We start from the raw sequence: 57671 nt of genomic DNA, 5'->3' as shown, positions 1-57671 counted from the left end.
GGCCAGACTTTGATGCCAATGATTTTGCACCTGAAGTCTACCAGAAGATCCCAAAAGAACTTCTGGTCTCCATTCTTTCAGAACAGCGTTCGATTTATGGCCCTGCACTTCGTGTTGAGGCGACCAAAGACCCGCACAAGTTTCTGGTTGAGACGAAATCCTACACAATTCCAACGCTTTTGAAGCAGAACACTACAGGTCAGCTGACAGGATTGCTGTTTCGCTTTGCGCTTGTGAAGGACATGAAACACGAAGACCTGTTGGACCACATGAAGCAGCAGACCGCGACGCAGAGCTTTTTGTTGATGCAGAACGGGAAGGTGCATGCAGAGAACAACAGCGATGCTCAACTGGCCGTCGGCTCTGCATTTAAGCTTTATGTGCTGGACCAAGTGGCACAGCGTGTTCGGGATGGCGACCTGAGCTGGCAAGATAAAGTCACGCTGGAACAACGGCATATTTCGTATCCCGGTGGCACGATGCAAAATGAGCCGGTTGGCAAGAAGTTCGTTTTGCTGGATGTGGCGCGCAATATGATCGCGATCTCAGACAACACAGCCACAGACTTGCTGATGGATCTGGTGGGGCAGGAGAGTGTGATGTTGCCGGGAGAGACCTCACCGGCGCTGACAACACAGCAGCTGTTCCATCTGAAGGCCGACGAGCAAACCGCAGAGGCTTATCGCAAGGCAGGACCAGAGGAGCGAGCGCGGATTCTTGCTGCCTTACCGGCGCAGCTCCCAACAATCGACAAGGTCTCCGTGCCTTTGACTGAAGGTGTCGAGTGGTACCTCTCGAACCGCGAGCTGTGCGAGATTGTGACGAAAGTGAAGGATATCAAGGGAGTTTTCGTGAATCCAGGGGTGGCTGAACCAGATAACTGGACGTCTTATGCCTATAAGGGCGGCAGCGAGATTGGCGTGCTGAACATGACCTATGCCTTGGAAGACCCTGACGGAAATAACTGGTGCTTCTCAACCACCTGGAATGCAGAGCAGGAGCTGGACGTCACTTATCTGATTGCTTTGGTCGCGACACTGTTGGAGAGCCCTGAGTCAGTTCAGGCAGCTCTCCGTTAAGCTTGGCGGGATTTAGCGACGCTTGTCGTCGTCAGTTGACCATGGGCTGATCTGGTCAGGATCATTGGAACGAGGACCTGAAGGATCATCATCCTGTTCAGCGTGACGGGAGGAGCTCCACTCATCTTCATTCAGGTCCACAGTGCCATCGCGGCGACGGTAACCCGGATTGACGTTGAGGTTTTGCACCTTCACGTGGCGCGCCAGATAGTTGCCAATCACCTCACGCAGTGGCGGAATGAAGAGCAGAAGGCCAATTGCGTCTGTAAAGAAGCCTGGAATCAGCAGCATGAGACCTGCAAACACGATCATCGCGCCATGCATCATCTCATGACTTGGAACGCGCCCTGAGTCCATTTCAGAACGCATGCGCATGAGCAAAGACAGCCCCTGCTGGCGCAGCATATACGTGCCGGCAGCTGCGGAAGCTACAGTCAACAGGATTGTTGGAATTGCCCCGATAACACTTCCAACCTCAATAAAGAGATAGATCTCGATGGTTGGTAGCAGAATGAAACAGGCAAGAATGATAAGTCCGAGTGGCATAGCGTCCGCGTAGGTTCAGGTTTATTTTGCTTTTTGATCACTTCTTTTTGAAGCGATCTTACTTATAGTGGGTGATCTTCACAGAATTGCAATGACTGATTTTAGCTTATACTTGCGTGGTAAGACCTTAAAAAGGCGTTGGGATGGACACGAAATAGCTGGATGTTGCTGATAGAAACCTTAAATTAGTGACAGAGCCTGTAAAAATGCGCTAGAGCACATTATCTAGATATCTAATGCATTTGATCATCGGCGCCTGGCAGCCCACGAGTAAAGGACCGGTCGGTACTCGGAATGAACGAAATATTCGACGTCTACAACATAATCTTCCTTATTGCGGCAGTTGTTATTTTCCTGCGGTTACGCTCCGTTTTGGGCAATCGCACCGGTAACGAGCGTCAACCATTTGACCCGTATTCTGCTCAGCAAAAACAAGACTCTCAAAAGACTCAGGCTCCTGAGAATGAGGACAATGTTATTCCTCTTCCAGGCAGTGAGCATGTTCAACATGACCCTGAGCGCGCTGAGCGTGAAGCTCGCGAACAGATTGAGGCTGAAATCGACAAGCTTGCCAAAAAAGGCAGTGAGTTGAATCACGGCCTGCGGGAAATCTGGAAAGCTGAGCCGTCTTTCAATCCAAAAGAGTTTGCGGAAGGTGCACGCGGCGCTTACGAAATCATTTTGATGTCGTTTGCGCAGGGTGATCGCCGCACGCTCAAAGAGCTTCTTTCTCCTGAAGTGTTCAGCGGTTTCTCTGCTGCGATTGATGACCGGGAAAGCCGCAATGAGCGTGTTGAGTCCACCTTTGTGGGCATCGACAAAGCTGACATTGTGGAAGCGGTCTTCAATGACAAAGACAAGCTTGCTGAAGTGACTGTTCGCTTCAAGGGCCAGCTGATCACCGCAACACGGGATTCTGAAAACCGTATTGTGGATGGTGACCCAACCGCAGTGAGCGACCTGACCGATATCTGGACCTTCGCTCGGGTAACTGGCGAGAACGATCCAAACTGGAAGCTGGTTGCAACTGAATCTGCATGACGTTTTCTTTCTCTCGCGGCGCTATGAGTTTCATTATGGCACTCAGCGTCGCGGCGGGGATAAGTTCTGCTGCTGTAGCTGGAAACACCCTTACAAAAGACCATAGGACCATGCGAAGCGCGAAGCTCTCCGGGCCACTTGATCCCAACGAAATCGACGGATGGGCTGCAGATGATCATTCTGCGGCCCTTTCCGCTTTTGTGGCTCACTGCGAGGCGAGTGAAGGCCGAACGCTGCCGACAAAGGCGTTTGGCATTAGCGACGCAAAATTACGCGCTATCTGCGCAAAATCGCGCAAAATCAACGTAAATAACGCAAGTGATGCAAAAACCTTTTTAGAACAGAACTTTACGCTTCAGCGCGTAGAGGACGACGGGTTTGTGACCGGCTACTACATGCCAGAGCTGGAAGGCTCGCTTGTTCGCACTGACGAGTTTGTTGTCCCCCTTCATGCCTATCCCAAAGGCCTGAAGGTGATGCCAACACGCGGCGATGTGATGGACGGCGCACTGGATGGAATGGACCTTGAAGTGCTTTGGGTGAAAGACCCGATAGATGCATTTTTTACAGCTGTTCAAGGTTCTGCTCGTGTTCGCCTACCCAATGGCGAATTGCGGCGTCTGGCTTTTGCAGGCAAGTCTGGTCATGAGTACACCGCGATTGGCCGTGTCTTGATTGAGCGAGGCGAAATCTCCAAAGATAACATGGGCATGGATGCACTTCGTGCCTGGTTATCCCAAAACCCATCGCAGCAGAAAGACGTGTTTCGGCACAATAAATCCTACATCTTCTTTGAGTTACAATCTCCGCAAAACACTGAGGTTGCAGCTATCGGAGGCGCAGGAACAGCGCTAACGGACCTGAGATCACTGGCAATTGATGACGATCTGCACACTTATGGCAGTTTAATTTTTGTCTCTAGTGAGTTAAGGACCTACGACAAATCAGGTGATCGCTTCGCCAAACTTATGGTTGCTCAGGATACAGGGTCAGCCATCAAAGGCCCCGCGCGCGGCGATATCTATGTAGGAAGTGGTGCAAAGGCAGGTGCCGTTGCCGGGAATATCCGTCACCGTGCGGAATTCTATCTCCTTGTTCCAAAATAATAAATGATCGTGGACGGATCGGGTAGATGACGAATGGTGATCGCGCAAAGCGAGCCAAGACAAAACAGCTGACGGAAGCAGACAAGCGCTTGTGGGACAGGGTGAAAGCCACTCTGACACCCATTCATCAAGAGCGCCTTTCCGATATGCTGGAGGATACGACACAGCTTTCCGAGCCGGATCAGTCCCTTATGCACGCTCAAAGCGCTGAGGTGTCTCAGCCTGAGCTTAAGCCGCAACTGACCTCTCCACCAAAGCCTCAGGCCAAAAAGTCTCGTGGTTCCAAAGGGAAGACTGCTCCAGACTATACTCCGCCGAAGCCTGTTGTTCCTGCGATGCCTCCTCTTTCGCCGCTCAATCGGAAAGAACGGAAAAAAGTTGTCCGCGGGGGCAAGGGCTATATTGATGGACGTATCGACCTTCATGGTTTGACGCAGTATCAAGCGCACCAACGCTTAACCTCGTTCATCTATCAGTCTCAGGCCATGGGCTACTCCCTCGTGCTTGTGATCACCGGTAAGGGGCTCGATAACTCAAGCAGCCCTTACGGTGACGATCGTGGTGTGTTGCGTAGAATGGTACCGCAGTGGCTTTCTCTTCCTGATATGCGCAGCTGTGTGGTAGGCTTCGACCAAGCTCATGTTTCGCATGGGGGCAGTGGTGCGATTTACGTTCGCATCCGCAAGCGCAAGAAATAAGGCAGGAATTTCAGCAAGATGACGCCTTTTGGAGCCAAGGTTCGAGAGCTGCGGGCTAAGCAGAAGATTACCCTGAAGGAAATGGCGGAGGCTCTCTCTGTTTCCTCAGCCTACCTGAGTGCGCTTGAACATGGCAAGCGTGGTACTCCAACCTGGTACATGGTTCAGCGCATGATCACTTATTTCAACGTGATCTGGGATGAAGCTGAAGAACTTCAAAGACTTGCAGAACTATCCGATCCAAAAATCACCATCGACACCGGAGGCCTGACACCCCGGGCAACCGAGCTGACCAATATGCTTGCCTCGAAGATCAATGGACTCTCAGAGGAATCCCTAGAGCACCTCATTCATCAATTAAGAGTGGTTAGCTCTCGCGACAATATCTAGTCTAAGCCGACAAAGCTCTGTAAAGTCAGTCTGCTGACTTTTGAAGTGGACTGCTGATATGACGCCTGAAGAACTCAAAGTGGATCAACTGGTTGATCCTCAATCACTTCTCAATGAACTCAACGAACTGGTTGAGAAGCATAATGGCGACGGCACCAGCTTTAAGCTGCGCAGCGATGTTCTGACGAAGCTGAAAGCCACGCACAAAGCAGCCTTTAAAGAGATTGAAAAGCTCCTGATGGATGACGGGCAGGGCCGGCGATGTTCCGAGCGTTTGTCTTGCGTGCAGGATATGCTCATTCAGGTGATCTATGAGTTTGCGATTACCTATGTTTATCCCGTTGAAAATCCAACAAAATCCGAGCGCATCAGCATCATAGCTGTTGGTGGTTATGGGCGCGGAACGATGGCTCCGCACTCTGACGTGGATCTGCTGTTTCTCTGGCCATACAAGCAAACACCCTGGGGTGATCAGGTCGTTGAGTTCATCCTCTACATGCTTTGGGATATGGGCCTGAAGGTCGGTCATTCCACGCGCAACCTTGATGAGACAATCAAGCAGTGCCGCGAAGATATGACCGTTCGCACAGCTGTTTTGGAAGCGCGTTATGTTTGGGGTGATCTTGAGCTTTTCCAAGAACTTACCAAACGGTTCGACAAGGAAATCGTTTCCGGTACAGGACCGGATTTCATCGCTGCTAAGCTCGCAGAACGAGATGATCGTCATGAACGCCACGGCGCGTCCCGCTACCTTGTTGAGCCCAATGTCAAAGAAGGCAAAGGCGGTATGCGTGATCTGAACACACTGTTCTGGATCGCCAAGTATTTTTATCGCGTTCCCAGTGGCTTAGGGCTGGTTGAAAAGGGTGTCTTCTCGCGGCGGGTATTGAATCGGTTCCGAAAGAGTCAGGATTTTCTCTGGGCTGTCCGGTGTCATCTGCATTTTCTGACAAACCGCCCTGAAGAACGCTTGAGCTTTGATGTTCAACGGGAAATTGCTGACCGTCTCGGTTATATGGACCATCCCGGTATGCGGGCTGTTGAGCGGTTCATGAAGCATTACTTCCTTGTTGCGAAGGATGTTGGTGATCTGACTCGCATTTTTGCGGCAGCGCTTGAAGAGCAGCATGTGAAGTCCGCCCCGAGCATTTCTCGGTTCCTTGGCAGTTTTGTTCCGGGAAGCAAGCACAAGCGACGATCCATCAAAGGAACCAAGGATTTCCTTGTCGAGAACGGGCGCATTATTGCGGCGAAACCGGATATCTTTGAGAAAGATCCGGTCAATGTGATCCGTGTGTTTTATCTGATCGACAAAACCAATTTGGATATGCATCCGGAATTGCTGAAACTGGTTCGTCGATCCAGACGACTGATCAATGCGGAATTTCGCAAGAATGAACAAGCGAATCGGCTGTTCCTGAAGGTCCTGACAAGTCGCAGTGATCCGGAAACCGTTTTGCGTGCGATGAACGAGTCGTCCATTCTTGGCCAGTTCCTGCCTGAGTTCCGGAAGGTCGTCGCCATGATGCAATTCAACATGTATCACCACTACACTGTCGACGAACATCTCATCCGATCAGTCGGCGTTCTTTCTGAAATTGAGCGTGGGATGGGGGGAGACAGCCACCCGTTGGCAACGGACCTCATCAAGTCGGTTCACAGCCGAAAAGTTCTTTATGTTGCAATGCTTTTGCATGATGTAGCCAAGGGACGGCCAGAGGATCATTCCATTGCAGGCGCTAAGATTGCGCGGAAGATTTGCCCACGTCTGGGCCTTTCTCCAGCAGAAACTGATACGGTCGCCTGGCTCATCGAGCAGCATTTGGAAATGAGCACCGTTGCACAGTCTCGTGACTTAAGTGATCCGAAAACCATCAAGGATTTCTGCCGTAAAGTGCAGAGTCTGGAGCGTTTGCAGCTGCTGCTGATTTTGACGGTGGCTGACATTCGGGCTGTGGGGCCCAATGTCTTTAATGGCTGGAAAGGGCAGTTGCTGCGCACGCTCTATTATGAGAGCGAGACGATCCTCAGTGGTGGCCATGGCCGTATGAGCCAACAGCAACGTGTTGACCATGCGAAACGAGAGCTGGCGGAAGAGCTGGAAGGCTGGACTGATGAAGAACTGGATAATTACCTCAATCGCCACTATCCGGCCTATTGGCTACGCGTTGATCTGAAGAGCAAGATCAACCATGCGAATCTGATCCGCAAAACAGATAAGGAAGAAGAGCATCTGGCGACCTCTGTGGAGCCTCATGCTTTTGAGGGCGTTACAGAAATCACTGTTCTGGCACCGGATCATCCGCGGTTGCTTTCTACGATTGCGCGGGCCTGCTTTGCAGCAGGTGGGAACATTGTGGACGCGCACATCGACACCACAAAAGACGGCCTCGCGCTGGATACGATCTACATCAGCCGTGAGCTGCCTGAGGACGATGACGAACACCGTCGTGGGGAGCGGATTTGCTGTCTGATTAAAGAAGCCCTGCGGGGTACCGCGCCTGTTCCTGAGGTGAAGGGTGCAGCAACAAAACCGAATGCTCGTAATAAGGCGTTCACGCTGCAAACAACTGTTTTGGTTAGCAATTCATGGTCAGAAAACTATACGGTTCTTGAAGTAACCGGGCTCGACCGGCCAGGCTTGCTTTCTGACTTAACGACTGAGATCTCGGCTCTCAACCTGAATATTGCGAGTGCTCATGTTGGGACTTTTGGTGAGAAAGCGGTCGATGTATTTTACGTGACCGATCTAACCGGCCAGAAAGTTCATAATGTGGGACGCCAGGAATCTATTCGCGATAGACTCAAAAATGCCTTTGACGGTAAAAAGCCACAAAAAGCGCTTACGAGCTCACGCCGTAAACCTCAAAAACATACAGGTAAGTAATTTTAGATGAGCCTTTTCAAGAGCTTCGCCACGGTTGGTGGTGCAACAATGCTAAGCCGCCTTTGCGGGTTTGGGCGAGATGTGATGCTGGCTGCCTTTGTTGGCACGGGACCTGTTGCAGATGCTTTTGTTGTGGCTTTCCGCTTACCAAACCTGTTCCGCAGATTGTTTGCGGAAGGTGCATTTAACTCAGCTTTCGTACCGCTGTTTGCCCGCTCTGTTGAGGAAGATGGAGAGCAGGGCGCGCGGAAATTTGCTGGTGAGATTGCGGCAGCTTTGTTCTGGACGCTGGTGGTTATCCTCGCTCTGGCAGAGGTTTTCATGCCTTTGCTCGTGCATGTGCTGGCGCCGGGTTATTTCTCTGACCCAGCAAAATTTGACCTCACAGTCCTCATGTCACGCATTGCATTTCCGTATTTGCTGTTCATGTCTTTGCTCGCGTTCTTGAGCGGAATTCTCAATACATTTCAGAAGTTTCTGGCCGCAGCCATGGCGCCGGTCATGCTCAATGTGGTGATGATGGCCGTGCTCGCAGGCATTGGCTTTTATGGCATGGAGCCCAACCAGACGACCGGGGTCCTGCTGGTGTCTGGTGTTGCTGTTGCCGGTGTTGTTCAGCTCGCTGTCGTTGCCATTGGCATGAAGCGGCTTGGGTTTCGTGTTCCTATCATGCGCCCACGATGGACGCCGGGCGTAAAGCGCTTGCTGGTTTTGGGTGTTCCTGGCGTGATTGCCGGGGGGATTACGCAGATCAATATCACTGTTGGAACGATCATCGCCTCGCTGGAAAGCAGCGCGAATTCATATCTTTACTATGCTGACCGGATCTACCAGCTGCCACTGGGTGTGGTGGGAATTGCGATTGGCGTTGTGCTTTTGCCAAGCCTGACACGGCAGTTGCGCTCTGGTCAGGAAGAGCTGGTTCATCATACGCAGAACCGTTCCATGGAATTCGCTCTTGCGCTTACTCTTCCTGCTGCAGTTGCTCTCGTAATCATCCCAGATACCGTGATTGCAGTACTGTTCCAACGCGGTCAGTTTACGGATGCTGCTGTTGAGCAAACTGCTCTGGCTTTGATGGCATTTGCCGTTGGTTTACCTGCATTTGTGCTGAATAAGGTCCTGTCTCCTGGCTTCTTTGCGCGGGAAGATACCAAGACTCCGATGTACTTTGCTGCTGTTGCCATGGTGGTGAACGTGACGCTCTCAATCTTGTTGTTCCCTGCCTTCAAGCACGTGGGCATCGCGATTGGGACAACAGCTGCGGGCTGGGTTAACTCAGCGCTTCTGGCCTTTGTGCTGTGGAGGCGGGGTCATTTTGTTGTCGACGCAGCATTGCTGAAGAGAATTCCGCTATTAGGTTTTGCAAGCGCTCTGATGGGCGTTGTCGTCTATGGTGGGACGCTCGTTTTGGAGCCGCTTTCAACCTCCAACTTGTTTGTTGTACGAGCCAGTGAACTCATCCTTCTCGTCACCATTGGTCTGATTTCCTTTGGTATTTTGGTTCAGCTCACCGGGACCGTGGATTTTCGCGCACAACTGCAGAAATTGCGGCGATAAAGGCTTTCTCACTCTGCAAATCACTTGCACATACGGAAAAGCGCAGTCATAACCACCGGGCTTAATCTGCGCGGGCTGTCCTAGTTTGTTTGTCACCCATTCAAACTGTGCTCGCGCAACCCACTGGCCCTTCCAACAGGCCCAAGCCTAGGGATATTTTACAATGACGGCGTTTCAGCCTCGCGTTTTCTCCGGTGTTCAACCAACCGGAAACCTGCATCTTGGCAACTACCTTGGTGCTATTGTCCGCTTTGTTCCGCTTCAGGACCAGATGCCGACCATCTTCTCCATCGTTGACATGCATGCGATCACAGTCTGGCAGGATCCTGCCGAGCTGACGCAGCAGACCCGTGAAGTAACAGCAGCTTACCTCGCAGCCGGTGTTGATCCGAAGAAGTCGATCATCTTCAACCAGAGCCAGGTGAAAGAACATGCTGAGTTGGCATGGATTTTCAACTGTATTGCCCGCATGGGCTGGCTGAAGCGCATGACTCAGTTCAAGGACAAAGCAGGGAAGAACGCAGAAAACGCTTCTGTTGGTCTGTTTGCTTATCCGAACCTGATGGCAGCAGACATTCTGGCTTACCGCGCAACCCACGTTCCGGTTGGCGATGACCAGAAGCAGCACCTTGAGCTGACACGCGATATTGCGCAGAAGTTCAACAATGACTTTGCTGATCGCATCAAAGAGCTGGGTCTTGGTGTTCCAAACCCTGAGCCATCTCATGAAGCACCGGATGAGCTTTACTTCCCAGTCACCGAGCCAATGATCACGGGTCCAGCGACCCGTATCATGAGCCTGCGTGACGGCAACAAGAAGATGTCCAAGTCTGATCCATCTGATCTTTCCCGCATCAACCTGACTGATGATCAGGACACGATTGCGAAGAAAATCAGAAAGGCAAAGACTGATCCTGAAGCTCTTCCAAGTGAAGTGGATGGACTGGAAGGTCGTGCGGAAGCTGACAACCTTGTTGGTATTTATGCAGCCCTTTCCGGACGTACCAAAGCGGACGTTCTGGGCGAGTTTGGCGGCCAGCAGTTCTCAGCATTCAAACCAGCTCTTTCTGAGCTGGCTGTTGAGAAACTTGCGCCAATGAACGGTGAGATGCGCCGGATCATGGATGATCCTGCAAGCGTTGATGCCGTTCTTCGTGATGGTGCTGAACGTGCTGCCGAGATTGCAGAACCAGTGCTGCATGATGTACGTCGCATTGTTGGCTTCCTGGAAAGCCGTCGCGGCTGATAAGCCGTTTAGTTTCAAGACTGAGAAAGCCGCAGATGATCTGCGGCTTTTTTGTTTTCTGGAGTGTTGCGGCTGCTTTTACTGGCGCACTCACTCATCCTTAAAAAAGGGCGACACGCGCGCTTGCGCTGCCTCGTTGGCCGCAACGATGTGTTTGAGCGACAAGGCATCCACCGTATGTGCCATAACCACACAGCGCCGGTCCATCTGTGGGAAGTCATCGCACACGGGTGACTTGAACAGAGTAGGGTTCTGTTGAACCAGCTCCAGCATGCCCTGAAGATCCTGAATACTGTAGCGAGTTGAAAGAACCTTTATAAACTGCTCTTTGAAGCCAGTGTTATCGGCCGTGATGCGCTGAGCCAGTTCTGCCCGCGTAACTTTACAGGCCTGCTCTGTCATACGGACTCCACAAGTCATCATGCGCGGTTTCTGTTGAAGGTAATCCGAGATTGGACCATGCATATCTTCCCAATTGTCGAACTGATAGCCCTCGAAAAGTTCAGACATCATTTTTGCCTGCTTCTCTCTATCAGGAGGCAAAGGCTGAGCAAATCGGAAAGTGGCGGAGGGGTCTTTTGCATCAAGTTGGCCGGTGATGAGATCAGTGAGTGGGATCGATGTTACTGATTGCGTTGTGTCTGCGATCTTGTTTCCAGAAGCATTGATAAGCGCAGGGCCGCTAAGGATTACGGTCAGGTTGCGCTCAGCAAGAGCTTGAGACAGCACAGCTTTCTCAAGAAAGGTGGCTGTGGTAAGAGCTGTCGCTCCAGAGTCGGCATTATTGAAATCCGAGACCTTCAAGACCACTTGTAAACTCGTATCATCCACCCGAGTTAACTGGAGAACGGATGGCCCCATGGATTTGGGGGGCGAAGGGATATCCTGCTCTGGTAAGAGTAAATCCGATAAACTCTGTTCAACGGCATTGCTGCAGAACACAAACCCGTTTTCCCGCTTTACCTCGCCGTTATCACAGAAGGCCACCACAGGAACCGGGCCTGATTTTTGCTTCTTTTTTTCCTGCATACGGGCATAGGTAGCCTCTGTCATCTTGTAGGTCATGCGCTGTGTGACAGAACCGTCTTCAGCAAAATCATAGTGCAATTCAACATCTACGCAGGCGGAAAGAACCATCGCCAAACACATAAAAACTATCGCCTTCCATCCCGGCATCTCTTACCCCAAAACTAATCTCATAAAAAATACGCTGGCACCAAAGCAGAGGGTTGTCATATGAGCCACACAACTATGGTCTAAGGGGGGCTGAATTGATTATTGATATGGCTGTTTATCGCATTTCGATGCTTAAAATTGGTTCTACCACAGCCCCAAAAATACAGTGCTTATTGCCACTTGGTGGGTAGAGTTCATCATACGCTCACGATCCAAGCAGGCGATATTATATTTGACGTAATGGTCAACCTGAGACCTTGTGAGTCTTTATCGCTGGATATTCTCTGGAGCTGTTGTCTATTTCTTATAAAATTCGCCAGAAACGCATTCAATTTGCGCTGTGTTTATTGACAGAGGGCTAGTTGCACCCCTACATCCTTGCTGATTGATTGGTGGGGCTTGCCCCAATACATCAGATGGTCGGATGAATGATTGAAACTCGTATTGATCGACGCTTTGCTAAGCTAAAGGCTGAAGGACGTCCTGCGCTCGTAACTTTTATTACGGCCGGAGACCCGGACCTCGCCACTTCACAAGCTATTCTGGATGCACTTCCAGAAGCGGGTAGTGATGTTATTGAGCTTGGCATGCCGTTTTCCGACCCGATGGCTGAAGGTGTTCCAATCCAGCTGGCGACTCAGCGTTCTCTGGCGCATGGTCACACGATGGACAAAACGCTTCAGATGGTGCGTGAGTTCCGCAAAAAGGACAATGATACCCCAATCGTTCTGATGGGTTATTACAACCCGATCTTTGTACGTGGCAGCGCTGCTTTTGTGAAAGAAGCACGTGAGGCTGGCGTTGATGGTCTTATTGTTGTTGATGTGCCTGCTGAAGCAGATGATGAACTCTGCATTCCGGCGATTGAGGGTGGTGTAAACTTTATCCGCCTGACAACACCAACAACTGATGACAAACGCCTTCCAACCGTTCTGGCGAATACATCAGGTTTTGTTTACTACGTATCCGTAACTGGTGTGACCGGATCTGCTGCTGCAGACACCACCGCTGTTGCTCAGGCAGTTACACGAATTAAATCCCACACCGACCTTCCTGTTGCTGTTGGCTTTGGCATTAAAACCGCTGAACAAGCAGAGGAAATTGGCAAACATGCTGACGGTGTGGTGGTTGGCTCCATCCTTGTTGAGGCGATTAGAACAAGCCTTGACGACAATGGAAAAGCCACAAATCAGACACAAGCTGCTGTTACCGAAGTTGTGCGCTCACTACGTGTGGGTGTAGAAAAAGCTCGGAAATAAGTATTGCTTTACGTATGGCCCGTTTAATGGCCATTAAAAATCGAAAACGAAATTAAAGACAGGCGGCAGCCCGTGAACTGGATTAACAACGTCGTACGGCCGAAAATCCGCAGCTTTCTCGAAAAGCGCGAAATTCCGGAAAACCTTTGGATCAAATGCCCTGAAACTGGCGAGATGGTCTTCCATCGCGATTTGGAGGCTAACCAGTGGGTTGTACCAAACTCCAACTTTCATATGCGCCTCTCCAGCAAGAAGCGCCTAGAGTATTTCTTTGACCAGGGTGAATACACCAGGATCGAGACTCCGGAAGTTGCTGTCGACCCGCTGAAATTCCGCGACCAGCGCAAATATGTTGATCGCTTGAAGGACGCCAAAGCCAAAACCGAGATGACCGACTCTGTCGTTGTCGCCAACGGTAAGGTGAACGGCTACGACATGACCACTGCGGTTCAGGATTTCGCCTTCATGGGCGGTTCTCTTGGTATGGCAGCTGGTGAAGCGATCATTCGCGGTATGGAACATGCCGTTGAGCACAAAACACCTTTCGTCATGTTCGCCGCTTCCGGTGGCGCACGCATGCAGGAAGGTATCCTGTCACTGATGCAGCTGCCACGGACTACGGTAACTGTACAGATGCTTCGTGAAGCAGGCTTGCCTTACATTGTGGTGCTGACCAACCCGACAACCGGTGGTGTAACCGCTTCCTACGCGATGCTGGGCGACGTTCACATTGCTGAGCCTAACGCTTTGATCGGTTTTGCTGGTCAGCGCGTGATTGAGCAGACCATCCGCGAGAAGCTTCCTGAAGGCTTCCAGCGTTCTGAGTATCTGCGTGATCACGGTATGGTCGACATGGTTGTGCATCGTCACGAGCTGAAAGAAACCATTTCCAACCTGTGTAACCTGCTGATGAAGCGTGAAGCTCAGCTGCCAGTGCTTGAAGAAAAGCCAGCAGAACCAGAGGCTAGCACTGAGGTTGTAGCAACCTCCTAAGTCTTTACGGCTCACGGAGTTGCGATTTGCTTTTAAAAGTCCGGCATACCGTGCCGGGCTTTTTCTTTATTCAGATTTGAAGGTGGATCACCAATGAACAAGATCAAAGCCGCCCTTGATCGTTTGATGAAGCTTCATCCCGATGAGATCGATCTGTCTCTGGATCGTATGCATCGGGTCATGAAGGCGCTGGGAAGCCCTGAGACACGCATTCCACCTGTCTTCCATATCGCAGGAACCAATGGCAAAGGCTCTACTGGAGCCTCAGTCAGAGCCCTTCTGGAGGCGCAGGGGAAAACCGTTCATGTGTATTCCTCACCGCATCTGGTTCGTTTCAACGAGCGCATTCGGCTGGGTGGTACAGGACGCTTTGTTGAAGATGATGCACTGCTTGAAGCGATTGAGCAGGTTGAGAAAGCTAATGGCGGACAAGAGCTGACATTTTTTGAGGCAACGACTGCTGTTGCGTTCTACCTGTTTGCCAACAACCCTGCTGATTACCTTGTTCTGGAAGTTGGGCTTGGCGGTGTTTTGGATGCCACCAATGTCGTTGAGAAGCCACTGGTGAGTGTGATTACTCCGATCTCTAAGGACCACGAGAACTTCTTGGGTGACAGCCTTGAAGGCATTGCACTGGAGAAAGCTGGGATCATCAAGCCGGGTTGTCCTGTTGTCGTGGGTCCACAAGCGGATGCTGTGTGGGATGTGATTGAGAACAAAGCCGGGCGGGAGCGGGCGCCTATCTGGTTCCAGGGACAGGAGTTTTCTGCATGGGAAGAGGGCGGTCGGCTGGTTTATCAGGATGAATTTGGCTTGCTGGACCTTTCGCCGCCAAAGCTTGCCGGGTTCCATCAATTGTCCAACTCCGGCCTCGCGCTGGCTGCATTGCGGGCGGCCGGCTTGCTAGAGAGTGAAGAGGCTCGCGCTGCTTGCGATAAAGCACTGCGCTCCATCAACTGGCCTGCACGGATGCAGCCTCTTTATGAAGGCAAGCTGTTTGACGAACTGCCGGAAAGCAGTGAGATCTGGGTGGATGGCGGACATAATCCCGGCGCGGCAAAGGTGATTTCCTCTTTCCTCGCAGATTTGACGGATAAGGCATCCCGACCGACCTATCTGGTCATGGGCATGATGAGCACCAAAGATCCGGAAGGGTTCTTTGAGCAGTTTGAAGGGCTGGCGAAGCATGTCATCTGCGTGCCTTTGACCACCACGAGCGCAGGACGTTCTCCGATTGAACTTGCGGAGATTGCACAGACTGCGGGCCTTTCAGCATCGGCTCATGGCACCATGGACAGAGCAATCGCAGAGATCAGACGTCGTGCGCAGGATGAAGACGAAGCACCGCGCATTCTGTTTGGTGGCTCACTTTACTTAGCTGGCGAAATTCTTGAACGAAATGGCACTCCGCCTGAGTAAGCATGGTTCGATTCAGACTCGAAATGACTTTGACATGAATTAAGGGAGGCAACTGCCTCCCTTAATTCATGTCAGATCTCGTAGGAATTATACATCCAGACCTTCAAAGAGCGCGGTTGAGAGATAACGCTCTGCGAAGCTTGGGATGATAATGACGATGTTTTTGCCCGCCATCTCGTCCCGCTGGCCAACTTCGATCGCTGCCTTCAAAACAGCACCGGAAGAGATGCCGACCGGAACACCTTCTGTTTTTGCCACTTCACGAGACAGCGCAAACGAATCCTCATTGGAAACGGTGACCACTTCATCATAAACAGTGGTGTCCAGTACGCCCGGCACGAAGCCTGCGCCGATACCCTGAATTTTGTGCGGGCCAGGCTGACCACCGGACAGGAGCGGGCTATCAGTTGGCTCAACAGCGACCACGTGAAGGGCCGGGTTGCGCTTTTTCAGGACCTGAGAGGTGCCTGTGATGGTGCCACCAGTGCCGATGCCGGATACGAATACGTCAACGTTTCCGTCGGTATCGTTCCAGATTTCTTCTGCTGTCGTTTTGCGATGAATTTCAGGATTGGCCGGGTTTTCGAACTGCTGCGGGATTACTGCGTCTGGAATCTCCTGAAGAAGCTCTTCCGCACGTGCAACGGCACCCTTCATACCCTTTGGACCTTCAGTCAGATCAATCTCAGCGCCCAGAAGCTTCAGCATCTTGCGGCGTTCGATAGACATGGTCTCTGGCATTACGAGGATCAGGCGGTAACCTTTCGCAGCTGCCACGAATGCAAGCGCAATGCCTGTGTTGCCGGAGGTTGGCTCAATCAGAGTGGTTTTGCCCGGAATGATCTTGCCCGCGGCTTCCATTGCCTCAACCATTGCGACACCGATACGGTCTTTCACGCTGGAAATCGGGTTGAAGAACTCGAGTTTGGCAAGCAGGTTGCCTTTGACGCCGTGAGCCTTTGCCAAACGGTCCAGACGTACGATTGGTGTATTTCCGATAGTCTCAGTGATGGAAGAGTAAATTTTTCCACGACCCGGCTTGGAAGTGCTCATCGAAATTCCCTTTATGCAATTTGCTTGTGAGTTTGAGCCCTGTCTCGGCGTAAGAATCCCGAGCTGCAGCCTCATTAAATTTCTTAATGAAATGTAGGAAGTGTAACGAGGGTTTTCGAGGTTTCAAAAACCCCGAAAACTACAGGACGTAGAAACATGATGCAAAATATAGCAGAAACATAGAATTACATTCTATCTGAGGGATGATTTAGTATGGTCTTTTGCAGAAAAGACCGTTTCCTCAGAAATAGATGAGTTATGCGGTGGTTTGATCCAGCGCTTCGAGACCCAACAGGGCAGGTAATTCAGACATGTGACCGAAGGTGGTTGCGCCCAGAGATTTGGCCTGCTCGATGTCTGCGTTTACATCGCCTGTGTAGTTGAAGACGCGCATTCCTGCGGCTTTCGCGGCTTTGATGCCAGCGATACTATCTTCAATTACAACGCATTGCTCCGGCTTGAAGCCCATACCCTTGGCAGCGTAGAGAAAGATATCCGGTGCTGGTTTGCCCATTTTGCAATCCTGCGCAGAATAGAGCACGTCCTTGAAGGTTTCCCAGAGGCCAGAGGAGCCAAGCGTCATCTGCATTTTTTCATAGCGGCCTGAAGACCCAACGCAGAATGGAATGCCTTCCGCTTTCAGATGTGCAACAACATCCAGAATACCCGGAATAGGCTCAATACCAGCTTCAAATGCGACCAGATCAGCCTGACGGACTTGCGCGGCCCAGTCATCAGGTAGCTTCTCGCCGCTTAAACGCTCGGCTTCTTCCTTGATGGTGTCCATTGCGGTGCCGGTAAAGCGGTGGTGACATTCCAAAGGCGAAAAATCGAGGCCGATTTTCTTCATGAAGTCAGAAAGGACTTCATTCGCTATGGTTTCGGTGTCGACAAGAATGCCATCACAATCGAAAATCACCAGTTCCGGCTTCATAATTCTTCCTTGTATTCCGCGGAGCCTCTCGCCTTCATGGGAGTTGACGCGAGATGCTCCAGTTTTCTTCCAGCGTATCCTTTAAAGATGCGCTTAAACGCCAGAGGAACCAAATCCGCCTGCACCACGTTCGGTGGTTTCCAGCTCTTTGACTTCTTCGATCTGCACTTGCGTAACGGGAGCAACGACCATTTGAGCGATGCGCATTCCGCGTTCAATCACAAAGGTGTCTTCCCCTAGATTGATCAGGATGACCTTCACTTCGCCGCGATAATCAGCATCAACAGTACCTGGAGTGTTGAGGACCGTCACACCATGTTTAGCGGCCAGACCAGAGCGCGGGCGAACCTGCCCCTCATGACCAGATGGCAGCGCAAGTGACAGGCCTGTTGGCACCATCGCCCGCTGTCCGGGCTTCAACTCAATCGCATCTGTATTTGCTGCCTGCAAATCCAAACCAGCAGCCTCTGCACTTTGATAAGCAGGAAGCTCTAATCCTTCGCTGTGGGGAAGGCGCGTAATTTTTAGTTTTGGTGTCATGAAGAGGCCCATTGATAAGAGGCGTCTTTTCTAACAGGAGTTTGCAATTTCTTCCAGTAGGCGCATGAAATTCGATCAAGCTCCTTATCCTGCGATAAGGTCACTTTCAGTGAACAGTCCTATCAACTTTACTGAGATTGGTCGCAATTCACTGATGCAATACACTGTTGAGAATAAGGAATTCATCAACAAACCGAAACAAAAAAGCGTTTCACATGAAACAATCACCTCTCTTTTTGCCCCATGGAGCACCAGATCTCGCAATAAGACCTGAGCTGGAAGCTCACCAGTTCCTCAAAAACCTTTGTGTTTCAGAGGTTAAGCCCAATGCCATCGTGATCATCTCACCTCACTGGCAAACAGACCGGCTTGTCATCACGTCAGCTGGCCCGTTGAAGACCATCCATGATTTTCGCGGTTTCTCGCAGCAACTCTATGACATGCAATACACCGCAGATGCGCCAAGCTGGTTGGTTGCCCGCACACATGACGCCATTACGCGCTATGGCCTAACCGTGTGCGAAGATAATTCATGGGGTTTGGACCACGGTGCATGGGTCCCGTTATCTCTTGCATTTCCCAAGGCAGATATCCCTGTTGTGCAGATTTCACTGCCTTACGCCTATGGCAGCGAGGAAAGCTACAATCTGGGTCGTGCGCTTGCGCCTTTGGCGGATGAGGGCATCCTCGTTATTGGCAGTGGTGCTCTAACGCATAACTTTGCCGAAGTGGCCGCAAACGGCGACGTTCCTGACTGGGCACTTGAGTTCGATCACTGGGTTAGTGATCTGGCTGAACGAGGAGAGACCTGTGCATTGCTTTCTTCCAGCAACCACAAATACTATCAGAAAGCACTGCCAACAGATGAGCATTTCCTTCCGCTTCTTGTGGCTTTTGGTGCTGCTGGAGAAAAGTCATTTGGCGAAAAGCTGCATGAGAGCTTCACTTACCGCTCAATCAGCATGAGCGCATTCCGGTTTCACAGCAGGTAGTCACTAAGAGAGTGCATCAGTTAAACTCCTTTGGTGCCGTCCTAGCTTTTGAGCTGGGATCCATAACTGGTTGCTTCACTATTTCACTGAGGCGTTCAAGCAATCTCTAATACTGGGGGTATGGGTCCCGGGTCTTCGCCCGGGATGACATTGATGGGTGGAGCAAAGACTGTCTCAAAAAACTTATCCCCTTCCAGACTTCCTCCCATATTCTAATCGTATGCCTACGTAACGGGCTGCTGGCGGAGCGACCGTCAGTTTGTCGTAGGCTGGGCGGGGCTTCTGGAAGACGTAACGCACCTTTCAAAGGTCCGGTGAACCGAACTTCAAACGTGACCGCATGGTTTGAGGGGAAGGGCCCAGGACTATAGGGTATCACGCGGTGATAGATGCAGATGTACCGGCAGTAAAACCCTGCTTTTGCAGATGTGTTTGTCAAAGACGGAGGAACTGTTTGGGCATGGAAACGTGTCTGGGTAAGCCACTGTCTTTTCAGGAAACTGACTATCGTGCCTTATAGGCAAAAGAGGCGACGTTGTTCATCGAAAGAAAGCCCGGGCAAGGCGTGTAGCCAATGCCGAAGACTCATTACTAATAAAAAGCGCAGGTATTGCCTGCCGCCTTGCTCATCCCGATTATCGGGTTTCACATGAAAACACCGCCGGAGATTTCCAGCGGTGCTAAACTTGTTTGTGTTTTCTGTACTCAACTCAGTTTGAGTTGAGCTCTTTGTGCTTTTGCTTGAGAGCGTAGAGCGCTTCCTGAGCCTGACGGGGTGTCATGTCATCCGGATCAAAGGTCTCCAGCAGTTCAACAAGTTCATTGGAAACAAAGGCTTCTTCATGTTCTTCCGGCTCCGGAATGGTTTCCAGAGGTTGAGAGAAACTAGCAAAGAGTGGCAGGTCGTCCAAAAGCGTCTCAGAAGGCTTATTGGTGTCTTGCTCTTCCAGCTGCGTCAGGATCTTTTGTGCGCGGCTGACAACGGTTTTCGGCAGGCCAGCAAGCTTTGCCACCTGAATACCGTAGGAACGATCAGCAGCGCCTTCGACGATCTCGTGAAGGAAGACAACGTCACCTTTCCACTCTTTCACACGCACGGTCGCGTTGTTGAGACGCTCCAAACGCTGCGAAAGTGCTGTGATTTCATGGTAATGCGTCGCGAACAGAGAGCGAGAGCGGTTGGTTTCGTGCAGATGCTCAATGGCAGCCCATGCGATGGAAAGTCCGTCAAAAGTCGCCGTTCCGCGTCCGATTTCGTCAAGAATAACCAGAGAGCGGGCCGTTGCCTGATTGAGAATAGCAGCCGTTTCCACCATCTCAACCATGAAGGTTGAGCGGCCTCTGGCAAGGTCATCCGCAGCCCCAACACGTGAGAACAAGCGATCCACGATACCAATATGGGCAGTGGTTGCAGGAACGAAACTACCCATTTGAGCCAGTACAGCGATCAATGCATTCTGGCGTAGGAAGGTTGATTTACCGGCCATGTTGGGACCAGTGATCAGCCAGATCTGGCCATTTTCGTAGGTTTCCTGCGGGCCAAGATTGGCATTGTTTGCCACAAAAGGTTCGCCAGATTTGCGAAGAGCTTGCTCCACCACAGGGTGGCGACCGCCTTCAATCGTAAATGCGAGCGAGCCGTCTACAGTTGGACGGATGTAGTTTTCCGCTTCTGCCAAAACCGCAAGAGAGGTTGAAACATCCAAAATTGCGAGAGCTTCAGCTGCTGCTTTGATCTGGCCACCGGCTTCAACAACAGCTTTGGTCAGCTCGTTGAAAATTTCCAGCTCAATCGCAAGTGCACGTTCACCTGCACTTGCGATCTTGCTTTCCAGGTCAGCCAGTTCAGTGGTCGTGAAGCGCATGGCGCCAGCCATGGACTGACGATGGATAAAGCGGGCAGGATCATCCTTCATCGGATCACACTGCGCGGTCGGCGCTTCCATGAACCAGCCAAGCACGTTGTTGTGCTTAATCTTCAATGAGCGGATGCCAAGCTCTTCGGCCAAGTCCGCCTGCATCTGTGCGATGACTTTTCGGCTTTGATCGCGAAGCGCTTTGAGCTCATCAAGGTCTGGATGATAATCATGAGCAATAAAGCCGCCATCTCGCTTGAGAAGGGGCGGTTCTTCTGCAATTGCCAGCGCAAGCTTGTCACCCAGCGCATGTGGCGCTTGTTCCAGCTTTTGAACAGCAAAGCCAACTTCCTGAGGGAAGGCGCCGCCAGAGGCCAGAAGACCTGCGATTTCTCGGGCAGACTTCATTGCAGACGCGATGGACTGCAAATCACGCGGACCGCCGCGATCCACAGCAAGACGCGACAGCGCACGAGACATATCCGGCGCGGACTTCAGCAGTGAGCGAATATCCTCTCGCTGCATGGTGTCGGACGCGAAGAACGCAATGGTATCCTGACGATGGCGGATTTGTTCCGGGTCCGTAAGGGGCCCTGAAAGACGACTGGCAAGCAGACGAGAACCAGCTCCAGTCACGGTTTTATCGATGGCAGACAGCAGGCTGCCACGACGCTCGCCGGAAAGGGTTCGGGTCAGCTCAAGGTTGGCGCGGGTTGCCGGATCAATCAGCAGCTGGCCAGCAGCGGCTTCTTTAACCGGCGGATCCAGAGGAGGGCGCTCGCCGAGCTGGGTTTTGTCGATGTAGGCCAGAATGCCGCTGGCTGCGATCAATTCAGCACGAGTGTAGTTAGCGAAACCGTCCAGTGTGCCCACGGAGAAGTAGGTGGAGAGACGATCCTGAGCATTTGCGCCATCAAAGAACGTGCGGGGTACAGGAGAAAGGGCAGCGCCAAGTCCTTCGACTGTCGCTCGCAACTCGGTTTCCTGAAGAAGTGCGTCAGCAAGCACCAGTTCTGATGGATCAATGCGCGCCAAATCAGCAGCAAGGCGCACGTCATCACTCTCAGCCACACGGAACATGCCCGTGGACATATCAATCCAGGCGAGGCCGTAGAGGTTTCCGTCAGCTGCACTTCCGCCTTTGACCCGCGCTAACGAGGCAAGGAAGTTGTTTCGTCTGGCATCCAGAAGGCGGTCTTCCGTGATAGTGCCCGGTGTCACCAAACGCACAACATCGCGGCGAACTACAGATTTAGAGCCACGTTTTTTGGCTTCTGCCGGGTTCTCAGTCTGCTCACAGACGGAAACACGGTGGCCAAGGCCGATCAGTTTTTGCAGATAATCATCAGCGGCATGCACGGGAACGCCGCACATGGGAATATCATCACCATTATGCTTGCCACGTTTGGTGAGCGTAATTCCGAGAGACTGAGATGCAACTTCTGCATCTTCAAAAAACAGCTCGTAGAAATCACCCATTCGGTAGAACAGGAGACTGTCCGGATTCGCCGTCTTAATCTCAATATATTGCGCCATCATGGGTGTGACGCGGCCTTTTGCTGGGGAAGGCTTTTCAATATCTGCTGTAGTCATGGCGCAGACACTAGCAAATGGTTCTATGTGTTTCACCCGTGTCAGTTTAGTTCACAGCTTGAGAACGAGATTTTACGGGGATAATGTCGTCCAGTGATATTTGAAAAGAACACTGCGCTTGAGGGTGAGGAATTTTTCGCATGCCAACCACTGATAAAACAGCAAGCTCGCAGGTCAGCTTTACTGACCAAGACGCGTTAGCCTTCCATAACGAAGGTAAACCGGGCAAGCTTGAAATCTCGCCAACCAAGCCAATGGCCACTCAGCGCGACCTGAGCCTGGCCTATTCTCCTGGCGTTGCTGTTCCTGTGCTGGCAATTGCGGAAGACGAAAGCAAGGCATACGACTACACCACCAAAGGCAACATGGTTGCGGTTATCTCCAACGGGACTGCAATTCTTGGGCTTGGAAACCTTGGCGCGTTGGCTTCCAAGCCGGTGATGGAAGGTAAGTCAGTTCTCTTCAAGCGCTTTGCTGATGTGGATTCCATTGACCTTGAGGTGGACACTTCCGACGTTGAGGAATTCATCGACTCTGTAAAGCATCTCGGCCCTTCTTTCGGCGGTATCAACCTGGAAGACATCAAGGCACCGGATTGCTTTATCATCGAGCAGCGTCTTCGTGAGATCATGGATATTCCGGTGTTCCATGATGATCAGCACGGCACTGCTATTATCGCAGCAGCGGGCTTGATCAACGCGGTTCATATGACAGATCGCGACATCAAAGATGTGAAAGTGGTCTGTAATGGTGCGGGCGCGGCTGGCATTGCTTGTATCGAACTTGTTAAAGCGATGGGTGTTCCACATGAGAACGTTCTTCTGTGCGATACAAAAGGCGTGATTTATCAGGGGCGTGAAGCTGGGATGAACCAGTGGAAGAGCGCTCATGCTGTGAAAACAGACAAGCGCACCCTTGAAGATGCGCTGGATGGTGCAGATGTGTTCTTCGGTGTTTCCGTGAAGGGTGCTTTGACGCCTGACATGGTGAAGACCATGGCACCGGACCCAATTATCTTTGCGATGGCGAACCCTGATCCTGAGATTACACCAGAAGAAGCTAAGGAAGTTCGTCCAGATGCTATTGTTGCAACCGGTCGTTCTGATTATCCGAACCAGGTGAACAATGTTCTCGGGTTTCCGTATATCTTCCGCGGTGCGTTGGACGTTCACGCAACAACCATCAATGATGAGATGAAAGTTGCTTGTGCTCAGGCACTGGCTGAGCTGGCTCGCGAAGATGTTCCTGATGAAGTTGCAGCGGCTTATCGTGGTAGCCGCCCTCGTTTCGGTCCCGAATACATCATTCCGGTTCCGTTTGATCCGCGCCTGATTTCCCGTATCCCTCAAGCAGTTGCACAGGCTGCGATGGACAGCGGCGTAGCGCGTCGCCCGATTGTGGACATGGATGCTTATGGTGCGCAGCTGCAGGGTCGTCGTGATCCGATTGCCGGTACTTTGCAGCGGATCATCTCTAAAGTGCGCCAGAATCCGAAGCGCATTGTGTTTGCGGAAGGGGAAGAGCCAGCGGTTATTCGCGCAGCTTCCGCCTTCGTTGCACAAGGGCTGGGTGAGGCTATCCTTGTTGGCCGTGAAGATGAGATCCGCGCCAATGCAACATCTGCCGGTATTGATGTGAACCGCCCGGGCATTCGCCTTGAAAGCGCACGTTCATCCACTCGCAATGCGGATTACGCGGAATACCTGTACTCTCGCTTGCAGCGTAAGGGGTATCTGCAACGTGACTGTCAGCGTCTCGTCAACAATGACCGTAACTACTGGGCGTCCATTATGGTTGCACGCGGTGATGCTGATGGCGTTGTAACAGGGACAACACGAAACTATTCCGTTGCGCTGGAAACCGTCAGCCGCTGTATCGATACCAAACCGGGGCACCGTGTGATTGGCGTTTCGCTTGTGGTGACACCGGGTAAAACCGTTCTTGTGGCCGATACGGCTGTTCATGACATGCCGACATCAGAGGAACTGGCGGATATTGCGGAAGAAGCGGCGCATGTTGCTCGCCGTTTAGGTTCTGAACCGCGTGTGGCTATGCTGGCATACTCCACATTCGGCCATCCTAAGGGTGAGCGGACTGAGCGTCTTCAGGAAGCAGTAAAGATCCTTGATCGCCGCCGTGTGGACTTTGAGTACGATGGCGAGATGGGCGCAGACATCGCGCTCAACATGGAGAAGATGGCGGCTTATCCGTTCTGTCGTCTGAATGGACCGGCGAACGTACTTATCATGCCAGCGTTCCACTCTGCTTCCATCGCGACAAAACTGCTGGAAGAGCTTGGCGGCTCAACACTTATCGGCCCGCTGCTGGTTGGTATGGACAAGCCGGTTCAGATTGTACCGATGGGTGCCAAGGATAGTGAGATCTTCAATATGGCAGCCATTGCAGCTTACAACATCACTTAGGTCTGACGGAATTGTGAGATCAGGAAAAGCGCCGCTTCTGCAGCGCTTTTTTATTCCCTAAGCACCTGACAGCATTACACTTCTAGCTAGATGAAATTTTATTAATTACAGATCTCTCAAAAAACACTGTACGGCTTCAAACCTCTCTTCACCTTGCCACCTAAATGCATGCGAATTGGGTCCGTATTTATAGATATTGTTGGCCCCAACATTGATAGCCTTAGCAAAAGGCTGAAGTTGGGAGTCGATCTATGGCTAAGGGTAAGCTTGAAGTTGCTGAACACCAATGGGCACAGAAAATTTACAAACAATACTCGTGGCCGTTTAATGCATATGATGGCGACCCAACCCCTGCCAAGGTTGCAGCTCACTGCAAGCAAAAGAGTTCCAACTACAAAAAAGCTCTCAAGAAATACGCGACAGAGAAGAAGAACCTTAAAACTCAGGCACAAATTGATACATTTGTGCCGCTTTATAAAAATTGCCAAGATTATCTCACTCTAGCGGATAATTATCTGAAGGTTCCCAATATTGCTGATGCAAACGAAGCCTTGGATGATGTTGCGGCAATTCTTGATGCGATGGGCAACTTATTCACCCGTGAGAGCGGTGGTGCAGCGAATGGAGCAGCTAAACAGGATCTATCAGCTGCCAAGCGGCAAAAGGAACTTGAAGAGAATGCAAGTCGTTTGGCTTTCTATGGGTCTTTGAAAAAAGAGATCCATAATCCAGAACAACAGCAGTACTTCAATGATATTTATAAGCAGGCTGAATGGAACATTGGAGAGACCGCCAAACATATTCTCACTGGCAATCTTAAGCAGGCCGATGATCTAATATTCCAGACAGAATCCAATCTGAAAGGACTGGAAGGGCTGGTAGCTCTTGTCAGAAAACAAACCACGGACCTGGATAACGCAAAGACTGCGTTGAGTGACGCGAAGAGTCGTATGGCGAGCGCCTACAAACTTCGGAAAACAATCACCGACAAGCAGGCCAAGAAAGAATTTGAAGACCAGCACAAGCAGGCTAAGACACAGATTAAAACTGCTGAAGGTATGCTCAAGAAAGACGAGCTCAAAGAAGCGCGGCCTGTTCTGGCATCAATTGATCACCTTGTCGAGCAAATGGAATATGCGACAGGTACCAACACCTGGACTCCGATGGACCCTAAATATGCCCGCGAGTTGAAGGGGTATAAGATAGATCTCCAGCTCAATTATCAGCAGATCAACTCTATTCCAGACAAAGCCGCCAAAAGGGATTTTGAAAAACATTACCAGACAGCGATCAACCTTGTAGCAGATACCGAAGTTCTCATAGAGGGCGATGGCAGGGCCGCAGAAGATAAAGTGAAGAGTAATATTGCCACGTTGAGGGATGAGCTACGGCAAATAGAACTATGCGTCTCAAAATCCTTTGATACTTTTCCCTCTGACCCTGGTGATGCGGGACAGCAACAAGCAGGCAATACCCTTCAGCAAGAACTGGATGAGTGCCACGGAGATTTTCAGGCTGCACAAACAGAGCTCAACAGAGTCATCAAAAACAAAGGTGCACTCACTGATCCTCAAATATCTAAACAGTTCACGGCCTTCGCAGAAGCGGCCCAATCTTATATCTCAGAAGGCTTACAGTACGTAGCGAGCGAAAAAATTCAGGAAGCAAAAGGAAAGCTGCAAACTTGTACATCTGCAATCACTTCAATGGAGTTTTTGCTGGAATCTACACAAGCTGCCAATAGCGGCGGTGATCAATCCGGAACATCGCAGTCGCAGGCCAAGCCAACAAAATCACCTGCCGAACAGGTTAAAGCTGAGCATCAAGCCATTATGACTCGTATAAAAAATCTGCTCGCCCAGGAAGCTATTATTCAAGATCAAAAACAGCAGGAAGATTTTGCTACCTACAAACTTCTTGCTGATCAGATGGACAGCATGATTTCTGATTTGATTCAGAGAGACAAAGTCAGTGATGCACGGGCGGAACTGGTCCAGCTTGAGGGGATGGCAAGTAACCTACAAGCATGTATCGATGAAGCAAATTCCATGAATTCTCTCCGTTCCACTCAACAACGGGACGAACAACGCATCGCTGAAGAACGGCAGCAAGCTGGCGCATATCGCACAGCGCTTAACACTGCACAACGCACAGCGAAGAAGCTGGAGGCTCAACAGCCACAAATCTTAGATCCAGGCAAACAACAAAGGTATGCTGCCTTGCTAACGCAAATCGGTGGGCTGATCACTGAAATCGGAGGCATCCTGGCGACCAGTCACGAAGATCGAATTCAGCGAACTGCGCAATTAATGCCGAGATTGGATGGCTTCATCCTACAAGCTCAAGACATCTACCAAGGAGCGATGGCAGCGCAACAGCTAGAAGAGTCTCTTCGAGCAAGTGCTAATGAATGCCGCGCTAAGGCAAAAGCAGTCGCTGCAAAGGCAGCCTTTTTGAGGAAAAACAAAACAGACCTGAAAAATCCCCAACAGCAAACGCAGCTTGGGACTTACCTTGGACAAATAACTGATAAAATAAGAGAAATTAATCTCACGCTTGCATCAAAAGACCCAAACCGGGTTGCCAAAGCCGAAGCATTACTGCCACTTCTCAACGACGCATACATGCAGGCACAAAACTATTATAACAAATCACTGAGTGCTCCTGCTCCAACACCTCATCATCTCAAGAAAGATGAGATTCGATACAAACATAGAGCTAAAGGTATTCGGAACAACGTCGATTCAAGAGCGACACCGAACGGTCCTAACCCTGATTTCTACTGTGAGCAACAAGATGGAATGTTCTGTCTGAAGCACTCCATCAACGCTTGTCTTGGTTTTGGGGCCATTACCCCTCAAGATATGGAGGATGGTTTGTTGGCAACCAGTGTCGAAGGTTTTAAGGCTCAGACTGACAGGCAACTCTTCAGTGAGCTGAAGAACTTCTATCCTGGCCTGAAAATGGACGACATGCTCCGAGAGAAGGCAAAAGACCCTGAAGATTTCTATCGCAAGGCTGCGAAGAAGCAGTTTTCTCAACTCTTAGGCGGCGTATCACCAGCTGACTACATCAGAGAGCGTGGCTCAGACCCTCATTCTGCTGTTGCGATCATGAAAGCGAAACAGAAAGAGCTTGGCCTTCCAGATCTGAAAGACACTTTTTTGGATAAGCCCAAAACGCCAGCTGACCTGCAGAAGAACGTCGACAAGGTCAAAGAGATCACAAGCGATGCTGATGTAGATCGTTTGGTTGTTGGAGCAGGCGCGCACTTCATCGCCCTCCGGAAGAACGCAGAGGGTGATTGGTTTGAGGTAGACAGTCAGAAAGCGGCTGCACAGCGGATTGATCTGGAGCAGTACTTCAGAGAGAAGGCGCTTCAACACAAAAACGAAGCCCTTGCTATTCTGCACTTTGACGGGGATGTGAACGCTGATGCCACCAAGGGAGCTTCTCAACCGAGGAGGTGAGTTGAGAAGCTGACAGGGAGGTGCCCGTTCGTGGGTTAGACGCGACGCATGTAGCCTTTGTGGACCCAGCCGATTTGTTCTGAGGTTTGAGCGTCGCGGATACCTAGCCAGTTGCCTTTGCAGTCGGCGATGTTGATTGCCTGATTGGGGATGAGGCGGCCGATGACGTTGTAATTGGTTCCGGGGCCGGTACGGAGGTTAAGCACGCCTGACTTCAATGGCTTAACTGCATACGTGCCAGCGCATGCCTGATCAAACCCGATAGGCACTTGTGGCTGGTGCTGGTAAACTGTCTGTGCTGGGGAGCTGCTTGCAAAAGCAACGAGTGCTCCACATATACCAAGGGTCACCAGATGACCGCGATAAACTCCAGATATTCTCATTGGTCCCGTCCAGTTCAGGTTCCATAAATGACCAGAACAGGGTGACAAACCCCGATAATTTTGGTCTAACGGTCATTCTGGTATTGCTTGAACACGGTGCAAATATGGTCTCTTCCGCTATGATAAAAATCTGCGGCATCTCTACAAAGGAAACTGCGGACGCGGTTACGAAAGAACAAGTCGATATGATCGGATTTGTCTTTTTTCCGAAAAGTCCGCGTTATGTTCCGATGGCTAAAGCCAAAGAGCTGGCAGACCATGTGCGCGGCAAAACGCAGATTGTTGCGCTTACTGTGAATATGGATGATGCAGGTCTGAAGGAAATTGTCGACACCATCGCACCAGATGTTTTGCAGCTGCACGGGAGTGAAAGCCCTGAGCGCTGTGCCGAAATTCGGGAGATTTTTGGTCTGCCTGTCATGAAAGCCTGCGGGATTTCATCTGCAGAAGACGTGGAGGCACTTGCGCCCTATGTTCCGCATGTAGATCGATTTCTTCTTGATGCAAAGCCACCAAAAAATTCCGATATTCCGGGAGGAAATGGTGTCAGCTTCGACTGGAAACTGCTACAAGGCCTAGAACTTGGAAAGCCTATCATGCTTTCTGGCGGCTTAAGCCCTGAAAACGTCCGCGAAGCTTTGGCTATCTCTGGAGTGAGCGATGTCGATGTTTCCTCCGGCGTCGAACGCGAGAAGGGCGTTAAAGACATCGAGTTGATTGAGGCTTTTGTGCATGAAGTGCGCAGCGTTGCCGAGTGAATTTGGGAAGAGTTAATGAACCAGCAAGCCAACACATTGCGTTCCGGTCCGGATGATCGCGGCCACTTTGGTGATTTTGGGGGTCGTTTCGTTGCTGAAACGCTCATGCCTTTGATCCTTGATTTGGAAAAGGCTTACAGTGACGCCAAGGCTGATCCTGCTTATGCTGCTGAAATTGAGAGCCTGAACACCCACTACACTGGTCGCCCATCTGCACTTTATTTCGCTGAACGGCTGACTGAAGAACTGGGCGGTGCGAAGGTTTACTTTAAGCGTGATGAGCTGAACCACACCGGATCTCACAAGATCAATAACTGTATTGGTCAGATCCTACTTGCCAAGCGCATGGGTAAAACCCGCATCATTGCAGAAACCGGCGCTGGTCAGCATGGTGTTGCGACAGCAACAGTTTGTGCTCGCTTTGGTTTGCCATGCGTTGTTTACATGGGTGCGACCGACGTTGAGCGTCAGAAGCCGAACGTGTTCCGCATGAAACTGCTGGGTGCTGAAATTGTTCCCGTTACAGCGGGTGCTGGTACTCTTAAAGATGCGATGAATGAAGCGCTGCGTGATTGGGTGACCAACGTGGAAGACACGTATTACCTGATAGGTACAGCTGCTGGCCCGCATCCATACCCAGAGATGGTTCGTGATTTCCAGTCTGTGATTGGGGAAGAGACCAAAGAACAGCTGATGAAAGCCGAAGGCAAGCTGCCAGATGCTCTCGTTGCTGCTGTTGGTGGTGGCTCCAATGCGATTGGCCTGTTCCACCCGTTCCTTGACGATCCATCCGTTGAGATTTACGGCGTTGAAGCTGGTGGTAAAGGCCTTCAGGGTGAAGAGCATTGCGCGTCACTCAATGCAGGTAAGCCGGGTGTTTTGCATGGCAACCGCACTTATCTGCTGCAGGATGATGACGGACAGATCCTTGAAGGACATTCCGTTTCTGCTGGTCTGGACTATCCTGGTATTGGCCCAGAGCACTCCTGGCTGAAGGATACGGGCCGTGTGAACTACGTGCCTGCAACCGATAAGGAAGCTTTGGATGCATTCCAGATGCTGACCCGTGTTGAAGGCATCATTCCAGCTCTGGAGCCAAGCCATGCGCTTGCGCAGGTTATTAAGATGGCGCCGAAGATGGATAAAGACCAAGTCATCGTCATGAACCTTTGCGGTCGTGGTGATAAAGACGTCTTTACCGTTGGCAAGATCCTTGGATTTGACCTGTAAGTCATTTGATTTTCAAATGAAAAAGGCGAGCCTGGCGCTCGCCTTTTTTCGTTGCTCGGCATTGAATCGGAACTGAAACGATTATCCTGTGGCAGCAATGCCATCCAGAACGCCGGAAACACCAGCTTCCCAGCCTAAAATGGCACGCTTACGAGTGATGCCCCAATGGTAACCACACATGTTGCCCTTGGCCCCGAGGACACGGTGACACGGAACGACGAAAGACAGCGGATTCTTTCCAACGGCTGTTCCGACAGCACGAGAGGCTTTGGGATTGCCGAGGTTATTCGCGATCTCTGAATATGTGGTAGCCTTGCCTAAAGGGATTTTCAGAAGCGTTTGCCAGACACGGATTTCAAAGTCTGTTCCGATGAAGACGACACGAAGCGGTTGATCTTCCTTCCACTTGTTCGGCTCAAAGATGCGGGAGACGTAAGGAGCGGTGAGCTGCTGGTTCTCTTCAAATTCGGCAGCTGGCCAACGTTCGCTCATATCAGCAAGAGCTTTAGCTTCTTCGCCAGTATCGGCAAATGCAAGCCCTGCTAAGCCGCGATCAGTGACCATTAGCAGCACGATCCCAAACGGGCAGGGGTGAAAGCCCCAACTTATCTTCACGCCGGCTCCACGGCGCTTATAATCACCGGGTGTCATCGCCTCATGTGTCACGAACAAATCGTGCAAACGTGCGGGTCCTGACAGGCCAACTTCGAGCGAGGCTTCCAGAATGCTGGCGGAATCTTGTAAAAGAGCGCGGGCGTGATCGATGGTGATGGCTTGCAGGAACTGTTTAGGAGTTATGCCTGCCCATCTTGAGAACACCCGCTGAAGCTGAATTGGCTGAAGGCCAACACTGTAGGCTAGTTCTTCAAGGGAGGGCTGTTCCCTCCAATTCTCGGAGATGCCTTGGAGGGTTTTCTGGACGACGCGATAGTCCTCAAGAGCAGAACTGTCTTCTACAAACGTTCCATTTGCGAGATTGGCTGCATTAAACATCTTGGTTCACGGCTCTTAGGTTTCATTTCTCATTAGGTGAAATCTAGATGATCCTCAGCCTTAGAGCCACCCGAAACGCGAGTATATAGGAACGGGTATTTCAGGCTCAAGCGTGATCAAACCCACGATTACGCGCTGAGTGGATTGCCCGGGAAAACGCAGTAGCAAAACTGGTCCGGTCATCCGGGTTCAGAAACGCTCCAACAATGAGGAAAAGCTGATCGGAACGCACCAAAATGCGGGTAACTCCAACATCTTCATCCCGCTCGATATGGAGTTTCATGTGAAACGGATTGAGCACGTACTCCTGCACTTCACCTTTGTACGTGACATGCTTCAATCTGACTTCAAGCGGGGAAACGCTGACTTCCTCGTAGGTTTCAGCCGTGGCGAAGTTGTGCCTGAACGCAAGCCAAAGGAACAAAACAGGCAAAGACAGGAGGATCGGCGCAGGCCATAATCCCATCAAAACAAGCACGAGCGAATAGAAGCCAGCAATCAAGCCAGCGCACCAAAGAACGATGTTCACGCCTCGGCGAGACAGTGAGCGATGCGGGGTTAGAACAGCCTGAAAGAAAGGGGGATAAGGCTCCCGCTTTTGAAGATCATGGGGCATTGGTGCTATTTCGCACTCTGTTTCATTGCTACTCTTTATCGCTTAAGAGTATAGAGCTTTCAGAGCCTACGCAAAGTCACTTATTTCCTTCGAGAGTCCTATGGTTGACGCTACCAAAACAAAGAAGGTTGCATCTTCTTCCAGTACACGCAAAAAGCCAGTTTCCAGATCAAGGTATTCTAAAGCCGAGATCTACGAAATCTTTGCGGCATTTGAAAAAGACAATCCAGAACCGGAAGGGGAACTTAATCATTCCAATGAGTTCACATTGCTGGTCGCTGTTGTGCTTTCCGCTCAAGCGACTGATGCCGGGGTGAACAAAGCGACGAAACATCTCTTCCAGATTGCGGACACGCCTGAGAAGATGGTTGCTCTTGGAGAAGATAAGATCCGGGAAGAGATCCGCACAATCGGGCTCTATAAGAACAAAGCAAAGAACACGTTTTTGCTTTCACAAATGCTGATTGAGCATCATGGAGGGCAGGTTCCGCAAACCCGCGAGGAACTGGAAGCTTTGCCGGGCGTTGGACGGAAAACCGCAAATGTTGTGCTGAATATTGCTTTTGGACAGCCAACGATTGCCGTTGATACGCATCTTTTCCGAATTGCGAACAGACTAGGTCTTGCTCCTGGCAAAACACCGCTGGATGTAGAGCTAAAGCTGGAAAAGATAATTCCGCAAGACTTCATGCAGCATGCGCACCACTGGCTTATCCTGCACGGCCGTTACATCTGTAAGGCGCGCAAGCCAGCATGCGATCGCTGCATTATCTATGATCTTTGCAAAAGCAAAGAGAAAATCTTAAAGGATGCTGCCTGAATAAAGCAGATGCTCTTAGTGCATCTGCTTTTTACGGAGACGAACAACCACTTCAACGCGGGAGATCTCCATTCCTTCAGGTGGGACTGGCAAGTTGTCCAATGTCAGGCCACTGTCTGGAATATCGATTACACGGTTCTCATCTTCCAAGAAGAAATGGTGATGCTCGGAGGTGTTGGTGTCGAAGTAAGTCTTTGTTCCTTCAACCGCAACTTCACGCAGCAAACCAACTTCAGTGAACTGATGAAGTGTGTTGTAAACTGTCGCCAGAGAGACGGGCACATTCGCAAGGATAGCTTCTTCGTGAAGGACTTCCGCCGAGATGTGGCGATTACCCTGAGAATAAAGAAGCTCAGCCAGTGCCACGCGCTGACGTGTAGGGCGCAGACCTGCGTCTCTTAGCATCCCTGTTACATCTTGATGTTCGTTAGCAATCTGCGAGCTCATTTTTTCCTACTTTAGTTCTTTAGGGTGCTGAGGTTTTAACACCTACGCACCAATTCTACCAGCATTAGATTAAAAGCAACCTATTGACCTGCACCCAAGCACTCTCAATATAAGGGAGCATAACCCTTGATACATCAAGCTAAAACCAAGCAGGATTAACCGGACTGCTTATAACAATAATAAGAATAGTATAAGTTTAACACAACTGCGTACATTGAGCACACGCAAACTCACATACATCGCTCTTTCGATATTCGGGCTCGTGTGCTAGGAAGGCCCGAACAGTTAATACTTAGAACCATCGTTACGTTTAGGTAAGGTGAACCCTACGTTTTTCTGGCCTCAAACAAACGACAAATTATGCGGGAATAGAATGCACGAGAAGCGTTCAAGCTACGATAAAGAAGCTCTGCTGGCCTGTGGTCGCGGTGAGCTGTTTGGCCAAGGCAATGCACAGCTGCCACTTCCTCCTATGCTGATGTTTGATCGCGTCACCGAAATTTCTGAGGAAGGCGGCGAGTACGGCAAAGGCGTAATTCGTTCTGAATTCGACATTAATCCAGATCTCTGGTTCTTCGAATGTCACTTCCAGGGCGATCCTGTTATGCCTGGCTGTCTTGGTTTGGACGCTCTGTGGCAGATGACTGGCTTCTATCTTGGCTGGCTGGGTGAGCCTGGTCGTGGTCGTGCACTTTCTACCGGTGAAGTTAAGTTCACAGGTCAGGTTACTCCTGACGTAAAAATGCTGGAATTCGGTGTTGATATGAAGCGCGTTATGCGCTCCCGCCTGAAACTGGCAATTGCTGATGGCTGGGTAAAAGCTGACGGCGAGACTATTTTTGTTGCGAAAGACCTGCGTGTTGGTCTGTTTCAAGACGAAGCAAAATAAGTAATCAAATTATGCGAGGGTTTGTCATGTGGAATGATGAACCCTTTTTTGGAATTTGGTCCGAACGGACCACTTAACCCACGGGAGACCTTAGATGAGGCGTGTGGTTGTTACTGGTATGGGTATTGTTTCACCTCTTGGCAACAATGCTGAGGAAGTGAAAGCAAGCCTTTACGAAGGTAAATCCGGTATTGTTGCAGCTGAAGACTACGAGAAGCTCGGCTTCCGTTGTCAGGTTCATGGCGCACCTACCCTGGATCCATTGGAAAAACTTGGCCGTCGGACTTCTCGCTTTATGGGTGAAGGTGCTGCATGGAACTATATTGCCATGGAGCAGGCCATTGAAGATGCCGGTCTTTCCGAAGACCTGGTTACCAATGACCGCACAGGCCTGATCATGGGTTCTGGTGGACCATCCACCAAAGCAATCGTTGAAGCTGCGGATATCACTCGTGAAAAAGGCCCACGCCGCATCGGGCCGACCGCTGTTCCGAAAGCTATGAGCTCTACGAACTCAGCAACGCTTGCAACACCATTTAAAATTCACGGCGTCAACTACTCCATTTCCGCAGCTTGTGCGACAACCAATATCTGTATTGGTAATGCCTATGAGCTAATCCAATGGGGTAAACAAGACGTGGTATTTGCGGGCGGTGGCGAAGAACTGGACTGGACACTCTCCAACCTGTTTGATGCTATGGGCGCAATGTCTTCCAAGTACAATGACACTCCTTCTACGGCTTCTCGTCCTTATGACAAGAACCGTGATGGCTTTGTTATTGCTGGCGGTGGCGGCGTGCTGGTTCTTGAAGAACTTGAGCATGCAAAAGCACGTGGCGCAAAAATCTACGCAGAAATCGTGGGTTACGGTCAGACTTCTGATGGTCACGACATGGTTGCACCAAGTGGTGAAGGCGCAGCACGCTGCATGAAGATTGCGCTTAAAGACGTTGATTGTGACATTGACTACATCAATCCACATGCAACCTCTACACCTGTTGGTGACATCAAAGAAATTGAAGCGATCCGCGCCGTGTTCGGCGACAAGGTTCCGCCAATTTCTGCGACTAAAGCGCTTTCTGGTCACTCCTTGGGTGCTGCCGGCGTTCATGAAGCGATCTACTCTTTGCTTATGATGGAAGGCAATTTCATTGCGGCTTCTGCTCATATTGAAGAATTAGATCCGGATTTTGAGGATATGCCAATCGTAAGAGAACGCGTAGATAATGCAGAATTGAATTGCGTTCTTTCAAACGGCTTTGGATTTGGCGGCACCAACGCGACCGTCGTGTTTAAGCGATACAAAGACTGAGTTTGAGGTCCTGAGCTTGCTCAGCTCCTTTAGCTTTTGATTAAAGGAGTTTTCTATGAGCAAGCTTATGCAAGGCAAGCGTGGTCTGATTATGGGCGTTGCCAATGACCACAGCATTGCCTGGAGCATAGCCAAAACTCTTGCTGAACAGGGTGCAGAAATGGCGTTTACCTATCAAGGTGACGCCTTCGCCCGACGCGTAAAACCACTGGCAGACAGTGTTGGCTGCGACATGCTTCTTCCATGCGATGTGGAAGACATTGATAGCGTGGACAAAGTTTTCTCTCAGCTCCAGGAAAAATGGGGCTCCATCGATTTCCTCGTGCACGCGATCGCGTTTTCAGACAAATCTGAGCTGCGTGGCCGTTATGCAGACACTACCCGCGATAATTTTGCCCGCACCATGCAGATCTCCTGTTTCTCCTTCACAGAGATTGCAAAGCGAGCGGCTGATTTGATGCCGAACGGCGGCTCCATCCTTACGTTGACGTATGGCGGCGCGACAAGCGTGATGCCAAACTATAACGTTATGGGCGTTGCCAAGGCCGCATTGGAAGCATCTGTACGTTATCTGGCTATGGACTTTGGCGAGCAGGGCATCCGCGTGAATGCAATATCTGCAGGGCCAGTTCGCACACTTGCTGGCGCAGGCATCTCAGATGCCCGGTTGATGTTCAATTTCCAGCAGGCAAATTCTCCTCTGAAACAGACTGTCACAACCGAACAGCTTGGCGGTTCTGGTCTCTACCTTCTGTCAGAACTGTCTGGTGGGGTGACTGGTGAAGTTCACTTTGTGGATTCTGGTTACAACATCGTTTCCATGCCTCGCATGAAAGAATTGAAGACTGCCGACAAGCTGATGCGCGCAAAGGAAACTGTTTAAGTTTCTTTTGATTGTTCAGGTGAAAAACAAAAAGCCTCCAAGTTTCCTCAGAGGCTTTTTCTTTGATCTGTTATTAGTGCCGAGGTCAGTTGTTGATTGTCTCGTTCTTATAAACACCAAACAATCTGCTCTGATCAATCCAGCCTTCAAAATCTTTGCCAGAAACTCGGCAGTAGCCATCTGTGCACTCAACAACACCAGCAAGGACCAAAGGCTCAAGAAACGCGACGATCTCTTCATTCGGGCCGGGTCGCTTACGAAGAGGAGTGGTTTCAACGGTATTTTCCAGCCAAGGCGTTACCAGTGCAGAGCGGTAGCCAGTCAGCAAGGTTTTGAAAACCCAGCCGTCTTTGCCTTCCCAATCGCGAATGCGGCGCCAGTCGTCATATTCCTGAATGACTTCAACCGGCAGCCTGCTGCGAACGAAAGTCCAACCAATGTCGTGGTTTCTGCTTGGACCTTTGCGAACGTTCACTCTATCAGATTTAAGGCTGACAAAACGTGGAACTGGGAGACCTGATACACCAGAACCCGCAGATTGGGCCTGAGCGGTGATTACGAATGGGGAAACAAAAAGGAATAATAGAAAAGCAGCTGCAAGGGCACTAAGAGTACGAAAGCTTTTATTTTTCATAGTGATACCAAAACTTCCCGTAGGCTAATCCGTAATTTTCACTAAAATCGAGACACAAGTATCATACCTTAGATCTCGCGATTTCCGATAGTGGCTGCTATTAGATGTAGACGTGTTTGACAAGTCTTGTTTTCACCGGAACATTTGGTAATGAAACTTTGACAGCCTGTAAGACCTTTGAGTCATTGACTCATATGGTGATTAGGGCAGGGTTAAAAAACTTCGAATTTTTGACAGAAGGCGGGGACGATGCCAAAAAAGAAGCCTATTGTGGTTGTGACGCGGAAACTGCCGGATGTTGTTGAAACACGCATGCGCGAGCTTTTCGACACACGGTTGAATGAGCAAGACAAGCCGTTCACTCAGGCAGAGCTTGTGGAAGCCGTCAAAATTGCTGATGTTCTTGTCCCCACTGTTACAGACCGCATTGATGCTTCGGTTTTGGCTCAGGCTGGCCCTAATCTGAAAATGATCGCCAACTTCGGTAACGGCGTCGACAATATCGACGTTATCTCTGCCAACAATCGCGGTATTGCAGTTACCAATACTGCTGGTGTGATGACTGAAGACACTGCAGACATGACCATGGCGCTCATTCTGGCTGTTCCGCGTCGTCTTTCTGAAGGCATGAAGAAGATTGAGAACAAGGAATGGGACGGTTGGTCTCCTACCTGGATGCTTGGTCGTCGTATCTGGGGCAAGCGCTTGGGTATTATCGGTATGGGCCGGATCGGTCAGGCGGTCGCCAGACGCGCAAAAGCGTTTGGTATGTCTATCCATTACCACAATCGAATTCGCGAGCCTCTGGAGCTTGAAGAGCAGCTGGAAGCTACTTTCTGGGAGAGCCTGGATCAGATGCTTGCGCGCATGGATGTCGTCTCCATCCATTGTCCGCATACGCCGGGTACCTACCACCTGCTTTCCGCACGCCGTTTGAAGCTGATGAAGCCTGATGCGTACATCGTAAACACCGCTCGTGGTGAGATTGTGGATGAAAACGCGCTGATCCGTCAGATTGAGTCAGGTGAGCTTGCAGGTGCAGCGCTTGATGTGTTTGAGCATGAGCCTGCGATCAACCCGAAGCTTGTGGCATCCGACAAGGTGGTTGTGTTGCCGCATATGGGTTCAGCAACAATCGAAGGGCGTATTGATATGGGTGAGAAGGTCATAATCAATATCAAAGCCTTTATGGACGGACACCGTCCACCGGATCGCGTTTTGCCATCTATGCTCTGATAACAGTTTGAAGCGCTTCAGAAATCTGGAGCGCTTTTTATTTGGAACCTACTTCAGATACTTATTCCAGGCAGGGTCAGATTTCATTCCAGCAAGGAACTTGGCGTGTGCCTCAATTTCTTCCTCTGACAGGGAAGGGGAGAGAGGGGTTGGGCGTTGCATCGCTGCGACGCGCTTTTTGGGCTCATCACTGAGTTTATCCAGGTCGATCGCTTCATCGTCTGGTACCAGGCCAAGATTTTTCTGCTTACCGCCGTTCATCTCCAGATAAACTTCGGCCAGCAACTCCGCATCGAGCAGCGCGCCGTGGTATACGCGCTTTGTGTTATCCACGCTGTAGCGAGAACACAAAGCATCCAGCGATACTGATCCGGTCGGGAACTTTCTGCGCGCAAGCTTTAGAGTATCCAGCACCTGCGTATTTGGGATTTTCGGTTTATTACAACGCCCAAGCTCCATGTTAATGAAGCCCATATCGAATGGAGCGTTGTGAATAACCAGGCGTGAATCTCCAACAAAATCAAGAAATTCGTCAGCTACATCGACAAACAGCGGTTTGTCGGAGAGGAACTCAGCGGAAAGGCCGTGAATGCGGAAGGCTTCTTCTGGCATATCCCTTTGCGGATTCACATAGAGGTGACAAGTTCTGCCCGTTGGAATGAAATTTATGAGCTCCACTCCGCCGATTTCAACCAGCCTATCCCCATCAAGCGGATTCAGGCCTGTGGTTTCAGTATCGAAGGAGATTTCGCGCATAATTACACCGTTCTAGAAGCGATAGAAGACACAGCGCGCATGATGGCACCCACTGCACGACGGGCCGGCTCAACGCCTCGGCCAGTGTCGACAATAAAATGCGCTTTTTTGCGTTTTTCTGCATCGTTTAACTGTTTTGCGTAGATAGCCTCAAATTTCTCTTCTGTCATGCCTGGTCTTTCAAGAACACGCTGACGCTGCACATCATATGGTGCAGAAACTACGACGACCGCATCAACGGCCTTGTGCTTGCCAACCTCGAAGAGAAGAGGAACGTCGAGCACAACGACCTTACGACGGTCTAATTTGGCTTGCTGAAGAAACTCCGTTTCAACTTCCTGAACAAGTGGGTGGATGAGGCTTTCCAGAAGCATCATCTTTGCTTTGTCGTGGAGGACGATTTTTCCGAGGGCTTCGCGGTCAATCCGACCATCTTTAGCAGTACCGGGAAAGGCGCTGCCAACAGGCTCAACCGCTTTGCCAGTGTAAAGTGCATGAACCGCAGCATCAGCATCATAAACAGCGGCTCCAGCCTCTGCGAAGAGCTTTGAGGTGGTTGATTTCCCCATTCCAATAGAGCCAGTCAGACCGAGAATAACCATTCAGGTAAGTCCCATTTCTCTTAGGATCATCTCACGAAGCTCGTCGGTGACTTCCGGGCGAACTCCAAACCATTTTTCAAAACCCGGTACAGCTTGATGAAGAAGCATTCCCAGACCATCCACTGTCGCATTACCGCGCTGCTCAGCATCACGAAGCAGCTTGGTTTGTAACGGAGAGTAAACTATATCCGTCACAACTGCCGATTTCGACAGGTTATCAAGATCAATATTTAATTCTGGTTGTCCAGTCATACCAAGTGAGGTCGTATTAACTAGAAAATCCGCTTCTCCAAACTTTTCCCCCAATCTATCCCACTTAATTGCGATAGTATTTGGGCCAAAATGATCTGCAAGATTCTGCGCTTTTTCTAGTGTTCTATTGGAAATATACACTTCTGTGTATCCTCTGGAGAGCAACGCCCAGATAATCGCCCGAGAGGCACCACCAGCCCCCAGAACAACGGCCTTATTCCCGTTGTTATCCCAGTTCGGCAGCATCTGATCGAGATTTCCCAGAAAGCCAAGTCCGTCGGTGTTTGAACCATTCAGAACACCTGCGTCATCCAACCAAAGCGTGTTCACAGCACCAATCATTTTGGCTGCATCATCCAACTTCTCGGCGGAATTATACGCGTGCTCTTTGTTTGGAATTGTCACGTTGCAGCCAACAAATCCATGCTCAGCCAATGCGCTGTAAAAGCTTTCAGCAGTCTCAGGAGGCACATCCTGTGCAATGTAGCTGCCCTCAATGCCATGCTGTTTTAACCAGTAACCATGGATCAGAGGGGATTTTGAGTGGCCGATCGGATGACCTGTGACAGCTGCGTTCCTCATTTCTTCAAAACCTCAATCTCACGAAGGAAAGAGAGGAGGCTAAGGAGAGGAAGGCCCAGCACTGTGAAATAATCGCCCTCAATCTTATCAAAGAGCTGCACGCCTTCGGCTTCCAACTGATACGCACCGACACTGGAGAGTATTTCGGATCCGGTTCTCTCAATGTACCAATCCAGAAAATCTTCTGATAACTCACGCACATTAAGAATGGCCGTCGAAATGCCTTCCCAGACAACTTCGCCATCTTTGACGACACATGCCGCAGAATGAAGGGCATGACTTTTGCCGGAAAAGCTCATTAGTTGCTCGCGGGCTGCGTTCAGGTCTTCGGGCTTAACGAGGCGCTTTCCTTCAAAGGCCAGGATCTGGTCAGCACCGACTACGTAAGCACCATGATTTCGGGCAGAAACTTCTTTCGCTTTCGCAATGGATAATTTAGCTGCAATCACTTCTGGATCCACACCAGTGGAAAGCAAAGGCTCTTCTATCTGTCGCTCATCAACATTTGCCGGAATACGATCAAAAATTAGGCCTGCATTTTCTAAGAGAGTCGCGCGAATTTTACTTCCGCTCGCTAATATCAGTCGAGTCATACTCTGCTTTCTCAATCTGAGGATTTCTTGTGCTGTTTATTGGGATAAAGCGTAATGCTTCTCAATATTCTTCTGTCTCTTTTTGCTCATTTTTATGCTTTCGGAGCAAATCCATGATCTCCGCTGCCGTTTCTTCGATAGAGCGGCGCGTTACATCGATGAGCGGCCAACCATTTTCAGCACACAACCGTTTCGACATCGCAATCTCCTGAGCAATCGATTTGCGATCAACGTAAGTGTCGTTGTCTGTTTTGGCATCCAACGACAAAATGCGGTTCTGGCGGATATCCCGAATACGCTCGGCTGTAGCCATCAGGCCAACCACCAGAGGTCTTTTGGCTTTCAGGAGCTGACGGGGAGGGCGCATATTGGGAATAAGCGGGATGTTAGCCGCCTTAATACCTCTATTTGCCAGATAGATAGAGGTTGGTGTCTTAGAGGTTCGGCTGATACCGACAAGAATAACGTCTGCTTCATCCAAAGCCCCAGCGATTTGACCATCATCGTGCAGCATCGTGTAGTTCATGGCTTCCATGCGCTGGAAGTATTCCTCATCCATCACGTGCTGTCCGCCCACACGCCACGTTTCTGTGACGTTCAGATAGCTATGGAAGACCTGATAGACGGGTTTGAGAACATTGACGCATGGCAGGCCTAAATCCTGACATTTGCGCTCCAGACGGCGGGCATAGGATTGTTCCACAAGGGTGTAGAGAACAATTCCTGGTGCAGATTCAATCTCTTCGAGGACTCTACTCAATTGCTTGTCATGCCGGATCAGCGGGTAAACATGCTCGATGGGCTGAATATTCTCATATTGCGCGGTCGCAGCACGCACAATTGTCATCAAAGTTTCGCCCGTTGAGTCCGAAACCATGTGTAAATGGAAGTAGTTAGAGTGGTTACCCAAGGTATCATCCTCAACATTCCTAAGAGACTTGGGAAAACTAGCCAAATCTCACTGTGCTTTCAAATTAATGCCCGCTGACCCTAATCCGTCAACAATTCCATATTTTGAGAATACTGATTTCGAAACGACTTGGATAAACGGGATTGCACATTGCCCACGCAAAAGATTCACAGCACAGCATACGGGATAAACTGTGATCTGTGGTTATTTTCCAGATTGTAACCTATTGAATCTTTAGAAAAAACAATTTGTTTTCGACTCCTGTTGAGAGTCTTGCTTGTTTTTGATCTGTGACTTTTCCTATTAGGGTTTTCTCAGTTAGGAATTGTGGAATTAAATTGATCCCTGCTATTCACTCACTAATAGAAATAGAAACTTCCAAATAAGAAGATTCTATTTAAGCAGGCTTGGGAAAAAGAGGCGATTTATGGAATCTCATGAAAGAGCGGTAATGCGCGTTTTGGCAGGCGAGAAACTTGAGCGCCCACCAATCTGGATGATGCGCCAGGCAGGACGGTATTTGCCTGAGTACAGAGCTGTACGAGCTCAAGCACCGAATTTTCTCGACTTCTGCTACAATACCGATCTTGCAACAGAAGTTACTCTCCAACCCATTCGCCGGTATGGCTTTGATGCTGCCATCCTATTTTCTGACATCTTCGTTGTTCCAGATGCGCTTGGCTACCCTGTAAATTTTGAGGAGGGTCGAGGACCAGTTCTCGAACCACTTTCGACAGAACTCGTTGATAAGCTTGATCAAGCTAGGACGATGGAGCATTTGGCTCCTGTTATTGCCACAGTCGAGCGTTTGAGAGCGGAGTTACCGACTGAAACCACCCTTCTAGGCTTCTGCGGAGCTCCGTGGACGGTTGCTTGCTATTCTGTGGCTGGTCATACCACTCAGGACCAGTTTGCCGCTCGTATCGGCTCCTATCAGGATCCTGAGCTTCTGACTGCTTTCATTGACCAGTTGGTTGAAGCTTCCATCACGTACCTTGTGGCTCAGTTTGATGGTGGCGCAGATGCGCTGCAGATCTTTGACACATGGGCAGGTGTTCTGGATGACATCGGTTTTGAGCAGTGGTCCGTTGGCCCAACACGTAAGATCGTTGATGGCGTCAAAGCACAGCGACCTAATGCAAAGATCATTGGCTTCCCGAAAGCATCAGCTGCTCGCTTGAAGCGCTATGTTGAAGCCACTGGTGTTGATGCAGTCGGGTTGGATTGGACCGTTCCGGCAGAAGTTGCGCAGGAAATTCAGAAAATTGTTCCTGTACAGGGCAATATGGATCCAATGCGCCTTGTTGCTGGTGGACGTGCGCTGGAAACTGGAATAGATCACGCACTCGAAGTTTTGGGTAATGGTCCGCACATCTTTAACCTTGGTCATGGCGTTGTTCCACAAACTCCGCCAGAACATGTTGCTGAGATGGTGAAGCGGGTTAAAGGCCTGTAAGCAGACACTGCGAATTAGATAAGGCGCGGATCATGGATGATGCATATTCCTGGGCGAAGTCCCTCCACATAATCTCTGTGATTGCCTGGATGGCGGGATTGTTCTACTTGCCGCGCCTTTTCGTTTATCATACGTCCGCTGAAGTCGGTTCTGATAAGAGCGAAACCTTCAAGATCATGGAACGCCGGTTGCTTAAAGCGATTATGGCTCCATCCATGATGGCCACCTGGATTTTTGGCTTGTGGCTGGTTTATCTGCTTGATGCTTATTTTGATCTTTGGTTTATGCTGAAGTTTTCACTGGTTATACTGATGACGATATATCACGTGATGCTTTCACGTCATGTCACCAAGTTTGCGCAGGATCAAAATAAGAATAGTGAGCGCTACTTTAGAATTATTAATGAACTGCCGACACTATTAATGGTTGCAATTGTGTTCTTAGTGATCTTTAAACCCTAGGTGATCCGAACATTCGAATTTTAATATTGGAAAATTTAGGAGAATTAGTGGGCAATAAGCACTTGCCGAATTCAATTCGATTAGTTATTGTCCCCGCAACTTCACGATGTAGCTTATGCGATCGCTGATCTCCTAGCGATTTTCAAAGGTCGATAAATTTCGTATCTAGATGAGCTACTATTCCCCCCTAACGTTTTGTGTTCGAAAGTTCTTGATCCTTCTAAAGCTAAGTCAAGTCCAGAACCCATAGTAAAGACGATCCCTATTGATGCGGGAAATGAAACTCAGAGACCTGAAAACTAAGAGCGCAACTGAACTCCTCGCTTTTGCTGAGGAACATGACGTTGAAAATGCAAGCACCATGCGCAAACAGGAACTTATGTTTGCGATTTTGAAGAGACTTGCAGAGCAAGATATTGAGATCATCGGCGAAGGTGTCGTAGAGGTCCTCCAAGATGGATTTGGATTCCTCCGCTCTCCTGATGCGAACTACTTGCCAGGCCCAGACGATATTTACGTTTCACCTTCACAGATCCGTCGCTTTTCTCTGCGCACCGGTGATACTGTTGAAGGCCAGATCCGTAGTCCTAAAGAAGGTGAGCGTTATTTCGCCCTTCTGAAAGTCAACAAAATCAACTTTGAAGACCCTGAAAAGGCGAGACACAAGGTTCACTTTGATAACCTGACTCCGCTTTATCCAGATGAGCGCTTCAATCTTGAAATCGAGAATTCTACCTCCAAGGATATTTCTTCTCGCATTATTGATCTTGTAGCTCCGCTCGGCAAAGGCCAGCGTGCTTTGATCACTGCGCCTCCTCGGACAGGTAAAACAGTATTCCTTCAGAATATTGCGAAATCGATTACTACCAACCATCCTGAATGTTACCTCATCGTTCTGTTGATTGATGAGCGTCCGGAAGAAGTAACGGACATGCAACGTACAGTTGATGGTGAGGTTGTTTCTTCAACCTTTGATGAGCCAGCTACTCGCCACGTTCAGGTTGCTGAGATGGTTATTGAGAAGGCAAAGCGTTTGACCGAACATGGTCGTGACGTTGTTATCCTTCTGGATTCCATTACTCGCCTTGGTCGTGCTTATAACACCGTTGTTCCTTCCTCTGGTAAGGTTCTGACAGGTGGTGTTGATGCGAACGCCCTCCAGCGCCCTAAGCGCTTCTTCGGTGCTGCTCGTAACATTGAAGAGGGTGGTTCTTTGACCATCATCGCAACGGCGCTGATCGATACCGGCAGCCGTATGGATGAAGTTATCTTCGAAGAATTCAAGGGTACTGGTAACTCCGAAATCATCCTTGATCGTAAGATCTCTGATAAGCGCGTATTCCCAGCTGTTGATATTCAACGCTCTGGTACTCGTAAGGAAGAACTTCTTGTTCCAGCTGATAAGCTCAAGAAGACTTTCGTTCTGCGCCGTATTCTCAGCCAGATGGGTACTGTTGATGCTGTTGAGTTCCTGCTCGACAAGCTGCGTCAGACCAAGTCCAATGATGACTTCTTCGACTCTATGAACACATAGGTTTATCGCCTACCGAATTTTTCGGCCCCGCTCGCCAATTCGGTGAGCGGGGCTTTTTTATTTTTAAGCCAATTTTTGGCGCTTTTAATAGTTGGATTCGATTACGAAATGAGGGGAGGGGAATATGGAAGAGGTGCTGCTGGATAAATGCTCGCGTGTTGAAACCGAGAGGCTTGTTCTTCGTAGGTGGGAGGAGCGGGATCTGGATGGTGTCATCCGCATGAATGGTGATCCGCGAGTGATGGAGTTTTTTCGCTCTCTGAATACGCCAGATGAATCAAGACAGTTTCTTGAGATCATGATGAGACAGGAGGAAAAGCACGGCTTTTGCTTTCCTGTGGTGGAAGACAAAGAGACTGGTGCTTTTCTTGGATTTTGTGGGCTCAACATTCCTGGCTACAGTGGGCCCTTGCCATGTGAACCATGCGTTGAAATCGGTTGGCGGCTTACCCCAGAGACATGGGGAAAGGGGATTGCTGTCGAAGCGGCTAAGTTCTGGCTTAGATTCGGATTCGAAACACTTCAACTGGACGAAATTGTTGCCATCACGGTCGTGCAAAATCACAAGTCCCGGAGAGTGATGGAAAAGCTTGGCATGACACACGATCCTGCTGAGGATTTCGATTTTCCAAACGTAGATCAAGATCACCCCTTATGCCGGCATGTTTTGTATAGGCTCTCTGCAGATAAGTTCCATGAGCAAACCAGTGACTGAGATTGATCGGTGTCCACGCATTGAGACAGAACGATTGGTTCTGCGGAAATGGGAAGAGCGGGATCTGGAGGGACTTGCGGAGCTGAATGCAGATCCGCAAGTGATGGAGTTTTATCCATCGGTGTTGTCGCGTGCTGAGAGTGAGAAGATGTTGGCGCGTTATATGGATGCGCAGCAGCAGTATGGTTTTTGCTTTTCGGTGATCACTCAGAAGGGAAGTGGGCGGTTTCTTGGATATTGCGGGCTGAAGGTTCCGGGGTATCAGCAGCATCTTTCATTTGCGCCCTGTGTTGAGATCGGCTGGCGGCTCTTACACTGTGAGTGGGGAAAAGGAATTGCCACGGAAGCTGCACAAATGTGGCTTAGATTCGGACTCGAAACTCTACAACTCAATGAGATCGTCAGCTTTACGCCCGTGCAGAATTCTCGCTCAGAGAAATTGATGCAGCGTCTGGGTATGGTTTGCGTTGAAGAGTTTGAGCACCCTATGCTTGAGGATGGCCATAGGCTCAAACGGCAAGTGCTCTACAAGATGACACGACAACGGTATTTGGGGCAGGGCTATGATTGAAGATGTCATCGACAAATGTCCGCGTATTGAGACTGAACGCTTGGTGTTGCGGAAGTGGGAAGAGCGGGATCTGGAGGGACTTGTTCAGATGAACGCAGATCCACTGGTGATGGAGTTCTTTCCGGCGGTGATGTCTCGGCAGGACAGTGAGCGGATGTTTGAGCGGCTCATTGCGAAGCAGGTGAAGTATGGGTTTGGTACTCCAGTTGTTGAGGAACGGGCCTCAGGGAGGTTTCTAGGGCTTTGTGGGTTGGGTATACCGACCTATCCAGAACCGCTTCCTTTCGATCCGTGTGTGGAAATTGGGTGGTGGTTGATACCTGATGCGTGGGGGAGGGGAATTGCTCAGGAAGCCTCGCGTATCTGGCTTAGATTCGGATTCGAAACTCTTTGTTTAAATGAGGTTGTGAGTTTCACTTCTGCTGTCAATCGGCGATCTGAGAAGGTTATGCAGAAGTTGGGAATGGTGAGGGATGCTTCTGAGGACTTTGATCATCCTTTGATTGAAGAGGGGCATCCATTGAGGCGACACGTTTTGTATCGCCTTTCTAAAGAGAAGTATTTGGAACGGGAAGATGGTTGAGACATTAATTGATAAGTGCCCACGTATTGAAACCGAGCGGCTTATATTGCGGAAGTGGGAAGAGCGGGATCTGGACGGCATAGTTGAGATGAATGCGGATCCACGTGTGATGGAGTTTTTTCCGGATGTGATGTCTCACGATGAGAGTGCTCACATGCTTGCGCGTTTGATGGCTAAACAGGACGAGTTGGGGTTCGCATGTCCAGTTGTTGAGGATCGGGTTTCTGGAAGGTTTCTTGGCTTTTGTGGCTTGAACATTCCGACTTATCCAATACCACTCCCGTTTGATCCGTGTGTGGAGATTGGTTGGCGGCTTATCCCGGATGCCTGGGGGAAGGGGATAGCGCAGGAATCAGCTCGTATCTGGCTTGAATTCGGATTCGAAACTCTTGAGATTGATGAGATTGTGAGCTTCACAACGGAGACGAACTTACGTTCTCAAAAGCTCATGCAACGGCTGGGTATGACGAGGAATTCAGCTGATGATTTCAATCATCAAATGTTGGAGGATGACCACCCGTTGGTGCGTCATGTGCTTTACCGTTTGACGAAGGATCGTTTTGAAAGCGTATCCAAGAGCTGAACTTAATTGAATACTCGAACATGGGTGATCTGTGAATTATGTAATGTTTCACGTGAATCACCCATATTTTCAAAAGTATATTTATGAGCGCTGACCCACGTGAAACTGTGAGTCAGCGTTTAATTTATTTGCAGATCAGATCTGCTCTTTCACCTTTTCAGGTGTTGTCGCTGGCAGAGAGCATCCTTTTTCTGAGCAGATGAAGACAGTGGTTTCATCCGTGTTCCAGGATGAGTTTTCCAACTCCACTGGCTTTGATGAACCAACAGGAATGACATCCACATAGAGAGCAGGATCAGCTTGAGAATGCAGAGCCTGCATTATTAGATTCGCGTCCGAACCAGTTCCCAGAACGGCAAGTGCTTTCTTGAAGCGGGTGCGAGTATCGAGTGCTGTGAGCAATGATGCCGTGCCGAAGATGTTGTTTGGAACATCGGCTGCAAATGCATTCAAAGTTCCATCTGCAACATCACGGGAAGATGTGTCACCTGTCAGGATCCAATGTTCAGAGAAGGCGAGAGCGGCTACGGCGTTGTAGTTTGGTGTTGCCTCATCATAGGCGTGATAGGGGCGGAGGATGAGGTCGTCGGCATCCTTATCCGTCATGTAAAAAGCGCCATTAGAGTGTGCAAAACGCTCCTTCAGAATCTTCAGGAACTCTACTACCTGTTCTAGGTAGCGCTGCTTCTCAAGTGGATTTGGTTCCGATCTGTACAAAGCGAGAGCTGCTCTTGCACACCATGCGTAGTCAGAAGCAAAGCCAACTTCCAGTCGCTGACCCTGTCGCCAGGAATGGCTGAGCTTTCCATCAATAAACATATGCTCTGTGATGAAGGCAAATGCCTCTTTGGCGGATGTGCGCATAGATTCACGTGAAACAAGAGAACTTGCTTTTACGAGTGCACAGACGAGCATAGCGTTCCAGTCTGCTAACACCTTGTCGTCTTTGTGTGGTGGAACGCGTGTCGCTCTGTGCTCAAGCAGGATTGCTCTGCAGGTTGCCAGGGCTTCCTCTTCAGCTGCTTCCAGAAGAGCAGGGGAGTGGCGCCGGTTGAGGATGATGTTGCCTTCCCAGTTTCCATCTGGGGTGACGTCGTAGACATTAGAGAACAGTTCGAAGTGTTCTGTTGGGATGAGGTTCTTCAACTCATCATGAGTCCAGACATAGAACTTGCCTTCAACTCCTTCACTGTCTGCATCCATGGAAGATGCGAAACCGCCTTCGGGAAGCTTCATGTCACGCTCTAGCCAATCGACGATTTCTTGGATTCGGATGTGAAACAGTTCATCACCCGTTTCCTGATAAGCCCAGCACAGGTGCTCGATGAATTGTGCGTTGTCGTAGAGCATCTTTTCAAAATGTGGGACCAGCCAAATAGAGTCGACTGCGTAACGAGCCAGGCCACCTCCCACATGATCATAGATTCCACCTTGCGAAATTGCTCGTGTGGTTTTTAAAAACTGCTCACGCATGAAGGTGTTTTTTTGCGCCTTGGCAGTTCTGAAGATGAGTTCCTGAACGGAGGCCTGAGGAAACTTTGGCGCGCCCTTCATGCCACCTTCTTCTTCATCCTGCATGTTGAAGAGTTGCTTGCCGGCAGCGGTGATCAGGAAGCCAGATAGAGGGGAGGCCTCTGATGGTGGTTTGTTGAGAGCCTGGCTGATGGCTTGCCGGTTCTCTTCAATGGTGTCGCGGTCAGCGATGAAGCTTTGTGAAATTGCAGTTAGGATATCCTTGAAAGCAGGGGAGCCATGTCGTGCTTCATTCGGGAAATATGTACCACCCCAGAATGGATCACCCTCTGGCGTGAGGAACATGGTCAGTGGCCAGCCACCCTGTTGACCAAGCATATGGAGTGCTTGCATATAGATCTGGTCAATGTCCGGGCGCTCTTCGCGGTCTACCTTGATGTTGACGAAATGCTCATTCATGAGAGCGGCTGTTGCTTCATCCTCAAAACTTTCATGGGCCATAACGTGGCACCAATGACAGGCGGAGTAGCCAACAGACAGCAGAATTGGCTTGTTTGTTTTTTGCGCTTCTTCCAGTGCTTCCTTACTCCACTCCCACCAGTGGACAGGGTTATTTTGGTGTTGAAGAAGGTAAGGGCTTGAAGCGTTCGTTAAGCGATTTCTGCTCATAAAGAGGTGATCCTGAGTTCAAGGTATTGCTTGGCGTAAAGGCTAGGTTTAACGCAGTTCATACGAGATCATACAGTTAAAGAACCGGACGTGGAATGAATACACAACAGGAAACCATCTACGCAGTTTCTAGCGGCGCACTTCCTTCAGGTGTTGCTGTTATCCGTTTATCAGGTCCACAGTCCGGGCCAATCCTGAGAAAGCTGATTAAGGGTAGATTCCCCGTTTCACGTGAATCATGCCTTAAGAAATTATGGGACCCTGTAGATGGTTCTGTTCTGGATCACGCGCTGATTTTGTGGTTCGAAGGCCCGGGAAGCTTTACTGGCGAGGACACTGTTGAGCTGCATTGTCATGGTGGCCGTGCTGTTGTTGCGGCGGTGCTGCGTGCACTTTCCACCTTTGAAAAGACGCGTCCAGCTGAGCAAGGTGAGTTTACACGCCGGGCATTTCATAACAACAAACTCGACCTGACTGAGGTTGAAGGTCTTGCTGATTTGATTGATGCAGAGACCGATGCGCAGCGTCGGCAGGCTCAGCGTCAGATGGATGGGGCTCTTGGTGATCTCTATTCGCAGTGGCGCGAAGCGCTGATCCGCAGCCGTGCGATGATTGAGGCTGAGCTCGATTTTTCTGATGAAGATGACATTCCAGATTCCGTCGCGGATGAAATCTGGGTGGAGCTGGCGAAGCTTCGTGACCAGATTGTCGCCCACCTATCTGATGCGCGGAGAGGGGAGCGTCTGCGCTCTGGTCTGCAGGTTGTTCTGCTTGGCCCTCCTAATGCGGGTAAGTCCAGCTTGATGAACAAGTTGGCTCAGCGTGATGTGGCGATCGTGACGCCTGAAGCTGGAACAACCCGTGATGTGCTTGAGGTGCATCTGGATCTTGGTGGTTATCCGGTCACGTTGATCGATACTGCAGGTATCCGTGAGAGTGCTGGCATGATTGAGAAAGAGGGTATTCGTCGTGCTCTCGTCCATGCTGAAAAAGCTGATCTCATTCTCTGGACACATGCACCTAATGTGGCTGCTGAGGAGTTGCCGGAGAGCTTGCTGAAGAATGGTGCAGAGATCTGGCGTCTCAATACCAAGAGTGATCTGGGCTCTGATGCTGATCATGACTCCTTCGAAACGACACAAGAGATCAATGTTTCTGTTCGTGAAGAAGGTGGCATGAATGCGCTGCTATCAAGCCTCGAGTCGTTTGCGGAACGAAATATAGGGTTGATTGAAAACCCGCTTATCACTCGTGAGCGTCACCGTTCTCATCTGACCCAATGTGTCGAAGATCTGAACCACGGTATTCAAGCGGAGGGCTTTCCGATTGAATTGAGAGGTGAGGATTTGCGACGGGCGGCTGATCAGCTTGGGCGCATCACAGGTCGAATCGACGTTGAAGATTTGCTCGATGTCATCTTCCGTGACTTCTGCGTGGGTAAATAAAAGATGTAGAAGTGCCATGTTTCACGTGAAACATTTTTTGGGAATCGTGAGTCAGTGGGGAAAAGCTGGTGAGTCTCGTGGATAACTAATGCTGCGGCATTGGCGACTCACTGCGCTGTTTTCTTTGACCCAGCGCGTGACCTGTTGTATCAAGTCTTCAAGAAAATAGGTAGTTGCCCTTCTAGTTCCCCCAAGTTTTATCTGCGGCCTTCATATGGTCCAGAGGCTCGCAGAGAGTTTGGCTTGTCCTTTCTCTGTTTTTAGATGGGCGAAATGCAGGACCGAAATGTCTGATAATTTTGATCTTGAGTTTGACGTTGTCGTGATTGGCGGCGGCCATGCAGGCTGTGAAGCCGCGGCCGCAGCTGCGCGCATGGGCGCCCATACAGCGCTTATAACTCATCGCTTTGACACCATTGGTGTGATGTCATGTAACCCAGCTATTGGTGGTTTGGGGAAGGGGCATCTGGTTCGAGAGATCGATGCGCTTGATGGATTGATGGGCCGGGTGGCGGATGCTTCCGGTATTCAGTTCCGTATGCTCAATCGCCGCAAAGGGCCAGCTGTGCAAGGGCCGCGCTCTCAGGCTGATCGCAAGCTTTATCGTGAAGCTATGCAGGCTGAGATCAAAGCGATTGATAATCTCGATGTGGTTGAAGGCGAAGCTGACACGCTGATCCGTGAGGGTGATATCCTCAAAGGCGTTGTGCTTGGGGATGGTCGTCGGGTTTCGGCAAAGGCTGTTGTTATCACGACCGGTACGTTCCTGCGCGGTCTGATCCATATTGGCGATAAGCAAATTCCTGCGGGTCGTGATGGAGAAGCGCCGGCGCTTGGTTTGTCTTTATCTCTGGAAGAGATTGGTCTCCGTCTTGGTCGTTTGAAGACAGGCACTCCGGCTCGTCTCGATGGTCGCACGATCAATTGGGATATCCTTCAGCAGCAGCCAGGTGATGAAGAGCCTATTCCATTCTCTACCCTGACAGATGAGATTCAGATCCGTCAGGTGCCGTGTTACATCACACGCACGACACCAGAGACGCATCAGATCATTCGCGACAACATCAAGCGTTCAGCGATGTATTCTGGCGAAATCCAGGGCAGGGGTCCTCGGTACTGTCCGTCTATTGAAGATAAGATCGTTCGCTTTGGTGATCGTGATGGTCATCAGATCTTCCTTGAGCCTGAAGGGCTGGATGATCCGACGGTCTATCCGAACGGTATTTCTACCTCTCTGCCTGAGGATGTTCAGATTCAGTTTCTGCGCACCATTCCGGGTTTGGAGAAGGTTGAGTACTTTAAGCCGGCTTATGCGATTGAATATGATCACATCGATCCGACTGAACTGACAAACACGCTTGAGGTGAAGAAGCAGAAGGGCCTTTACCTCGCGGGTCAGATCAACGGTACGACCGGCTATGAAGAGGCTGGTGCTCAAGGGCTGTTGGCTGGTTTGAATGCAGCCAGAACGTCTCAGGACGGCGCTGCAGTGACTGTTGGACGTGCTGACGGGTACATTGGTGTGATGGTGGATGATCTCATCACACGGGGCGTTTCTGAACCGTATCGCATGTTCACATCCCGCGCTGAGTATCGTCTCACACTACGTGCAGACAATGCGGACCAGCGCCTCACACCACTTGGTCTTGAGTGGGGATGTATTGGTGATACGCGTCGAGTCGCTTTCGAAACGAAGATGGAAAAACTGCGGAAAACCAAGGATTTGATGCAGTCGGTCAAAATTACACCCAACGAAGGGCGTAAACATGGCTTGCCGATCAATCAGGATGGTGTGAAGCGCTCTGTCTTTGATTTGTTGGCCTATCCAAACATCACTCTTGAAGACCTCATTGAGATCTTTGATGAGATGAAAGATGTCGATATCAAATGTGCTGAACAGGTTTCTATAGATGCGATGTATGCCGTCTATCTGGAACGTCAGGCTGCTGATATCGAAGCTTTGAAACGGGATGAGGACTTGGTTATTCCTGAGCGGATTGATTATGCCTCACTGACCGGACTTTCCAACGAGGTGCGCCAGAAGCTTGAAGCTTTGCGCCCTTCAACCATCGGGCAGGCATCGCGCATGGATGGGATTACCCCAGCAGCGTTGACTTTGCTGCTTGCGTATATTCGCCGCTCAGGCAAAAAGATTGCTGGTGCTGTTTAGTATGTCATTCGATAAAAGGGCTGATTACAGCCAGATTACACCTGTCATGCGTATGTATAAAGATGTTTCACGTGAAACGTTTGAACGTCTAAGTATCTATGTAGACCTCGTCCTCAAGTGGCAGCCTGCACAGAATCTGATTGCGCCATCTACGATGAATGATATCTGGATGCGGCATGTCGCCGATTCTATCCAGATTCAGCGTAGTTTGCCGGATGCACGCTCTTGGATTGATTTTGGAAGTGGCGCAGGTTTTCCTGGACTCGTGACTGCGATGTTATTGAGGCAGGAAGGCGAGGAGGGCATTGTGCACATGGTTGAAAGTAACCAGCGCAAAGCTGCTTTCCTTCGTACTGTGGCACGTGAGACTGGCTGTAACGTCAAAGTTCATGCGGGTAGAATCGAAGCCGTTACGAAAGACTGGCAAGCTCCGATTGAGGGTGTTTCTGCCCGTGCTCTGGCTTCTTTGCAGGTTCTTTGCGGGTTTTCTTCGCAATTTGTACAGCGTGGCGCGACTGCTGTTTTCCACAAAGGTCAAGATTTTCGCCGCGAAATTGAAGAAGCATCTGCCGACTGGTCAATTGATCTGGTAGAAAAAGTAAGTCTAGTAGATCCGCTAAGTCGCGTTTTGGTTCTATCGAAAATTGACCCGAAAACCGCTAACTAGGGTGCTGTCGGATGAGCTTACTGCCGCAATCTCCTCGTGTATTGACTATCGCCAACCAGAAGGGTGGCGTAGGCAAGACGACAACGGCCATTAATCTTGGCACTGCGCTTGCCGCTATTGGCGAGCGTGTCCTGATTATTGACCTCGATCCGCAGGGTAATGCCTCGACGGGTCTTGGAATTGATCGTGTCGACCGCGAGTATTCCACCTATGATGTTTTGAGCGGTGACTCCACTCTCGAGCAGTCCATTCTTGAAACGGCTGTTCCCCGCTTGTGGATCGCTCCATCAACGATGGACTTGCTAGGTGTTGAGCTGGAGATCTCTTCTGCTCCTGATCGTACATTCCGTTTGCGGAATGCGATTTCAGGTATGGTTCAAGCGGCTGAAAGAGGTGGCGCACAAGGGTATTCCTATGTGCTGGTGGATTGCCCACCGTCTCTAAACCTCTTAACTATCAATGCTTTGGCAGCATCTCACAGTATTCTTGTGCCGTTGCAGTGCGAGTTTTTTGCTCTGGAAGGTCTCAGTCAGTTGCTTAGCACTGTTGAGCAGGTGAAGCAGTCTCTCAATCCTGAGCTGAGCATCCATGGTATTGTGTTGACCATGTATGACAGCCGGAACAATCTCTCCAGTCAGGTTGTGCAGGATGTGCGCGAGACGATGGGTGATGCGGTCTATGAGACTGTAATCCCACGGAACGTGCGTGTTTCCGAGGCTCCATCTTATGGCAAGCCTGCTTTGCTTTATGATTTGAAGTGTTCTGGTTCGCAGGCTTATTTACGACTCGCTTCCGAAATTATTCAGCGAGAGCGCGACATGCGAATGGCGGCTGCCTGATCTGGTTGCCGCTTCTACTTGAAAGAGTTTTGTTATTTGACCCGCAGACCGTGCGGGAAGGGGCTGCCGACTCCCGAGCTCCTAGAATGTAGATAGGTGGAATTGAAATGGCGAAAACTGAGGAAGCAGGGCGTACCAATAAGCGATTAGGGCGCGGCCTTGCAACGCTGTTGGGTGACGTAAACTCAGAGCCAGCTGTCTCCACTCCAGAACGTAGCCGTGATGTGCGGAAGGTGCCGATTGAATACCTTCAGCCAAACCCACGTAACCCACGCAAATCATTTGTAGAAGATGATCTGAATAATCTGACCGAGTCCGTTCGTCAGAAGGGGATTGTGCAGCCGATTCTGGTTCGTCCTCGTCCGAATAAGCCGGGTCATTTCGAGATCATTGCTGGTGAGCGTCGTTGGCGTGCAGCTCAGAAAGCTGGTTTACATGACGCACCTGTTGTCATCCGTGAGGTGACAGATCAGGAAGCGCTTGAGCTTGCGATCATCGAGAATGTTCAGCGTGCAGACCTGAACCCGATTGAAGAGGCGTTGGGTTATGATCAGCTGATTGAAGAGTTCTCTTACAGTCAGGTTGAGCTTTCCAAGGTTATCGGAAAGAGCCGTAGCCATGTTGCCAACACGCTGCGTTTGCTGAAACTGCCAAACTCTGTGAAAGACTATCTTGCTGAAGGGCTCCTCACTGCTGGTCATGCGCGTGCGTTGATCACTGCAGAAGATCCTGCAGCTTTGGCTGAGTTGATCGTGGAGAAGGGGCTTACAGTTCGTGATGCAGAGCGTCTGGCTCAGAACCCGGATCTGTTCCAGAAAAAGGAAGCTGCGCCGAAGCCTGAAAAGGATGCGGATACACGGGCTCTGGAGAAGCGTCTGGCTGATGGTCTGGGCCTTAAGGTGGCTATTGCTCACAAGACTGAAAAGGGCACTGGTGAGCTTAAGATCAAGTATAAGAATGTGGAGCAATTAGACGAAGTCTGTCGTTTGCTGGGCATTCAGAACTGATTGTTTCTGCTTTAGGAATTATAGAAAAGGCCGCGTCTCTTAACTGAGGCGCGGCCTTTTTAGATTCGGATAAGAAACGAACTATTTGATTGGAACTTAGCCGATCACCGGAAGCAGTTTCTCTATACGAGTGCAGATTTCTGCTTTCTTCTTCTCAGCCATGTTGCGGCGGCCAAACATCAAGCCGAGGCAAATGAAGTACCAGCGGAATACCCAATAGGCCAAAATGATCAGTGCGGGCAGACCTATGATCAGGTTTATGATTGATCCAACTACAGGGAAGTTTTGCATGATGTAGCCGATCAACACACCAAAGCCGAGCAATGGTGGGAAAATCCAGGCCCATAAAGATGCTGCCCCAAAAAGCGACAGTTGAGGGCGAAGGAGCGCGAAGTTGATTGCCCAAAGCTCGTGTTGTGCGAACTTCAGTCTGATCCAGTGGATGAGTGAGTGAGACATAGGAGTGCCTGTGATTTCGCTTTGCGCGAATATTGTTGTTGTTTGTGAGGAAGGTGGCGTACCACCTTCTGCGTGTTTATCGGCGTCTGTTTGAGGCTTTAGCTACCTGAGCAATGGCCAAAAGGGTATGAGACACAATCGCAGTTGAGAGATTGGCGTTGAAGCGGGCTTCTTTGACAGCGTCGTTGAGGCGGGTCAGAGCGCGCTCCAGAAAGTCCTCATTCCAGATCTCAACTTGTCTGACAATCTTCGAACGGCGTTTCCAGAAGATTGGAGGACGCACGCCGCCAATAACATCTTCTACAGCAATGCGTTGGTTGGCTTTTAAGCGGCACAGGTGGAGCATTTGGAAATGTCTGAGGGCTTGAGAGGCTATCACGCCAACGTCCGTCCCTGAGGCTGAGAGGCGCTCCAGGCCGTGGTCCAACGTGATCGTGTCACCCAATGCAGCGGCGTCGATTAGTTCATCCATGGCGAAGGCAGAGGCATCGCCGATGATTTCTTCGACATGATGGACCTCGATGCGATTATCATTCATCGCGTAAAGGCACAGCTTTTTGAGTTCTCCGCGGCTAGCAATGCGGTCAGCGCCGAGCAGAGTGTGAAGCGCCATACGGGCTTCTTTGCTGATTTGCAGGTTTGCTGATTGGGTTTCTTCATCAATCAGACGATCTACATCGCGGGCCGTATCTGCAAAGCAGGGGATGGCGACAGCGGTTTTGCTGGCTTCAATCTTCTTGCGCAGACCTGCGGTCTTTTTCAGGTCTCCGGCTTCAATCACGATAAAGGCAGAAAAGTCGTTGTTTTTGAGGAGTGGTTCAACTGCTGGCAGCACGCTCTTGGTGCCGTTTTCGCGAACCCAGATTGTGCGGCGACCACCAA

Annotated in this window: 52 protein-coding genes (2 of these 52 running past the window's edge); 33 read left to right on the top strand and 19 right to left on the bottom strand. The window is 50.3% G+C overall.

All coding sequences use genetic code 11. The features are described from left to right. On the top strand, positions 1–1079 hold the 3' portion of the coding sequence (locus tag BM231_RS01700) for a serine hydrolase (protein ID WP_208859986.1). Its footprint begins 115 nt before the window's first position; only the last 1079 of its 1194 coding nucleotides appear in the window; its start codon lies off the left edge, out of view; the stop codon is at positions 1077–1079. A 12-nt stretch (positions 1080–1091) separates the two neighbouring features. Here the strand turns inward: BM231_RS01700 and BM231_RS01695 are convergent, their stop codons facing one another. Beyond that, positions 1092–1625 carry an FxsA family protein gene (locus BM231_RS01695; protein ID WP_093516256.1) on the bottom strand — a complete coding sequence of 178 codons (534 nt, stop codon included), beginning with the start codon at positions 1623–1625 and terminating at the stop codon, positions 1092–1094. A gap of 294 nt (positions 1626–1919) precedes the next feature. On the opposite strand from BM231_RS01695, the gene BM231_RS01690 reads away from it, so the two are divergent. The 7 genes from BM231_RS01690 to trpS all read left to right on the top strand — a co-directional run bounded on the left by BM231_RS01690 (position 1920) and on the right by trpS (position 10553). After that, positions 1920–2666, top strand: coding sequence for a Tim44/TimA family putative adaptor protein (locus BM231_RS01690; protein ID WP_057463180.1), 747 nt, complete (start codon positions 1920–1922; stop codon positions 2664–2666). A gap of 35 nt (positions 2667–2701) precedes the next feature. Further along, positions 2702–3772: a murein transglycosylase A gene (mltA, locus tag BM231_RS01685; RefSeq protein ID WP_208859985.1), complete on the top strand. Its 1071-nt coding sequence runs from the start codon at positions 2702–2704 to the stop codon at positions 3770–3772. Positions 3773–3798: 26 nt separating this feature from the next. Then, a complete protein-coding gene (locus BM231_RS01680; protein ID WP_093516254.1) occupies positions 3799–4470 on the top strand; it encodes a Smr/MutS family protein in 672 nt (223 codons plus the stop codon). An 18-nt stretch (positions 4471–4488) separates the two neighbouring features. Beyond that, complete coding sequence (locus BM231_RS01675; RefSeq protein ID WP_063308968.1) at positions 4489–4860, top strand: helix-turn-helix domain-containing protein; 372 nt, start codon at positions 4489–4491, stop codon at positions 4858–4860. A gap of 58 nt (positions 4861–4918) precedes the next feature. Next, on the top strand, positions 4919–7747 hold the full coding sequence (locus tag BM231_RS01670) for a [protein-PII] uridylyltransferase (protein ID WP_093516252.1): 2829 nt from the start codon (positions 4919–4921) through the stop codon (positions 7745–7747). 6 nt (positions 7748–7753) lie between these two features. Next, the gene (gene murJ / locus BM231_RS01665; protein WP_093516250.1) at positions 7754–9307 is read left to right on the top strand and encodes a murein biosynthesis integral membrane protein MurJ; all 1554 of its coding nucleotides are present in this window, start codon (positions 7754–7756) and stop codon (positions 9305–9307) included. A 163-nt stretch (positions 9308–9470) separates the two neighbouring features. Continuing rightward, on the top strand, positions 9471–10553 hold the full coding sequence (gene trpS, locus BM231_RS01660) for a tryptophan--tRNA ligase (protein ID WP_063308965.1): 1083 nt from the start codon (positions 9471–9473) through the stop codon (positions 10551–10553). A 90-nt stretch (positions 10554–10643) separates the two neighbouring features. On the opposite strand, the gene BM231_RS01655 is transcribed toward trpS, so the two are convergent. After that, positions 10644–11618, bottom strand: coding sequence for a hypothetical protein (locus BM231_RS01655; protein ID WP_139226328.1), 975 nt, complete (start codon positions 11616–11618; stop codon positions 10644–10646). 539 nt (positions 11619–12157) lie between these two features. On the opposite strand from BM231_RS01655, the gene trpA reads away from it, so the two are divergent. The 3 genes from trpA (at position 12158) to BM231_RS01640 (ending at position 15400) form a co-directional block, all read left to right on the top strand. Continuing rightward, the gene (gene trpA, locus BM231_RS01650) at positions 12158–12988 is read left to right on the top strand and encodes a tryptophan synthase subunit alpha (protein WP_093516246.1); all 831 of its coding nucleotides are present in this window, start codon (positions 12158–12160) and stop codon (positions 12986–12988) included. A 72-nt stretch (positions 12989–13060) separates the two neighbouring features. Beyond that, entirely contained in the window at positions 13061–13981 is a 921-nt protein-coding gene (gene accD, locus BM231_RS01645; protein ID WP_093516244.1) for an acetyl-CoA carboxylase, carboxyltransferase subunit beta, read from the top strand. A gap of 93 nt (positions 13982–14074) precedes the next feature. Continuing rightward, positions 14075–15400: a bifunctional folylpolyglutamate synthase/dihydrofolate synthase gene (locus BM231_RS01640; protein WP_093516242.1), complete on the top strand. Its 1326-nt coding sequence runs from the start codon at positions 14075–14077 to the stop codon at positions 15398–15400. A gap of 87 nt (positions 15401–15487) precedes the next feature. Here BM231_RS01640 and cysK read toward each other — a convergent pair whose 3' ends face one another. The 3 genes from cysK to dut form a co-directional block, all read right to left on the bottom strand. Beyond that, complete coding sequence (gene cysK / locus BM231_RS01635) at positions 15488–16453, bottom strand: cysteine synthase A (RefSeq protein WP_093516240.1); 966 nt, start codon at positions 16451–16453, stop codon at positions 15488–15490. Between the two features lie 256 nt (positions 16454–16709). Further along, complete coding sequence (locus BM231_RS01630; RefSeq protein ID WP_063308961.1) at positions 16710–17387, bottom strand: HAD family hydrolase; 678 nt, start codon at positions 17385–17387, stop codon at positions 16710–16712. Between the two features lie 93 nt (positions 17388–17480). Continuing rightward, a complete protein-coding gene (gene dut, locus BM231_RS01625) occupies positions 17481–17939 on the bottom strand; it encodes a dUTP diphosphatase (protein ID WP_093516238.1) in 459 nt (152 codons plus the stop codon). A 203-nt stretch (positions 17940–18142) separates the two neighbouring features. On the opposite strand from dut, the gene BM231_RS01620 reads away from it, so the two are divergent. Then, positions 18143–18919: a DODA-type extradiol aromatic ring-opening family dioxygenase gene (locus tag BM231_RS01620; RefSeq protein WP_093516236.1), complete on the top strand. Its 777-nt coding sequence runs from the start codon at positions 18143–18145 to the stop codon at positions 18917–18919. Positions 18920–19629: 710 nt separating this feature from the next. Here the strand turns inward: BM231_RS01620 and mutS are convergent. After that, on the bottom strand, positions 19630–22368 hold the full coding sequence (gene mutS / locus BM231_RS01615; protein WP_093516234.1) for a DNA mismatch repair protein MutS: 2739 nt from the start codon (positions 22366–22368) through the stop codon (positions 19630–19632). 140 nt (positions 22369–22508) lie between these two features. Between mutS and BM231_RS01610 the strand changes: the two genes are divergently transcribed. Both BM231_RS01610 and BM231_RS01605 read left to right on the top strand, forming a co-directional pair. Next, a complete protein-coding gene (locus BM231_RS01610) occupies positions 22509–24791 on the top strand; it encodes an NADP-dependent malic enzyme (RefSeq protein WP_093516232.1) in 2283 nt (760 codons plus the stop codon). 251 nt (positions 24792–25042) lie between these two features. Continuing rightward, on the top strand, positions 25043–28261 hold the full coding sequence (locus tag BM231_RS01605) for a hypothetical protein (RefSeq protein WP_093516230.1): 3219 nt from the start codon (positions 25043–25045) through the stop codon (positions 28259–28261). A gap of 35 nt (positions 28262–28296) precedes the next feature. On the opposite strand, the gene BM231_RS27110 is transcribed toward BM231_RS01605, so the two are convergent. Next, positions 28297–28644 carry an SH3 domain-containing protein gene (locus BM231_RS27110; RefSeq protein ID WP_208859984.1) on the bottom strand — a complete coding sequence of 116 codons (348 nt, stop codon included), beginning with the start codon at positions 28642–28644 and terminating at the stop codon, positions 28297–28299. Positions 28645–28685: 41 nt separating this feature from the next. Here BM231_RS27110 and BM231_RS01595 point away from each other — a divergent pair, with 41 nt between their 5' ends. Beyond that, positions 28686–29402 carry a phosphoribosylanthranilate isomerase gene (locus BM231_RS01595; protein ID WP_063294643.1) on the top strand — a complete coding sequence of 239 codons (717 nt, stop codon included), beginning with the start codon at positions 28686–28688 and terminating at the stop codon, positions 29400–29402. 15 nt (positions 29403–29417) lie between these two features. Then, positions 29418–30632 carry a tryptophan synthase subunit beta gene (gene trpB / locus BM231_RS01590; protein ID WP_093516228.1) on the top strand — a complete coding sequence of 405 codons (1215 nt, stop codon included), beginning with the start codon at positions 29418–29420 and terminating at the stop codon, positions 30630–30632. An 81-nt stretch (positions 30633–30713) separates the two neighbouring features. Here the strand turns inward: trpB and BM231_RS01585 are convergent, their stop codons facing one another. Both BM231_RS01585 and BM231_RS01580 read right to left on the bottom strand, forming a co-directional pair. Next, a complete protein-coding gene (locus tag BM231_RS01585; protein WP_093516226.1) occupies positions 30714–31625 on the bottom strand; it encodes a methylated-DNA--[protein]-cysteine S-methyltransferase in 912 nt (303 codons plus the stop codon). Between the two features lie 106 nt (positions 31626–31731). Beyond that, on the bottom strand, positions 31732–32241 hold the full coding sequence (locus BM231_RS01580; protein ID WP_208859982.1) for a DUF2244 domain-containing protein: 510 nt from the start codon (positions 32239–32241) through the stop codon (positions 31732–31734). 100 nt (positions 32242–32341) lie between these two features. On the opposite strand from BM231_RS01580, the gene nth reads away from it, so the two are divergent. Continuing rightward, a complete protein-coding gene (gene nth / locus BM231_RS01575; protein ID WP_057463200.1) occupies positions 32342–33061 on the top strand; it encodes an endonuclease III in 720 nt (239 codons plus the stop codon). A gap of 15 nt (positions 33062–33076) precedes the next feature. Here nth and irrA read toward each other — a convergent pair whose 3' ends face one another. Further along, entirely contained in the window at positions 33077–33508 is a 432-nt protein-coding gene (gene irrA, locus BM231_RS01570; protein WP_057463201.1) for an iron response transcriptional regulator IrrA, read from the bottom strand. A gap of 373 nt (positions 33509–33881) precedes the next feature. Between irrA and fabA the strand changes: the two genes are divergently transcribed. The 3 genes from fabA (at position 33882) to fabI (ending at position 36592) form a co-directional block, all read left to right on the top strand. Next, positions 33882–34397 (top strand): 3-hydroxyacyl-[acyl-carrier-protein] dehydratase FabA, encoded by a 516-nt coding sequence (gene fabA / locus BM231_RS01565; RefSeq protein WP_057463202.1) that lies wholly within the window; start codon positions 33882–33884, stop codon positions 34395–34397. Between the two features lie 94 nt (positions 34398–34491). Continuing rightward, the gene (gene fabB / locus BM231_RS01560) at positions 34492–35709 is read left to right on the top strand and encodes a beta-ketoacyl-ACP synthase I (RefSeq protein WP_063286233.1); all 1218 of its coding nucleotides are present in this window, start codon (positions 34492–34494) and stop codon (positions 35707–35709) included. 55 nt (positions 35710–35764) lie between these two features. Then, positions 35765–36592 carry an enoyl-ACP reductase FabI gene (gene fabI, locus BM231_RS01555; RefSeq protein WP_063303881.1) on the top strand — a complete coding sequence of 276 codons (828 nt, stop codon included), beginning with the start codon at positions 35765–35767 and terminating at the stop codon, positions 36590–36592. 85 nt (positions 36593–36677) lie between these two features. Here the strand turns inward: fabI and BM231_RS01550 are convergent, their stop codons facing one another. Then, a complete protein-coding gene (locus BM231_RS01550) occupies positions 36678–37226 on the bottom strand; it encodes an SH3 domain-containing protein (RefSeq protein WP_093516224.1) in 549 nt (182 codons plus the stop codon). Between the two features lie 249 nt (positions 37227–37475). Here BM231_RS01550 and BM231_RS01545 point away from each other — a divergent pair, with 249 nt between their 5' ends. Next, a complete protein-coding gene (locus BM231_RS01545) occupies positions 37476–38462 on the top strand; it encodes a 2-hydroxyacid dehydrogenase (protein ID WP_057463206.1) in 987 nt (328 codons plus the stop codon). A 48-nt stretch (positions 38463–38510) separates the two neighbouring features. Here BM231_RS01545 and dnaQ read toward each other — a convergent pair whose 3' ends face one another. From dnaQ to BM231_RS01520, 5 genes are all read right to left on the bottom strand, one after another. Beyond that, positions 38511–39218, bottom strand: a complete 708-nt coding sequence (gene dnaQ / locus BM231_RS01540; RefSeq protein ID WP_093516222.1) for a DNA polymerase III subunit epsilon — start codon at positions 39216–39218, stop codon at positions 38511–38513. Positions 39219–39220: 2 nt separating this feature from the next. Then, a complete protein-coding gene (gene coaE, locus BM231_RS01535) occupies positions 39221–39820 on the bottom strand; it encodes a dephospho-CoA kinase (RefSeq protein WP_093516220.1) in 600 nt (199 codons plus the stop codon). Then, positions 39821–40654 (bottom strand): shikimate dehydrogenase, encoded by an 834-nt coding sequence (locus tag BM231_RS01530; protein ID WP_093516218.1) that lies wholly within the window; start codon positions 40652–40654, stop codon positions 39821–39823. Next, on the bottom strand, positions 40651–41247 hold the full coding sequence (locus tag BM231_RS01525) for a Maf family protein (protein ID WP_093516216.1): 597 nt from the start codon (positions 41245–41247) through the stop codon (positions 40651–40653). The genes BM231_RS01530 and BM231_RS01525 overlap by 4 nt, the downstream gene beginning before the upstream one ends. A gap of 61 nt (positions 41248–41308) precedes the next feature. Then, complete coding sequence (locus BM231_RS01520; RefSeq protein ID WP_082596851.1) at positions 41309–42157, bottom strand: pyruvate, water dikinase regulatory protein; 849 nt, start codon at positions 42155–42157, stop codon at positions 41309–41311. A gap of 427 nt (positions 42158–42584) precedes the next feature. On the opposite strand from BM231_RS01520, the gene hemE reads away from it, so the two are divergent. The 7 genes from hemE to BM231_RS01485 all read left to right on the top strand — a co-directional run bounded on the left by hemE (position 42585) and on the right by BM231_RS01485 (position 48060). Continuing rightward, entirely contained in the window at positions 42585–43613 is a 1029-nt protein-coding gene (gene hemE, locus BM231_RS01515) for a uroporphyrinogen decarboxylase (protein WP_057463211.1), read from the top strand. Positions 43614–43645: 32 nt separating this feature from the next. Beyond that, entirely contained in the window at positions 43646–44074 is a 429-nt protein-coding gene (gene hemJ, locus BM231_RS01510) for a protoporphyrinogen oxidase HemJ (protein ID WP_093516214.1), read from the top strand. 268 nt (positions 44075–44342) lie between these two features. After that, positions 44343–45608, top strand: coding sequence for a transcription termination factor Rho (rho, locus tag BM231_RS01505; RefSeq protein WP_057463213.1), 1266 nt, complete (start codon positions 44343–44345; stop codon positions 45606–45608). Positions 45609–45732: 124 nt separating this feature from the next. Then, on the top strand, positions 45733–46323 hold the full coding sequence (locus tag BM231_RS01500) for a GNAT family N-acetyltransferase (protein WP_093516212.1): 591 nt from the start codon (positions 45733–45735) through the stop codon (positions 46321–46323). Then, positions 46304–46894, top strand: a complete 591-nt coding sequence (locus tag BM231_RS01495; protein WP_208859981.1) for a GNAT family N-acetyltransferase — start codon at positions 46304–46306, stop codon at positions 46892–46894. The genes BM231_RS01500 and BM231_RS01495 overlap by 20 nt, the downstream gene beginning before the upstream one ends. Next, a complete protein-coding gene (locus BM231_RS01490) occupies positions 46887–47477 on the top strand; it encodes a GNAT family N-acetyltransferase (protein WP_093516210.1) in 591 nt (196 codons plus the stop codon). The genes BM231_RS01495 and BM231_RS01490 overlap by 8 nt, the downstream gene beginning before the upstream one ends. Further along, positions 47470–48060 (top strand): GNAT family N-acetyltransferase, encoded by a 591-nt coding sequence (locus BM231_RS01485; RefSeq protein ID WP_093516208.1) that lies wholly within the window; start codon positions 47470–47472, stop codon positions 48058–48060. Before BM231_RS01490 ends, BM231_RS01485 begins: the two co-directional genes overlap by 8 nt. 135 nt (positions 48061–48195) lie before the next feature. Here BM231_RS01485 and BM231_RS01480 read toward each other — a convergent pair whose 3' ends face one another. Beyond that, positions 48196–50202, bottom strand: coding sequence for a thioredoxin domain-containing protein (locus BM231_RS01480; protein ID WP_093516206.1), 2007 nt, complete (start codon positions 50200–50202; stop codon positions 48196–48198). Between the two features lie 95 nt (positions 50203–50297). Here BM231_RS01480 and mnmE point away from each other — a divergent pair, with 95 nt between their 5' ends. The 5 genes from mnmE to BM231_RS01455 all read left to right on the top strand — a co-directional run bounded on the left by mnmE (position 50298) and on the right by BM231_RS01455 (position 56330). After that, on the top strand, positions 50298–51647 hold the full coding sequence (gene mnmE, locus BM231_RS01475; protein ID WP_093516204.1) for a tRNA uridine-5-carboxymethylaminomethyl(34) synthesis GTPase MnmE: 1350 nt from the start codon (positions 50298–50300) through the stop codon (positions 51645–51647). 286 nt (positions 51648–51933) lie between these two features. Beyond that, complete coding sequence (mnmG, locus tag BM231_RS01470) at positions 51934–53817, top strand: tRNA uridine-5-carboxymethylaminomethyl(34) synthesis enzyme MnmG (protein WP_093516202.1); 1884 nt, start codon at positions 51934–51936, stop codon at positions 53815–53817. Positions 53818–53863: 46 nt separating this feature from the next. Beyond that, positions 53864–54484 carry a 16S rRNA (guanine(527)-N(7))-methyltransferase RsmG gene (gene rsmG / locus BM231_RS01465; RefSeq protein ID WP_093517004.1) on the top strand — a complete coding sequence of 207 codons (621 nt, stop codon included), beginning with the start codon at positions 53864–53866 and terminating at the stop codon, positions 54482–54484. Positions 54485–54495: 11 nt separating this feature from the next. Continuing rightward, a complete protein-coding gene (locus BM231_RS01460; RefSeq protein WP_093516200.1) occupies positions 54496–55323 on the top strand; it encodes a ParA family protein in 828 nt (275 codons plus the stop codon). 107 nt (positions 55324–55430) lie between these two features. Further along, positions 55431–56330, top strand: coding sequence for a ParB/RepB/Spo0J family partition protein (locus tag BM231_RS01455; protein WP_093516198.1), 900 nt, complete (start codon positions 55431–55433; stop codon positions 56328–56330). Positions 56331–56426: 96 nt separating this feature from the next. Here the strand turns inward: BM231_RS01455 and BM231_RS01450 are convergent, their stop codons facing one another. Beyond that, positions 56427–56789, bottom strand: a complete 363-nt coding sequence (locus tag BM231_RS01450; protein ID WP_093516196.1) for a hypothetical protein — start codon at positions 56787–56789, stop codon at positions 56427–56429. A 76-nt stretch (positions 56790–56865) separates the two neighbouring features. Continuing rightward, a protein-coding gene (gene holA / locus BM231_RS01445) for a DNA polymerase III subunit delta (RefSeq protein WP_063286218.1) crosses the window boundary here: on the bottom strand, positions 56866–57671 show its 3' portion. 235 nt of this gene lie beyond the right edge of the window; the window shows 806 of its 1041 coding nt (coding positions 236–1041); the start codon falls outside the window, past its right edge; it ends in the stop codon at positions 56866–56868.

The sequence above is a fragment of the Pseudovibrio ascidiaceicola genome (assembly GCF_900114245.1).
Lineage (GTDB): Bacteria > Pseudomonadota > Alphaproteobacteria > Rhizobiales > Stappiaceae > Pseudovibrio > Pseudovibrio ascidiaceicola.
This window is presented reverse-complemented; position numbering and strand designations above follow the sequence as displayed.

Bases quoted from the DNA above. Each gene is read 5' to 3' on its own strand.
- hemE (WP_057463211.1), top strand. From the start codon at position 42,585: ATGGAATCTCATGAAAGAGCGGTAATGCGCGTTTTGGCAGGCGAGAAA.
- BM231_RS01680 (WP_093516254.1), top strand. From the start codon at position 3,799: ATGACGAATGGTGATCGCGCAAAGCGAGCCAAGACAAAACAGCTGACG.
- BM231_RS01550 (WP_093516224.1), bottom strand. From the start codon at position 37,226: ATGAAAAATAAAAGCTTTCGTACTCTTAGTGCCCTTGCAGCTGCTTTT.
- rho (WP_057463213.1), top strand. From the start codon at position 44,343: ATGCGGGAAATGAAACTCAGAGACCTGAAAACTAAGAGCGCAACTGAA.
- BM231_RS01455 (WP_093516198.1), top strand. From the start codon at position 55,431: ATGGCGAAAACTGAGGAAGCAGGGCGTACCAATAAGCGATTAGGGCGC.
- BM231_RS01630 (WP_063308961.1), bottom strand. From the start codon at position 17,387: ATGAAGCCGGAACTGGTGATTTTCGATTGTGATGGCATTCTTGTCGAC.
- coaE (WP_093516220.1), bottom strand. From the start codon at position 39,820: ATGGTTATTCTCGGTCTGACTGGCTCTATTGGAATGGGGAAATCAACC.
- BM231_RS01525 (WP_093516216.1), bottom strand. From the start codon at position 41,247: ATGACTCGACTGATATTAGCGAGCGGAAGTAAAATTCGCGCGACTCTC.
- BM231_RS01690 (WP_057463180.1), top strand. From the start codon at position 1,920: ATGAACGAAATATTCGACGTCTACAACATAATCTTCCTTATTGCGGCA.
- BM231_RS01450 (WP_093516196.1), bottom strand. From the start codon at position 56,789: ATGTCTCACTCACTCATCCACTGGATCAGACTGAAGTTCGCACAACAC.
- BM231_RS01480 (WP_093516206.1), bottom strand. From the start codon at position 50,202: ATGAGCAGAAATCGCTTAACGAACGCTTCAAGCCCTTACCTTCTTCAA.
- mnmE (WP_093516204.1), top strand. From the start codon at position 50,298: ATGAATACACAACAGGAAACCATCTACGCAGTTTCTAGCGGCGCACTT.
- trpA (WP_093516246.1), top strand. From the start codon at position 12,158: ATGATTGAAACTCGTATTGATCGACGCTTTGCTAAGCTAAAGGCTGAA.
- cysK (WP_093516240.1), bottom strand. From the start codon at position 16,453: ATGAGCACTTCCAAGCCGGGTCGTGGAAAAATTTACTCTTCCATCACT.
- BM231_RS27110 (WP_208859984.1), bottom strand. From the start codon at position 28,644: ATGAGAATATCTGGAGTTTATCGCGGTCATCTGGTGACCCTTGGTATA.
- BM231_RS01460 (WP_093516200.1), top strand. From the start codon at position 54,496: ATGAGCTTACTGCCGCAATCTCCTCGTGTATTGACTATCGCCAACCAG.
- trpS (WP_063308965.1), top strand. From the start codon at position 9,471: ATGACGGCGTTTCAGCCTCGCGTTTTCTCCGGTGTTCAACCAACCGGA.
- BM231_RS01695 (WP_093516256.1), bottom strand. From the start codon at position 1,625: ATGCCACTCGGACTTATCATTCTTGCCTGTTTCATTCTGCTACCAACC.
- BM231_RS01675 (WP_063308968.1), top strand. From the start codon at position 4,489: ATGACGCCTTTTGGAGCCAAGGTTCGAGAGCTGCGGGCTAAGCAGAAG.
- BM231_RS01655 (WP_139226328.1), bottom strand. From the start codon at position 11,618: ATGACCTACAAGATGACAGAGGCTACCTATGCCCGTATGCAGGAAAAA.
- nth (WP_057463200.1), top strand. From the start codon at position 32,342: ATGGTTGACGCTACCAAAACAAAGAAGGTTGCATCTTCTTCCAGTACA.
- fabA (WP_057463202.1), top strand. From the start codon at position 33,882: ATGCACGAGAAGCGTTCAAGCTACGATAAAGAAGCTCTGCTGGCCTGT.
- BM231_RS01485 (WP_093516208.1), top strand. From the start codon at position 47,470: ATGGTTGAGACATTAATTGATAAGTGCCCACGTATTGAAACCGAGCGG.
- BM231_RS01530 (WP_093516218.1), bottom strand. From the start codon at position 40,654: ATGAGGAACGCAGCTGTCACAGGTCATCCGATCGGCCACTCAAAATCC.
- BM231_RS01545 (WP_057463206.1), top strand. From the start codon at position 37,476: ATGCCAAAAAAGAAGCCTATTGTGGTTGTGACGCGGAAACTGCCGGAT.
- BM231_RS01620 (WP_093516236.1), top strand. From the start codon at position 18,143: ATGAAACAATCACCTCTCTTTTTGCCCCATGGAGCACCAGATCTCGCA.
- murJ (WP_093516250.1), top strand. From the start codon at position 7,754: ATGAGCCTTTTCAAGAGCTTCGCCACGGTTGGTGGTGCAACAATGCTA.
- BM231_RS01585 (WP_093516226.1), bottom strand. From the start codon at position 31,625: ATGTTTAATGCAGCCAATCTCGCAAATGGAACGTTTGTAGAAGACAGT.
- mltA (WP_208859985.1), top strand. From the start codon at position 2,702: ATGGCACTCAGCGTCGCGGCGGGGATAAGTTCTGCTGCTGTAGCTGGA.
- irrA (WP_057463201.1), bottom strand. From the start codon at position 33,508: ATGAGCTCGCAGATTGCTAACGAACATCAAGATGTAACAGGGATGCTA.
- BM231_RS01490 (WP_093516210.1), top strand. From the start codon at position 46,887: ATGATTGAAGATGTCATCGACAAATGTCCGCGTATTGAGACTGAACGC.
- trpB (WP_093516228.1), top strand. From the start codon at position 29,418: ATGAACCAGCAAGCCAACACATTGCGTTCCGGTCCGGATGATCGCGGC.
- BM231_RS01610 (WP_093516232.1), top strand. From the start codon at position 22,509: ATGCCAACCACTGATAAAACAGCAAGCTCGCAGGTCAGCTTTACTGAC.
- BM231_RS01580 (WP_208859982.1), bottom strand. From the start codon at position 32,241: ATGCCCCATGATCTTCAAAAGCGGGAGCCTTATCCCCCTTTCTTTCAG.
- BM231_RS01605 (WP_093516230.1), top strand. From the start codon at position 25,043: ATGGCTAAGGGTAAGCTTGAAGTTGCTGAACACCAATGGGCACAGAAA.
- mutS (WP_093516234.1), bottom strand. From the start codon at position 22,368: ATGACTACAGCAGATATTGAAAAGCCTTCCCCAGCAAAAGGCCGCGTC.
- fabI (WP_063303881.1), top strand. From the start codon at position 35,765: ATGAGCAAGCTTATGCAAGGCAAGCGTGGTCTGATTATGGGCGTTGCC.
- BM231_RS01495 (WP_208859981.1), top strand. From the start codon at position 46,304: ATGAGCAAACCAGTGACTGAGATTGATCGGTGTCCACGCATTGAGACA.
- fabB (WP_063286233.1), top strand. From the start codon at position 34,492: ATGAGGCGTGTGGTTGTTACTGGTATGGGTATTGTTTCACCTCTTGGC.
- mnmG (WP_093516202.1), top strand. From the start codon at position 51,934: ATGTCTGATAATTTTGATCTTGAGTTTGACGTTGTCGTGATTGGCGGC.
- dut (WP_093516238.1), bottom strand. From the start codon at position 17,939: ATGGGCCTCTTCATGACACCAAAACTAAAAATTACGCGCCTTCCCCAC.
- hemJ (WP_093516214.1), top strand. From the start codon at position 43,646: ATGGATGATGCATATTCCTGGGCGAAGTCCCTCCACATAATCTCTGTG.
- rsmG (WP_093517004.1), top strand. From the start codon at position 53,864: ATGCGTATGTATAAAGATGTTTCACGTGAAACGTTTGAACGTCTAAGT.
- BM231_RS01670 (WP_093516252.1), top strand. From the start codon at position 4,919: ATGACGCCTGAAGAACTCAAAGTGGATCAACTGGTTGATCCTCAATCA.
- BM231_RS01500 (WP_093516212.1), top strand. From the start codon at position 45,733: ATGGAAGAGGTGCTGCTGGATAAATGCTCGCGTGTTGAAACCGAGAGG.
- dnaQ (WP_093516222.1), bottom strand. From the start codon at position 39,218: ATGCGCGAAATCTCCTTCGATACTGAAACCACAGGCCTGAATCCGCTT.
- BM231_RS01640 (WP_093516242.1), top strand. From the start codon at position 14,075: ATGAACAAGATCAAAGCCGCCCTTGATCGTTTGATGAAGCTTCATCCC.